The organism is Jatrophihabitans sp. (assembly GCF_036388195.1).
Classification (GTDB): Bacteria; Actinomycetota; Actinomycetes; order Mycobacteriales; family Jatrophihabitantaceae; genus Jatrophihabitans_A.
In genome coordinates this window covers 1-46492 of the sequence record NZ_DASVSG010000040.1, presented here as the reverse complement: position 1 = coordinate 46492, position 46492 = coordinate 1, and the positions used below count along the sequence as shown (strand labels likewise).

Annotated in this window: 43 protein-coding genes, 1 tRNA gene and 1 pseudogene; 23 read left to right on the top strand and 22 right to left on the bottom strand. The window is 70.5% G+C overall.

Annotated elements, in window-relative coordinates; translation table 11 throughout:
- The 6 genes from VF612_RS03570 to VF612_RS03545 all read left to right on the top strand — a co-directional run.
- On the top strand, positions 1–261 hold a 261-nt coding region (locus VF612_RS03570; RefSeq protein WP_408658471.1), incomplete at its 5' end, for an SDR family oxidoreductase.
- 6 nt (positions 262–267) lie between these two features.
- Positions 268–2316, top strand: coding sequence for an FAD-dependent oxidoreductase (locus VF612_RS03565; RefSeq protein WP_408658470.1), 2049 nt, complete (start codon positions 268–270; stop codon positions 2314–2316).
- Positions 2317–2319: 3 nt separating this feature from the next.
- Positions 2320–3597, top strand: coding sequence for a beta-ketoacyl-[acyl-carrier-protein] synthase family protein (locus VF612_RS03560; RefSeq protein ID WP_408658469.1), 1278 nt, complete (start codon positions 2320–2322; stop codon positions 3595–3597).
- A gap of 15 nt (positions 3598–3612) precedes the next feature.
- Positions 3613–4698 carry a branched-chain amino acid aminotransferase gene (locus VF612_RS03555; protein WP_408658468.1) on the top strand — a complete coding sequence of 362 codons (1086 nt, stop codon included), beginning with the start codon at positions 3613–3615 and terminating at the stop codon, positions 4696–4698.
- A 2-nt stretch (positions 4699–4700) separates the two neighbouring features.
- Positions 4701–6356: a polyketide synthase gene (locus tag VF612_RS03550; RefSeq protein ID WP_408658467.1), complete on the top strand. Its 1656-nt coding sequence runs from the start codon at positions 4701–4703 to the stop codon at positions 6354–6356.
- Positions 6353–6820 (top strand): PaaI family thioesterase, encoded by a 468-nt coding sequence (locus VF612_RS03545; protein WP_408658466.1) that lies wholly within the window; start codon positions 6353–6355, stop codon positions 6818–6820. The genes VF612_RS03550 and VF612_RS03545 overlap by 4 nt, the downstream gene beginning before the upstream one ends.
- A gap of 96 nt (positions 6821–6916) precedes the next feature.
- Here the strand turns inward: VF612_RS03545 and VF612_RS03540 are convergent, their stop codons facing one another.
- Together VF612_RS03540 and VF612_RS03535 are read right to left on the bottom strand one after the other, a co-directional pair.
- Positions 6917–8278: a condensation domain-containing protein gene (locus tag VF612_RS03540; RefSeq protein WP_408658465.1), complete on the bottom strand. Its 1362-nt coding sequence runs from the start codon at positions 8276–8278 to the stop codon at positions 6917–6919.
- Positions 8275–9513 (bottom strand): cytochrome P450, encoded by a 1239-nt coding sequence (locus VF612_RS03535; protein WP_408658464.1) that lies wholly within the window; start codon positions 9511–9513, stop codon positions 8275–8277. The genes VF612_RS03540 and VF612_RS03535 overlap by 4 nt, the downstream gene beginning before the upstream one ends.
- 75 nt (positions 9514–9588) lie before the next feature.
- Between VF612_RS03535 and VF612_RS03530 the strand changes: the two genes are divergently transcribed.
- From VF612_RS03530 to VF612_RS03485, 10 genes are all read left to right on the top strand, one after another.
- The gene (locus VF612_RS03530) at positions 9589–11427 is read left to right on the top strand and encodes an AMP-binding protein (protein ID WP_408658473.1); all 1839 of its coding nucleotides are present in this window, start codon (positions 9589–9591) and stop codon (positions 11425–11427) included.
- Between the two features lie 298 nt (positions 11428–11725).
- Complete coding sequence (locus VF612_RS03525) at positions 11726–11977, top strand: anti-sigma factor family protein (protein ID WP_408658463.1); 252 nt, start codon at positions 11726–11728, stop codon at positions 11975–11977.
- On the top strand, positions 11974–12594 hold the full coding sequence (locus tag VF612_RS03520) for an RNA polymerase sigma factor (protein WP_408658462.1): 621 nt from the start codon (positions 11974–11976) through the stop codon (positions 12592–12594). Before VF612_RS03525 ends, VF612_RS03520 begins: the two co-directional genes overlap by 4 nt.
- 136 nt (positions 12595–12730) lie before the next feature.
- A complete protein-coding gene (locus VF612_RS03515) occupies positions 12731–13981 on the top strand; it encodes a hypothetical protein (RefSeq protein ID WP_408658461.1) in 1251 nt (416 codons plus the stop codon).
- A gap of 217 nt (positions 13982–14198) precedes the next feature.
- Positions 14199–15050 (top strand): AfsR/SARP family transcriptional regulator, encoded by an 852-nt coding sequence (locus tag VF612_RS03510; protein WP_408658460.1) that lies wholly within the window; start codon positions 14199–14201, stop codon positions 15048–15050.
- 130 nt (positions 15051–15180) lie between these two features.
- Positions 15181–16737, top strand: a complete 1557-nt coding sequence (locus VF612_RS03505; RefSeq protein WP_408658459.1) for a hypothetical protein — start codon at positions 15181–15183, stop codon at positions 16735–16737.
- 18 nt (positions 16738–16755) lie between these two features.
- Positions 16756–17193, top strand: a complete 438-nt coding sequence (locus tag VF612_RS03500) for a hypothetical protein (protein WP_408658458.1) — start codon at positions 16756–16758, stop codon at positions 17191–17193.
- Between the two features lie 53 nt (positions 17194–17246).
- Positions 17247–18644 (top strand): FHA domain-containing protein, encoded by a 1398-nt coding sequence (locus tag VF612_RS03495; RefSeq protein ID WP_408658457.1) that lies wholly within the window; start codon positions 17247–17249, stop codon positions 18642–18644.
- Positions 18645–18786: 142 nt separating this feature from the next.
- On the top strand, positions 18787–20121 hold the full coding sequence (locus tag VF612_RS03490) for a cation:proton antiporter (protein ID WP_408658456.1): 1335 nt from the start codon (positions 18787–18789) through the stop codon (positions 20119–20121).
- Positions 20122–20378: 257 nt separating this feature from the next.
- Complete coding sequence (locus VF612_RS03485; protein WP_408658455.1) at positions 20379–21632, top strand: hypothetical protein; 1254 nt, start codon at positions 20379–20381, stop codon at positions 21630–21632.
- A gap of 55 nt (positions 21633–21687) precedes the next feature.
- Here VF612_RS03485 and VF612_RS03480 read toward each other — a convergent pair whose 3' ends face one another.
- The 9 genes from VF612_RS03480 to VF612_RS03440 form a co-directional block, all read right to left on the bottom strand.
- The gene (locus VF612_RS03480) at positions 21688–22110 is read right to left on the bottom strand and encodes a thioesterase family protein (RefSeq protein WP_408658454.1); all 423 of its coding nucleotides are present in this window, start codon (positions 22108–22110) and stop codon (positions 21688–21690) included.
- A complete protein-coding gene (locus VF612_RS03475) occupies positions 22094–23545 on the bottom strand; it encodes a pyridoxal phosphate-dependent decarboxylase family protein (protein WP_408658453.1) in 1452 nt (483 codons plus the stop codon). The genes VF612_RS03480 and VF612_RS03475 overlap by 17 nt, the downstream gene beginning before the upstream one ends.
- Entirely contained in the window at positions 23542–24825 is a 1284-nt protein-coding gene (locus VF612_RS03470) for a diaminobutyrate--2-oxoglutarate transaminase (RefSeq protein ID WP_408658452.1), read from the bottom strand. Before VF612_RS03470 ends, VF612_RS03475 begins: the two co-directional genes overlap by 4 nt.
- Before the next feature lie 135 nt (positions 24826–24960).
- A complete protein-coding gene (locus tag VF612_RS03465; RefSeq protein ID WP_408658451.1) occupies positions 24961–25326 on the bottom strand; it encodes a hypothetical protein in 366 nt (121 codons plus the stop codon).
- 55 nt (positions 25327–25381) lie between these two features.
- Complete coding sequence (locus VF612_RS03460; protein ID WP_408658450.1) at positions 25382–26734, bottom strand: peptide ligase PGM1-related protein; 1353 nt, start codon at positions 26732–26734, stop codon at positions 25382–25384.
- Between the two features lie 39 nt (positions 26735–26773).
- The gene (locus VF612_RS03455) at positions 26774–27991 is read right to left on the bottom strand and encodes an acyl-CoA dehydrogenase family protein (protein WP_408658449.1); all 1218 of its coding nucleotides are present in this window, start codon (positions 27989–27991) and stop codon (positions 26774–26776) included.
- Entirely contained in the window at positions 27988–29325 is a 1338-nt protein-coding gene (locus VF612_RS03450; protein ID WP_408658448.1) for an aspartate aminotransferase family protein, read from the bottom strand. Before VF612_RS03450 ends, VF612_RS03455 begins: the two co-directional genes overlap by 4 nt.
- Positions 29325–30335: a 3-oxoacyl-ACP synthase III family protein gene (locus VF612_RS03445; protein WP_408658447.1), complete on the bottom strand. Its 1011-nt coding sequence runs from the start codon at positions 30333–30335 to the stop codon at positions 29325–29327. Before VF612_RS03445 ends, VF612_RS03450 begins: the two co-directional genes overlap by 1 nt.
- Positions 30336–30370: 35 nt before the next feature.
- The gene (locus VF612_RS03440; protein ID WP_408658446.1) at positions 30371–31951 is read right to left on the bottom strand and encodes a lactonase family protein; all 1581 of its coding nucleotides are present in this window, start codon (positions 31949–31951) and stop codon (positions 30371–30373) included.
- A gap of 163 nt (positions 31952–32114) precedes the next feature.
- On the opposite strand from VF612_RS03440, the gene VF612_RS03435 reads away from it, so the two are divergent.
- On the top strand, positions 32115–32687 hold the full coding sequence (locus VF612_RS03435) for a DUF664 domain-containing protein (protein ID WP_408658445.1): 573 nt from the start codon (positions 32115–32117) through the stop codon (positions 32685–32687).
- 26 nt (positions 32688–32713) lie between these two features.
- On the opposite strand, the gene VF612_RS03430 is transcribed toward VF612_RS03435, so the two are convergent.
- From VF612_RS03430 to VF612_RS03415, 4 genes are all read right to left on the bottom strand, one after another.
- Positions 32714–32887 carry a hypothetical protein gene (locus VF612_RS03430; RefSeq protein WP_408658444.1) on the bottom strand — a complete coding sequence of 58 codons (174 nt, stop codon included), beginning with the start codon at positions 32885–32887 and terminating at the stop codon, positions 32714–32716.
- A gap of 54 nt (positions 32888–32941) precedes the next feature.
- Entirely contained in the window at positions 32942–33994 is a 1053-nt protein-coding gene (locus tag VF612_RS03425) for a winged helix DNA-binding domain-containing protein (protein ID WP_408658443.1), read from the bottom strand.
- A gap of 83 nt (positions 33995–34077) precedes the next feature.
- Positions 34078–34983 (bottom strand): S1 family peptidase, encoded by a 906-nt coding sequence (locus tag VF612_RS03420; protein ID WP_408658442.1) that lies wholly within the window; start codon positions 34981–34983, stop codon positions 34078–34080.
- 91 nt (positions 34984–35074) lie between these two features.
- Positions 35075–35147 (bottom strand) — tRNA-Thr (locus VF612_RS03415).
- A 169-nt stretch (positions 35148–35316) separates the two neighbouring features.
- On the opposite strand from VF612_RS03415, the gene VF612_RS03410 reads away from it, so the two are divergent.
- The 4 genes from VF612_RS03410 to VF612_RS03395 all read left to right on the top strand — a co-directional run bounded on the left by VF612_RS03410 (position 35317) and on the right by VF612_RS03395 (position 38461).
- The gene (locus VF612_RS03410; protein WP_408658441.1) at positions 35317–36054 is read left to right on the top strand and encodes a response regulator transcription factor; all 738 of its coding nucleotides are present in this window, start codon (positions 35317–35319) and stop codon (positions 36052–36054) included.
- A 31-nt stretch (positions 36055–36085) separates the two neighbouring features.
- A complete protein-coding gene (locus VF612_RS03405) occupies positions 36086–37582 on the top strand; it encodes a sensor histidine kinase (RefSeq protein ID WP_408658440.1) in 1497 nt (498 codons plus the stop codon).
- 205 nt (positions 37583–37787) lie between these two features.
- Complete coding sequence (locus VF612_RS03400; protein ID WP_408658439.1) at positions 37788–37970, top strand: hypothetical protein; 183 nt, start codon at positions 37788–37790, stop codon at positions 37968–37970.
- Between the two features lie 2 nt (positions 37971–37972).
- The gene (locus tag VF612_RS03395) at positions 37973–38461 is read left to right on the top strand and encodes a hypothetical protein (protein WP_408658438.1); all 489 of its coding nucleotides are present in this window, start codon (positions 37973–37975) and stop codon (positions 38459–38461) included.
- Positions 38462–38846: 385 nt separating this feature from the next.
- Here the strand turns inward: VF612_RS03395 and VF612_RS03390 are convergent.
- From VF612_RS03390 to VF612_RS03375, 4 genes and pseudogenes are all read right to left on the bottom strand, one after another.
- Positions 38847–39662 (bottom strand): annotated as a pseudogene (locus tag VF612_RS03390) (PSP1 domain-containing protein); the annotation flags it as partial.
- 116 nt (positions 39663–39778) lie between these two features.
- Positions 39779–40996: a DNA polymerase III subunit delta' gene (locus VF612_RS03385; protein ID WP_408658437.1), complete on the bottom strand. Its 1218-nt coding sequence runs from the start codon at positions 40994–40996 to the stop codon at positions 39779–39781.
- Complete coding sequence (gene tmk, locus VF612_RS03380; protein ID WP_408658436.1) at positions 40993–43089, bottom strand: dTMP kinase; 2097 nt, start codon at positions 43087–43089, stop codon at positions 40993–40995. Before tmk ends, VF612_RS03385 begins: the two co-directional genes overlap by 4 nt.
- Before the next feature lie 121 nt (positions 43090–43210).
- Entirely contained in the window at positions 43211–43702 is a 492-nt protein-coding gene (locus tag VF612_RS03375; protein WP_408658435.1) for a MarR family winged helix-turn-helix transcriptional regulator, read from the bottom strand.
- 79 nt (positions 43703–43781) lie between these two features.
- Between VF612_RS03375 and VF612_RS03370 the strand changes: the two genes are divergently transcribed.
- Positions 43782–44570 carry a trans-aconitate 2-methyltransferase gene (locus VF612_RS03370; RefSeq protein WP_408658434.1) on the top strand — a complete coding sequence of 263 codons (789 nt, stop codon included), beginning with the start codon at positions 43782–43784 and terminating at the stop codon, positions 44568–44570.
- On the top strand, positions 44567–44926 hold the full coding sequence (locus VF612_RS03365) for a VOC family protein (protein ID WP_408658433.1): 360 nt from the start codon (positions 44567–44569) through the stop codon (positions 44924–44926). Before VF612_RS03370 ends, VF612_RS03365 begins: the two co-directional genes overlap by 4 nt.
- A gap of 9 nt (positions 44927–44935) precedes the next feature.
- On the opposite strand, the gene VF612_RS03360 is transcribed toward VF612_RS03365, so the two are convergent.
- The 3 genes from VF612_RS03360 to VF612_RS03350 form a co-directional block, all read right to left on the bottom strand.
- Positions 44936–45310, bottom strand: coding sequence for a VOC family protein (locus VF612_RS03360; RefSeq protein WP_408658432.1), 375 nt, complete (start codon positions 45308–45310; stop codon positions 44936–44938).
- Positions 45307–45894, bottom strand: coding sequence for a DUF1990 family protein (locus tag VF612_RS03355; RefSeq protein WP_408658472.1), 588 nt, complete (start codon positions 45892–45894; stop codon positions 45307–45309). Before VF612_RS03355 ends, VF612_RS03360 begins: the two co-directional genes overlap by 4 nt.
- A partial coding sequence (locus tag VF612_RS03350) for a topoisomerase C-terminal repeat-containing protein (RefSeq protein WP_408658431.1) occupies positions 45848–46492 on the bottom strand: 645 nt, incomplete at its 5' end. The genes VF612_RS03350 and VF612_RS03355, both read right to left, overlap by 47 nt.

Sequence of the window (46492 nt, the reverse complement as noted above, 5' to 3'; positions counted from 1 at the left end):
GGCGTCAACGGCGGGATCATCGAGTCCGACTCCTCGGAGTACTTCTACAACGTCGAGGGCATGGCGCCGCTGTCGAGCGTGCTGCCCAAGATCCCCGCGGCCCGGATGGGCACCGTGCAGGAGGTCGCCGACTGCGTCCGGTTCCTGCTGTCGCCCGCCTCGACCTACATCACCGGCCAGACGATCGTCGTCGACGGCGGCCTCTCGGTGGTCGCGCCGCCGTTCGCCGAGGACCTTGGCCCACCACTGGCTCCGGGATAGCTGAGCATGGCTGATCTGGCAGCCGTCTTCACCGCAGGACGCCTGGGCCGGCTGACCCTGCCGCACCGCATCGTGATGGGCGCCATGCACCTCGGCCTGGAAGCCCGCGACGACGGCGGCGAGGCGCTGGCGGCCTTCTACGTCGAACGCGCCCGTGGCGGCGCGGGATTGATGGTCACCGGCGGCGCGGCGGTGAGCGTGGCAGGCGCCGGCGGCGATGCCTACGGCGTGCTGGACGACCCGAGGTTCCGCGCCCGGCTGCGGCGGGTCGCCGACGAGGTGCATGCCGCCGGCGGGCTGATCGCCCTGCAGCTGTTCCATGCCGGGCGCTACGCGCTGCCGTCGCCGGACCGGACGCCCGTCGCGCCGTCCGCGGTGTACAGCCGGTTCTCCCGGTGCGAGCCGCTGGCGATGACCGGGGCACAGGTCAGCGACACCGTGGACGAGTTCGCCCGCGGCGGGGCGCACGCCCGCGACCTGGGCTTCGATGCGGTCGAGATCATGGGCTCCGAGGGCTACCTGGTGGACCAGTTCCTGTCGCCGCTGACCAACCTGCGCGAGGACGAGTGGGGCGGCGACGCCGAGCGCCGGGGCAGGTTCGGCGTCGAGGTGACCCGGGCCGTCCGGGCCGCGTCGGGGCTGCCGGTGATCGTGCGGTTCAGCGGGCTCGACCTGGTCGCCGGCGGCACCGCCCGGGCCGACGTGCTGGCCTTCGCGCGGGCGCTGGCCGCGGCCGGCGCGGACGCCCTCAACGTCGGGGTCGGCTGGCACGAGGCGGCGGTGCCCAGCGTCCAGGCGATCGTGCCGCCCGGGGTGTGGGCGCCGGTGGCGGCCGACATCAAGGCCGAGCTGATCCGGGCCGGGTCGGCGGAGCTGCCGGTGATCGCCAGCAACCGGGTGAACCGGCTGGAGCTGGCCGCCGGCATCCTGGCCGGCACCGGGATCGACTTCGTGTCGATGGCCCGGCCGTTCCTGGCCGACCCCGACCTGATCGGGAGTACCCGCCGCGGCCGGCCGGTGAACCTGTGCATCGCCTGCAACCAGGCGTGCATCGACCGCTCGCTGGTCGAGGCCGAGGTGTCCTGCATGGTGAACCCCAGGGCCGGCCGGGAGGCGCTCACGCGTGCGGCCCGGTCCGCCTCGCCCCGCCGGATCGCGGTCGTCGGCGGTGGCCCGGCCGGGCTGCAGGCCGCTCGGCAGGCCGCCCTGGCCGGGCACCAGGTCCGGCTGTACGAGGCGTCCGACGCCCTGGGCGGGCAGTTCCGGCTGGCCTGCCGGGTGCCGGGCAAGGCCGACTATGCCGCGACCGTCGACTACTTCGCCGCCGAGCTGGCGCGGCTGGGCGTCGAGGTCCAGCTGGGCCGCCCGATCGGCTCCGGCGACCTGGAGCTGCTGCGGTCCTACGACGGCGTGATCGTCGCCAGCGGGGTGCGGCCACGCCCGCTGGAGATCCCCGGCGCCGACCTGCCACACGTGCTCAGCTACCCCGAGGCCTTCGCCGACGGCGCCCTGCGCGGCCGGGTGGTGATCATCGGCGGCGGCGGGGTGGCGGTCGACATCGCGCACCTGGCCGGCCGGGGCGAGACGCCGCTGTCCGACCAGGAGCGGTTCCTGCGCGAGCATGGCCTCGCCCCCGGTGCCGCCGGGCCCGTGCCGGTGCACGGCCGCGCCGAGGTCACCGTGCTGCACCGGGGCGCCCGGCTCGCGGCGCGGACCGGCCGCTCGACCCGCTGGGCGGTGCTCGCCGAGCTGCGCGGCCAGGGCGTCCGGACCCTGACCGGGGTGCGCTGCCACCGGATCACCGCCGATGGGGTGCACCTGACGTCCGCGGGCGGCGAGGAGATCGTCCCGGCCGATACTGTGGTGATCGCGGTGGGCCAGCTGGCCGACGGCGCCGTTCCCGCGCTGGCCCGGCAGGCCGGGGTCTGGCACCGGCTCGTCGGCGGCGCCCGGGACGCGACCGAGCTGGACGCGGTGCGTGCCTTCGCGGAGGGGTTCGCGGCTGCGGCCGAGATCGACCAGCGGGGATCGGTGCCCGTGGTGGTGGGGAGGTGAGGAATGGCTGACGCGGACTCTGACCGGCAGCGGGGACGTCCCGAGGTGGTGATCACCGGCATCGGCGCGGTCACGCCGGCTGGCATCGGCCGCGACGTGACCTGGCAGAGCCTGCTCGCCGGCCGGTCCGGTGTCGGCCCGATCACCGCCTTCGACGCCAGCGCGCTGCCGACCCGGATCGCCGCCGAGGTGAAGGGCTTCGACCCGCGGGAGTACCTGGACCACAAGCGGGTCCGGCGGTCCGCGCGGTTCTCCCAGTTCGCGGTCGCGGCGGCCCGGGAGGCGGCCACCGACGCCAAGCTCCAGATCGACGCCGACACCGCCGGCCGGATCGGCGTCGTGGTGAACGCGGCCGTCGCCGGTTTCGACACCGTGGAGACGGCGACCCGCGGCCTGCTCGCCTCCCCCGAGCCGATCGTGCCGAACAGCTACTTCGTCCCCTCGTCGCTGACGAACATGCCGGCCTGCGAGATCGCCATCGACCTGGGCCTGCACGGCCCCGTCAACGCCAGCGCGCTGGCCTGCGCCAGCGGCCTGTACGCGCTGCTGGACGCCCGCCGGCTGATCCTGGCCGGCGAGGCGGACGTGGTGCTGTGCGGCGGCACCGATGCCGCGATCACCCCGGCCATGTTCGCCGGGCTGGTCAGCATGGGCGCCATGTCCGAGCGCAACGACGATCCCGAGGGCGCCAGCAGGCCGTTCGCCGCAGACCGGGACGGGTTCGTGTTCGGCGAGGGCTCGGTGGTGCTGGTCCTGGAGTCCGCCGAGCACGCCGCCCGCCGGGGCGTCCAGCCGTACGCCACGGTCGCCGGCGGCGCGCTGACCTGCGACGCGTTCCACATCAGCGCGCCGGACCCCAACGGGGCGCACGCCACCGCCGCGATCGTCCAGGCCACCCAGCGGGCCGGCATCGCGCCCGGGGAGCTGGACTACATCTGCGCGCACGGCACCTCGACCGCGGCCAACGACCTGACCGAGACCCGGGCGATCCGGGCGGCGCTGGGGCCCGCGGCCGACCGGGTCGCGGTCAGCGCCCCCAAGTCGATGGTGGGCCACCTGATCGGCGCGGCCGGAGCGCTCGGCGCCATGGTGTGCGCGATGGCGATCCGGGACGGCATCGTGCCGCCGACCATCAACCTGCACACCCCGGACCCGGCATGCGACCTCGATTACGTGCCCCATGTCGCCCGCCGGATGCCGGTGCGGGCCGCCGCCACGAACGCGTTCGGCTTCGGCGGCCAGAATTGCGTGACGGTGTTCTGCGAACCAGAATCGAATTGATGTGAAAGAGGCCCCATGACGCATTTCCGACTCAACCGCACCAGCCATCCCGCATCCGAGCAGGAGCGGGCGGAGATGCTGGCCAACCCCGGCTTCGGCCGGTTCTTCTCCGATCACATGGCCTCGGCGACCTGGACGGCCGACGCCGGCTGGCACGACCTGCAGGTGTGCGCCGTCAAGCCGTACTCGCTGCACCCGGCCGCGTCGGTGTTCCACTACGCGCAGGAGATCTTCGAGGGCCTGAAGGCGGCCCGGCACGCCGACGGCAGCATCTGGCTGTTCCGGCCCGAGCTGAACGCGCGCCGGTTCGTGAACTCCGCGCGGCGGCTGGCGCTGCCGGTGCTCTCGGAGGAGCTGTTCCTCGACAGCCTGGTGGAGCTGGTGCGCGCCGACCAGGACTGGGTGCCGGCCCATGACGGCGAGCGCAGCCTGTACCTGCGGCCGTACATGTTCGGCTCCGAGGCCTTCCTCGGCGTCCGGCCGGCCCTGGAGGTGAGCTACGGGGTGATCGCCTCCCCCGCCGGGTCCTACTTCAGCTCCGGCGTCAGCGGCATCACGCTGTGGGTCAGCCAGAACTACGCCCGGGCCGGCAGGGGCGGCACCGGCGAGGCCAAGTGCGGCGGCAACTACGCCGCCAGCCTGGCCGCGCAGGTCGAGGCGCAGGAGAACGGCTGCGAGCAGGTGCTGTACCTCAGCGACGACGACGATCGCTACCTCGAGGAGTCCGGGACCATGAACCTGTTCCTGGTCACCGCCGACGGCGAGCTGGTCACCCCGGGGCTGGGCACCATCCTCGACGGGGTCACCCGCGACAGCCTGCTGGACCTGGCCGCCGAGCACGACCTCAAGCCGGTGGAGCGGCAGGTCGCCCTGGAGGACCTGCGGGCCGGCTGCGCGGACGGCACGATCACCGAGCTGTTCGCCAGCGGCACCGCTGCCGTCATCACCCCGATCACCGGGTTCAAGGGCGCCGGGTACGCCCACCAGGTGGGGGACGGGCAGCCGGGCCGGCTGACCCTGGCGATCCGCAAGCACCTGCTCGACATCCAGTTCGGCCGGGTTCCCGACACCCACAACTGGCTGTACCCGGTGGTGTCCTAGGCATGCCGGTCAGCTCGCCGGGACGGGTCGCCGTCGTCGGCGTGGGCGTCCGCGCGCCGGGCGGCATCACCGGCCCCGCGTCCTACTGGGCGGCGATCACGGACGCCCGGACGGTGATCGGCGAGCTGCCCGCGGACCGGCGGGCGGCCTTCGGCTCGCAGTGGGACGACCTGATCACCCGCGGCGGCTACCTGGAGGCGCCGTTCGACTTCGACGCCCGGTTCTTCGACATGTCGCCCCGGGAGGCGCGCACCGTCGACCCGCAGCACCGGTTGCTGCTGGAGGTGGTGTGGGAGGCGTTCGAGGACGCCGCGATGCCACCGGCCACCGTGGCGTCGGCGACCGGGGTGTTCGTCGGCATCACCGGCCTGGACTACCGACAGTGGCTGCCATCGCAGCCGAACTCCTACACCACGGTCGGCAACGGGCACAGCTTCTCCGCCGGCCGGGTGGCGCACGAGCTGGGCCTGCAAGGGCCGGTGTTCGCCATGGACACCGCCTGCTCGTCCTCGCTGGTCGCCGTCCACACCGCCTGCCGCGCGCTGACCGCGGGCGACTGCGATGCCGCCGTGGCAGCCGGGGTGAACCTGATCCTGTCGCCGGACACCACCCGCGCGGTCGCGCAGACCGGCGCGCTGTCCCCGGACGGCTCCTCCCGGCCGTTCGACGCGGCCGCGAACGGGTTCGTGCGCGGCGAGGCGTGCGGAGCCGTGATCCTCAAGCGGCTGGACGACGCGCTGCGCGACCGGGACCGCATCCACGCGGTGATCGACGGCAGCGCGATCAACCATGACGGCCGGTCGCCGAGCTTCACCGCGCCCAACAGCGAGTCCCAGACCCGGTTGATCTGCTCGCTGCTGGCCTCGACCGGGCTGTCCGGCGCGGACGTCGGCTACCACGAGGCCCACGGCACCGGCACCCCGCTCGGCGACCCGATCGAGATGCGCGCCGTCCTGGATGCGATGCGGCCGAGCGGCGGTGGCCCTGCCCTGCACGTCGGCTCGGTGAAGGGCAACCTCGGGCACACCGAGTCCGCGGCCGGGGTGATGGGGCTGATCAAGGCGGTGCTGTGCCTGGAGCGCGGGACCATCCCGCCGCAGGCAGGCTTCGACACCCTCAACCCGCGCATCGACCTCGCCGGCACCGGGCTCGCGATCGCCACCGGCCTCCGTCCGTGGCCGGCGGAGGCCGGGACGCGCGCGACGGTGTCCTCCTACGGGATGAGCGGCACCAATGCCTTCGCGGTGCTCTCGGCCGCCCCCGCAGCCACCGGGGACGCCGCCCCCGTGCCCGGCTTCCTGGTCTCGGCCCGCACCCCGGCCGCGCTCGCGGAGCTCGCCGTCCGGTACTCCGAGCACCTGGCGGGCCTCGACGACGCCGACTACCCGGCGTTCGCCTACACCGCGACCCACGGCCGCACCCGGCTCAGCCACGCGGCCTGGGTGGCGGCGGCGGACCGGACGGCGGCGCTGGACGCGCTGGCTGCCCTCGACGGGCGGGCCGGCATCGACAGCCACCCGGCCGTGCGGCTGCTCGACGGATCCGAGCCGCTGCCGTGGAAGCCCTCCCCCGCCGACCGCGCTGTCGCGACCCTGCCGACCTACGCGTGGCAGCACGTCACCCAGGTCGTCCCGACACCTGTCAAGGAGCAGCGATGACCGTGACCGAGCCGCGCAGCGGCGTGCCCAGCGAGGTCCTGCAGCCCAAGCTGTCGCTGGCGCAGGTGCAGGAGCTGCTGGCCGACTTCATGCCCGAGGCCGGGTTGCGGGTGGTGGAGGTCTCCCCGGAGCGGGTCGTCGTGATGGCCCTGCCGGAGTGGCTGGAATGCCGCCCCGGCGGCACCCTGTCCGGCCCGGCGATCTTCAAGGCCGTCGACCTGTCGGCCTTCCTCGCGGTGAACGCCTACGCGGGCAAGGTGCTGACCGGCGTGCTCACCCAGGGCAGCATCAACCTGCTGGAGACCGCCGAGCCCGGGCCGCTGGAGATCGTCCTGACGGTCGCCAAGCTGGGCCGGCGGATGGCCGTGGTCACCGCCCAGGTCTTCGATGCCGACGGCCTGCTGACCGCGGTCTCGACCATGCAGTTCGCGCTGCCGTCCCGTCCGACGCGCTCGGCCAGCTGACGGGAACCGCTGCGGCTGCCGGAACCGCCGGCTGACGGCGTCGCCGGGCTGACGCGCCGAACCCCTACCCCGCCCAACCCCTACCCCGCCGAGCCCCTACCCGCCCGACCGCCGGTCGCCGTCCCAGCCGTGCGCCCAGCCGGTCAGGACGCCCTGGATGGCGCTGAGCACCCGCTCGACATCCGCGTCGCCGTGCACCGCGGGGTGCGCGGTGATCCCCAGGCTGATCGAGACGCCGTCGATCAGCGGCAGCACGTCGAGGTCTGAGATCCGGTTCTTCTCCGGCGCCAGCGGCTCGGCCGGGTACAGCGGCCGGTACTCGACCTCGGCGCCGAACGGGGCCTGCGACGGCGGCGCGATCGTGAGGCAGTTGAACATCACCGAGTGCGCGTCCGGGACCTCGGCCGTCCAGAGCCGCCGGTACAGCGCGTCGGCGGCCGGAGCCTGGCCGCCCTCGTGCAACAGGGTCAGCACCCGCCTTAGGCTGTACGGGCCGGCGAGCATGCTCAGCCCTCGCAGCGAGTGCCGGTGCACCCCGGCGACGAACTCCCCGACCGCCAGGCCGTCCGGCGCCCGGACCGGCACCGGCACGCCCTTGGACAGCAGCCCCGCCCAGTCCACCTGCTCGCGGCTGCGGGCAGCGCTGACGTCGAGCACCGCGAAGGCGTCCTGACCCAGGTAGTCCTTCAGCGCCAGGAACGTCGCCGCCATCAGCAGCTTCGCCGGCGTCGTCCGCAGCCGTTGGGCCAGCCGGTACACCGCGGCTGCGTCGTCGGTCGGCAGCGGCCGCCGGACCGAGCGGTAGGCCGCCGCGGGCTCGACGGGCAGGTCCCGGCGCAGCGGCGCAGCCGGGACGCCGGCCAGCGAGGCCCGGAAGAACTCTGCCTGCCGATCGGTGAGGGCGGGCCCCAGGTCGTGCTGCTCGCGCACGTACCGGCGGTAGTACCCGGGCTCGACGTCGGGCAGCGGGTTTCCCAGGTACAGCTGGGCGATGTCGCGTGCCAGGACACCGACCGACCAGCCGTCGGCGGCCACGTGGGTCACCGCGAACAGCGCCGCGAACTCGCCGTTGCCGAGCCGGTACAGCCGGGCGACGGTGGGACCGTCGACGGCGAGCTCGGCCCGCCGGCCCAGCACCTGCTCCATCTCAGCGGCGAGCTCGGCGTCGGTGGGCGAGCCTGGCAGCGGAACCTCCTCGACCACGGGGCCGGTGTCGGCGATGAGCTGGCGCAGCTCCTCTCCCCCAGGCACCAGGCGCAGCCGCAACGCCTCATGCCGGGCGGCCACGGCCTCGAACGCGCGGATCAGCCGGTCCGGCCGCAGGCCCGCGCCGAACCGCGCGGCGATGATCGGCACATTCGTCGACCGGGCGAAACCCGGCGGCAGGTTCTCCGCCTGATGCAGCGACAGCGGCAGCGTGCCGGCGCCACGTTGATCCGGCTGGTCGGGAACGGTCACGCCCGCGGGATCAGGCGCAGCGGCAGCTGGGCGATCCCCCGGAACGTCGGGCTCTTGATCCGCGTCGGCGCATCGGTGGGCGTCATCGCCTCGGCGCGCTCGAACAGCTGCCGCAGGAAGGTCTCGGCCTCGATCCGGACCAGTGGAGCGCCGATGCAGAAGTGGATGCCGCTGCCGAAGGACAGGTGGGCGCTGTCGGACTCCCGCTCGACCCAGAACCGGTCCGGGTCGGAGTACCGGCGCGGGTCGCGGTTGGCCGCGGCGAACGACAGCTGCACCCGGGACCCCTTCGGGATGACCGTGCCACCGATCTCGACGTCGGCCGTCGCGGTGCGGAACACGCTCTGCACCGGCGGGTCGTAGCGCAGCGTCTCCTCGATCGCCGGGATCATCAGCTCCGGCCGGGCCCGGACGAGCTCGTGCTGGTCGGGATGCTCCATCAGCGCGATGCACAGGTTGCCCAGCAGGTGCGTCGTGGTCTCGTTGCCGCCCACCAGCAGCGCCAGGCACAGCCAGACCAGCTCGTTGTCGCGCAGGTGGTCCTCGTTCGCGGCGAGCAACCGAGAGATCAGGTCGGCGCCCAGCGGCTGTGAGCGTCGCTGGTCCAGCAGCGTGTGGAAGTAGACCGAGATGTTGGACACCGCCGACAGCGCCTGCTTCGCCGCCTGCTGCCGGTACTTGGCGTCCTCGGGATCGGTGGGCCCGTGACCGGCCTCCGGCCGGAGCCGGGCGTTGGCGTTGAAGCCCTCGATCACGCCCTCGGACCACTTCTTGAACTGCGCCACGTCGTCGCCGGGGATTCCGAGCAGGGCGGCTATCACCCGGACCGGCAGCGGCACCAGCACCTGCCGCACCAGGTCGACGTCGCCGCCGGTGACCGCCTCGTCGAGAAGCTCGGTGCAGATCTGCTCCACCAGCGGCCGCCACGACTCCACCGTGCGCGGCGTGAAGTCGCGGCTGATCAGCCTGCGCAACCGGGTGTGGTCGGGCGGGTCGACGCCGAACAGGATCGGCAGCCGTGAGCGGTCGTAGGCGATCCCGTCCGCCGAGGAGAACCGCTCGTGGTCCTTCACCGCCGCCCGCACGTCGTCATGCGCGGTTATCACCCACATGTCCCGTCGAGGCAGGTACGCCGGTTCGCCGGACTTGAGAAGTACGGCATACATGGGGTACGGGTCGGCCATGACTTCTGGCGCGAAGGGGTCGAGGTCGCTGACCAGCGATGCTACGGTCACTGCCCTGCCCTCCAACTGGTGAATGCCGGAGTTTACCCCGGCCGACGCAACCAAAACGGGAGTTCTTCGGTGACTATGACCGATCTTCAATCTCGGGTCACCTCCATCTGCGCAGAGGTTCTGAAGCGATCGGACCTGGGTCCGGACGACGACCTCATGCAGCTGGGGATGGATTCCCTTTCGGCGGTGGAGATCGTGACCCGGCTCGAGCTGGCCTACGGCGTGGACGTCGTCGACGTCATCTTCGAGACGCCGACGGTGCGCCAGCTCTGCGCGGTGGTGCGCAGCGCCGCCGGCGCCGGGTCCAGCGGATCGGTCGACGTGGCGGACGTCTCGAGCTCACCCGCCGAGCACGCCGGCGACCGTGGGCTGCCGTCGGTCCGCAACCTGCTCGACCTGGTGACGGGTTCGGCGGTGAAGTTCGGCGACCGGCCGTACCTGCTGCCGGTCGAGGAGGACGGCCGGGTGATCAGCTTCGCCGACGTGCTGACGTTCACCCGGGGGTGCGCGGCGCTGTTCGACGAGCGGGATGCGCCGGTCGGCGCCCGGGTCGCGGTGATCCTGCACAACTCGTCCCTGGCCGCGCTGCTGACCCTCGGTGTGATGGCCGCCCAGCGCACCCTGGTGTTCCTCAATCCCAAGGCGGGGGCGGCCGAGCTGGAGACGCAGCTCGCCGACGCCCGGCCTGCCCTGGTGATCGGGCGCGCGGCGACCGAGGTGAAGCTGTCCGGAACCTCGGCCTGGCTGTCCGCGGACGACGAGGAGGCCCTGATCGCCGACCTGCTTGCCCGTGGCTCCAGCTACCAGGGCGAGCTGTCCCCGGTCGACCGCAGCGGCGCCCAGGACGCCGAGATCGTGTACACCTCGGGCTCCACCGGAGCGGCCAAGGGCGTGGTGTTGCCGCACCAGAGCCTGCTCGCCGGATCGCTGTCGCTGTCGCTGTGGGCTGAGGCCGACGAGGACGACGTCTTTCTCAATGTCAACCCGATGTTCCATGCGGGCGGGCACACCTTCCCGACGCTGACCCCGCTGTGGAGCGGCGGCAAGACCGTGTGCGTGCGCCCGGAGGCGGCGCTGGCGCGGTTCTGGACCTACGTCGACCGGTTCGCCCCCACCTGGACGCTGTCGGTGAACGCCTATCTGGCGCACCTGTCGGAGAACCCGGAGCGGCCTGCGGTACGCAGCCTGAAGGGCTACCTGGCCGGCGGCTCGCCGCTCAGCCCCGAGCTGATCCACCGGTTCGAGTCCACCTTCGACATCCCGGTCTACCAGGTGTACGGCATGACCGAGATGGCCACCATCACCACGGTCGAGCCGCGCAGCCGCAAGCCTGGCGACCGCCGGACCGCGGGCCTGCCGCTGGACTGCAGCCGGGTCCGGGTCGTGCGGCCGGACGGCGCCGATGCCGAGGCCGGCGAGAACGGCGAGGTGCTGCTGTCGGGCGCCAACATGTTCAGCCGCTACGAGAACCAGCCGGAGCTGACCGCCGAGCGGGTGGTGGACGGCTGGATCCGGACCGGCGATCTGGGCAACCTCGACGACAACGGCGAGCTGTCGATCGTCGACCGGCTGGACAGCATGGTGATCGTCAGCGGCGAGAACATGTACCCGGCCGAGGTGGAGGGTGTGGTGCCGCGGCTGACCGGCATGGCCGACGGCGTGGTCGCGACGCTGCCGCACCCGGTGACGGGCGTGGAGCTGGTGCTGGTCTACACCCTGCTGCCCGGCGCCCGGGCCGACGAGGACGGCTGGCGGGCGACGCTGCTCAAGCACCTGTCCACCTTCAAGGTGCCGCGCCGGTTCGTGCCGCTGACCGACCTCGGCGTCGACGCGTTCCCCCGGACGGGGCTCGGCAAGATCGTGCGTCCGGACGTGCAGAAGCTGGCGCTGGAGCACCTCCGGCCCGAGGGCTGAGGCCGGCCCGCTGGGGCTCGCGATCGGAGCCGGACGGCGCGCTGCCGGTGGCGCGAGAGCACTGCTCAGCATGCTCCGTTTTCCGGTTCGCAAAAAAGAGTTTGGTTCCCGTTAGAGCTAATAATTCGATTGTCCATAAAGGTCGCCATGACTGTCTGCAGGTGTTAACGTAGCTTGCGAGAGCACCGCACTGAGCAGCTAAAACCGGCCTTCGGGCAGTTGTTTGTACCTGGGCGCCTCCAGCTCATTTTGACGCGAGTCCCGCCCGCATGGCCGTACCCATGGAAGACTCAAGCGCATGGACGATATGGCGTGTCAGGAGTTGGTCGAGTTGGTGACGGACTTTCTCGAGGGAGTCCTGGGTCCGGCTGAGACCGAGCGGGTCAACAAGCATCTCGAGGGGTGCCAAAGTTGCGATCGGTATATCGCGCAAGTACGAGCCACCATCCGCGCCACGGCGATCCTTCCTCCGGAAGCCCCGGAGGTATCGGTGGAGCAGCGGCTGGCCGACCTTCATCGGCACTGGCTGGCGGGTCGAGCTCGAAGATGACCGAAGTGGACTTGCAGGCGCTGCGGCAAGGCGATGAGACGGCCTTCCTGACAGTCGTCAAGGCATATCACGGTGTCCTGCTCAGGCTCGCTCGCATCTATTCGCCGACCCGCGAGGCGGCCGAAGAGGCGGTGCAGGAGACCTGGATCGCGGTGCTCAACGGCCTGGACGGATTCGAGGGCCGGTCCGCGCTACGCACCTGGATCTGCCAGATCGTCGTCCGGATAGCCCAGCGCCGGTCGGCCGCCGAACGCCAGACGCTGCCGTTCTCGAGCTTGTCCGAGATCGAGGAGGACGCCACTCCCGCCGTCGATGCCGACCGGTTCTACAGCTCGGGGCCCTACGCCGGGCACTGGGTCAACTCGCCGCCGGACTGGTCGACGCTGCCCGAGCACGCGCTGCTGTCGCGCGAGGTCCAGGACATCGTCAGCACCGCGATAGCCGAGCTGCCGCAGAACCAGCGCATCGTCATCACCTTGCGCGATGTCGAGGGCTGGAGCGCTGCCGAGGTCCGGGAGCTGCTCGACATCGAGGACGGCAACCAGCGGATCCTGTTGCACCGTGCCCGCTCGCGCGTCCGTTCAGCGCTTGAGGGCTATTTAGATCTGGCCTGCTGACGCGAATTTGACCTCGCCGCTTAACACGCAATTCTCAGCAGAATCTGTAACGAATCCGCCCGTTTCTCCTACTGACATTTATACGTCACGCGCACGTCGCGCTTGAGCGACGCGTGGCCGACAGGTAGGAGTCTTTATGACCACCACAGCGGACGTCGTCGAGCAGCCGCCGGTCGAGCCAGAGGGTGGCTTCCGCTCCTACCGCAAGGTGGTGCGGACTCCCGGAATGCCGGCTTGGACGACGATCGTGCTGTGCCAGCGGCTGCCGGTGGCGATGTCTCCGCTGGCACTGGTCTACCTGGGCCACCTCGCTGCCGACTCCTACGCGGTCGGCGCCGTGCTCGCGGGGGCGAACGCCTTCGCCGAGGCGTTCACAGCCAGCGTGTTGGGCCGCCGGTTCGATCGGAAATCCGCCCGCGCCGAGATCCGGCTGGTGCTGGGTCTTCAGGCGAGCATGCTGCTCGCGCTGGCCATTCCGAACCTGATCGATGCCGGCAGCCTGCCGATCTGGTCGATGGTGTTGCTGGCCGCCGGCGCGGGCGCCATCTCCTCCGGCGCTCACGGCGGGTTGCGCGCCTTGCTCGTGCGCACCGTCGATCCGTCGGTCCACCACGCCGCGCTGGGCCTGGAGTCGAGCCTGACCACGCTGGTGTGGGCGGTCGGGCCGGGTGTGGTCGGCTTGGTCGCGCTGTTCGCCGGCGAGGCCTGGCCGCTGGTGGTGTGCGCGGGGATCGCGCTGCACGGCATCCTGGTTGCCGGTGAACTGCACGAGGCCCCCCCTGCCCAGGACGCCTCCGGGGAGCGGGTCCGGATCTTCCGGCTGAGCTGGCCGGCGGCGTTCCAGGAGGGCGCGGTGCTGATGTGCGTCGGCGCGGCCTACACCGGCCTGCCGGAGCTGCTGGACTCGCTCGGCACCGATGGCGGGGTAGCCGGACCGGTGCTGGCCGTGTTCGCCGTCGGCGGCATGATCGGTGGCCTGATCTACGGCAGCCGGAAGTGGTCTGGCACCTACCGGACCCAGACCCTCGTGCTCGTGATGGCTGTGGCCGTCCTGGTGGGCCTCGCCGTGGTGATGCCGAACGCGGTCCTGGTCATCGCCCTGATGATCCTCTCCGGACTGGCCGGGACGCCGGCGCTGGTCGCCCGGGCTGCCGGCCTGCAGGAGCTGCTGCCCGAATCAGCTTGGGCGGCTGGCTTCTCCAGCCTGTACGCCGCCGGCGGAGTCGGCTTCGGCGCCGCCGGCCTGATCGTCGCCGGGTTGCTCGAGCCGGTCGGTATCCGGGCCGCGCTGATCGCCTGCGTTGCGATTGCCGCCGCTGCCGCATTGATCGGGGCGATCGGCGAGGACGTGCTGGCCGAGGCCAAAGCCCGATCCGCCCAGACCTAAGACTGATCCGCCGTACTAGAACGCTCGTACCACCCGTACGTGAACGCTCGTACCACCCGTCCGAACACTCGTACCACCCGTCCCGAAGGCTGACCCGCCGGTTCCACCGGCTGGCCGCCCGTACCAGAAGCACACCGATCGCGGTGGCACGCGGTGCCGCCGCCATCCCGCCCTGCCCCCGTCCTGCCAGGCCCGCACTCTTCCCAAGGAGACCGTGATGTCGACCTACCTCCCCACCGACCCGCACCGCACCGCTCCGCGCAATGGCGTAAGACCGAACAACCCACCCGCCCCGGCGACCCAGACCGGCCCGGCGCCACTGCGGCTGGTGCCGCCGCCCGAGGATTCCGGCATCCGGACTCCGGGCCACTGCGAGCTCGGGCTGCTCGGCGGCTTCCACCTGGTGGTCGAGGACGTCGTGGTGGACACCGGCCCCACCGTGCAGCGCTTGCTCGCGGTGCTGGTGTGCCTCAACCGCCAGGCGCCGCGCCACAAGATCGCCCGGATGCTCTGGCCGGACGCCAGCCACGACCGGGCGCACTCGAACCTGCGTACCACGCTCTACCGCCTGCAGCGGCAGGCTCCCGGCCTGGTGCTGAGCACCAAGACCGATGTCCGGCTGGCACCCGAGCTGCGGGTCGACATCGACTCCACCCGCGCGTTCGCCTCGAGCCTGCTGAGCATCCGTCCGGACGACCATGCCGAGGTGATGCCCCTGGTGCAGTGGACCGAGCTGGACCGCGACCTGCTGCCGGACTGGGACGACGGCTGGCTGATCGAGTACCAGGCCTGCTACCGGCGGCTGCGGTTGGACGCCCTGGAGCGGCTGGCGGACCTGCTCACCGTCAAGCGGCAGTACGGCGCCGCCGTGCAGGCCGCGCTCGCGGTCATCCACGCCGACACCCTGCGCGAGACCGCGCATGAGCAGCTCATCCGGGCCTACCTCGCCCAGGGCAACCGCCATGACGCGATCTCGCACTACGCCGGGTACTGCAAGACCTTGCGCGACGAGCTGGGCCTCGACCCTGCCACGACGTTGAACGAGCTGCTCTGGAGTCAGGCCAGCTGAACCTGCGGTTGTGGCGCCACGGGCCGGGGAAGGCTGTGGGTGTCACGGCCTCACCACGCAGGTGCGACGGCAGATCGACCAAGGTGGAGACAACTCCCCTATTGCGTAAAGCGACCAACACCAGGCGGTGATGAAGATGACCGAAGTGCTCGACGCACCCTCCTCCGAGGGTGAGCAGCCGGCTGTTGCCGGGTTGCCCGCGCTGCTGCGCGACACCGATCAGTGGACTGATGACATGGTGTCAGCTGCGGGAATCCCCATGTACGACATGCCGATCGTCACGGTCGGAGGCGGCATCGGCTCGTTCGTCACGGTGGATTACCTGCGAGTAGCGGGCAACCTGCCGACTTCGGACATCCAGGTGATCTCCAACCTGACCCATCCGTGGCAGACGTACGAGCATCTGGCGACCGTGTCCCAGATCAAGGGCGAGGACCGCATCCGCTCGGACTCGGCCTCCCGCCCGGACAACATCTGGGGCTTTCCGTCCTATGCGCTCAGCGAAGCCGTCCGCACCCGGAGCCTGGGCCCGTTGCTGCACGTGCTGGTCGAGCCGATGTTCGCCGACTTCTACACCCCGAAGCTGCGGGTGGTGATGGACTCGATCAGGGCGGAGGCCCAACGGATCCGCTACTGGGACATGCTGCAGCGCGGTGATGTCGAGTTCGTCCGCCGGCGGTTCGGCGGCGGGTACTTCGTGCTCTACACCGATCGGTGGGCCGAGGAGCCGGTGCAGCGCGTGGTCCGTTGCCGGGACGTCCACCTGGCCGTCGGGTACACCGGCCTGAAGTTCCTGCCCGAGCTCCAGCGGTTCAGGATGGCCATGAAGGACTACCACCGTGTCGTCAACGCCTACGAGAACCACGAGCACGTCTACCACTCGCTGGCCCGCAGGCCGGGCACGGTCGTGGTGCGCGGTGGCGGCATCGTCGCGTCCCGGGTGCTGGAGCGGCTGATCCGCGATCGGCAGCAGAACAATCTGGACACCCGGATCGTGCACGTGCTGCGCACCTATGTCGACGGGCCGGACCGCAAGTACAAGATGGCCAAGCGCCCCGGCAGCAATGGTTTTGCCTATCAGGGCTTCAACTACCCGAAGTCCGTGTGGGGTGGCCAGCTCAAGGCCGAGATGCGCCGGCTGGACCGGGACGGGCGGGGGCAGCTCTACGCCGACATCGGCGGCACCACGACCGCGTGGCGCAGGGAGTGGCAGCGCCAGCTGCGAATCGCCCGCAACGAGGGCTGGTACCGGGTGATCTGTGGCTCCGTGGCGGGCGTGGAGCCCGAGGGCGACGGGGTCGCGACCCGGCTCCAGATCTCCGACGGCGAGCTGCACGTGCACGCCGACTACATCATCGACTGCACCGGCCTGAACGCCGACGTGACCGAGCACCAGGTGCTCAACGACATCCTCGTCCATGGTGGCGCCCGGATGAACGACAGCGGCCGGATCGACGTGGACAGCTCGTTCGCCGTGAACGGCGCCGAGAGCGGCATGGGCCGGATGTACGTGACCGGCGCCGCGTCGCTCGGTGGGCCGTTCCCGGGAGTGGACACCTTCCTGGGACTGCAGATCGCCGCGCAGGAGGTGGTGGACGACATCGCCCGCCGAGGTTTCTGCCGGCGGCTCGGCCCGGCTTCGTCGTTCGCCGGTTGGTGCCGTTGGCTCCGCGGCCGGCAGATCTGATCGAGGAGGAAGTCAATCATGGTGCCGACCCTGTACGGCCGGATCCAGACGCGGGTGTTCCTGCTCGCTCTGATCGGCTCGATTGTCACCTTGGCGATCACCCCGTTCCTCCCGGTCGACGGCCCGCTCGGTGACCGGTACCAGGCGACGTTCGTCGTGCTGGCGTCGGTGGCGGTGCTCGGCATCGGCTGGGAGCTGATCTACCACCTGCTCATGCAACTGCGCTGGGAGAAGGATTGGCCGACCCTCTTCGGCCTCCTCACCCTCGTTCCCGAGGGCGTGCTGGTCGGCGCGCTTGCCGTGGCCGGCACGCTTCCGTACCTGCCGGGGTCCGTGCCGGCCTGGGCCTTCGCCCTGCATTTCACAACGGTCTGGGTGGCGGTGTGGGTGTTCGCGAACGGGCCGATGCGAGCGCCGTTCATCCGATGGCGCTTCCGTGGCGGAAGGTTGGTGTGACGATCATGCAGACAGATAGCCCGGCCCCGCGGCCGCACGTGAGCGAAGGAACCGTGACCCGGTATGGCGACGTCACGCTGCTGGTAGGGCCGGGTGACGAGCAGGTCATCACCCGCTTGCTGGCGGCTGCCCGAGCCGCCGGCGCCGAGGCCGGTGGGCACCCCGATCAGACGCTCAGCCAGACGGTGGCGCACCTGCTTGCCACCAGCGAGCACGTGCCGTCGGTGTGCGCGATCCACGAGCTGCCCGGTGGGGTGGCCGCCCTGGTGCACGGCGACGCCCGGGTGAGGATCCGCACGCAGCTCGGCACGCTGGAGCTCTCCAGCACCGGCGCGGCCACCATGGACGGTTTCGTCGGCGGGAAGTCGACCAGCGTCCGGGCGGAGCTGGGCCCGGCCGGCGAGGCCTCCAGCGCTACGACCGAGGCCTCGGCGGACGGAACCTCCATGACCGGGACTTCGGGGACCGAGGCGACCGGCCCGGTGATGGGGCCGGGCGATCCCGTGGTCGAGTCGAGCGATCCCATGGTCGAGTCGAGCGATCCCGTGGCTGAGTCGAGCGATCCCATGGTCGAGTCGAGCGATCCCATGGCTGAGTCGAGCGATCGCGTGGCCGGCACGAGCGATCCGGTCGCTGAGGCCGGCGATCCTGTGTCCGAAGCAAGCGACTCCGTCGCCGAGGCCAGCGATCCCATGACTACGGCAGCCCATTCGCCGACCTGCCCTGCCGCACACCATCACCAGCACCCGTCCACCGATCATCCGATGGCAAGCCGGCCCGAGCCGGCTGCACCCGAAGCTCCTTCGAGCGAGCCCGCCGGCCCACCGGCCGCCGGCGCCGAATCATCGCCCGAGTCGATCGTGACCTCGGTGGAGGTGGAGGTGGAGCTGTCCCCGCCGCTGCTGCGGCCCGAGTCGCCGGCGAGCGACGGGTTGACCGTGACCACCCGGACCACTACCGGGCCCGACGGTCAGCTGCGCGGCGTGACCGCCACCATCACCGGGGTGCGGTGTCGCAAGGGCCACTTCAACGATCCGGAGCTCACCTACTGCGGCGTCTGCGGCATCGGCCTCACCCAGGCCGGCCGGATCCTGGCGCTGGACGAGCGTCCCGTGCTGGGGGTCCTGCTGCTCGACGACGGGCGGTTGCTCCCCCTGGACCGCGACTACGTGCTGGGCAGCGCGCCGGATCTGGCCGAGGAGGTCGCGCGCGGCGAGGCGACCGGGGTACGGCTGGAGGACGGCATGGTGTCGGACCTGCACGCGAGGGTGAGCCTGCGCGAGTGGGAGGTCAGCGTGAGCGACATCGGCTCGACCCACGGCACGTACGTGTGCGAGCCGGGCGGTGACAGCTGGGAACCGCTGTCGGCCGGTGGGAACCGCACCCTGCGGCCGGGGGCGCTGATCGCGATCGGCACCAGGCAGCTCCGGTTCGACACCTATCGCAACTGATACCTACGCACCTGGCACGCAGGAACTGACACACACCCAGTGGGACCGGGGTCGCTGAACGGCCTCCACCAGCAAGCAACGACATCGAATGCGAGCGGCGTGCTGCCGTCTCGCACTGGAGGTACAGGACGGAGCAACCCCAATGATGCTACTTCTCGACATCGGGATCATCATCGTGGCCGCGAGGCTGGCCGGCTATCTGGCAGTGCGGATAGGGCAGCCACCGGTGGTCGGTGAGATCACCGCTGGCGTGCTGCTGGCAGGGTTGCTGCGTTACACCGAGCTGACTCCCACCATGCTCGCCTCGAATGTGCGTGGCGCGCTGGGCGGGATATCGGCCCTCGCCATCGTCCTGTTCATGTTCACCGTCGGCTACCACTGGGAGCCCAACCAGATGCGCGGGCAGGGCCGGGTCACGCTGGCCGTCGCGATCGGCTCGATGGCAACCCCGTTCGTTCTCGGGCTCGCCCTCGGCGGCTGGCTGCTCACCAGGTACCACCCGGCCAACAGCGTGCAGTTCGTGCTGTTCATCAGCACCACCATGTCGATCACCGCGCTCCCCGTGCTGGCCCGGATCCTCAGTCACCGGAAGTTGACGAACACTCCGGTCGGTGGCGTCGCGCTTGCGGCCGCAGCCGCGGTCGATGCCACCAGCTGGGGAGTCCTGGCGGTGATCGTGGCGCTGGGTGGCGGCGGCGAGGCCTGGCATCTGGTGATGGCTGCGCCGTATCTTGTCGTGCTGTTCGGTCTACGACCGGTGATAGCCCGCGCCCTGGGCCGCTGGAACGGCACGACCGTGTTCGGCGCCGTCCTGGCCGGCTTGTTCCTGTCGGCTGCCGCCACCGAATGGCTCGGATTGCATGCGGTGTTCGGCGCATTCCTGATGGGCGCGGTGCTTCCCCACCGCGACCATCCGGTGATGCGCGAGCACGTGGAGGAACTGGGCCGGATGTGCCACCTGTTCCTGCTGCCGATCTTCTTCGTGGTCGCGGCCTTGAATGTCAGCCTGGCCGGCATCGGCCTGGCCGAGCTGGGCGACATGGCCCTGATCCTGGCCGTCGCGTTCGCCGGCAAGGTCGGTGGCAGCTATCTGGGCGCCCGGATCGCCGGGATGAATGGCACCGGCGCGATGTCGGTGGCTGCGCTGATGAATGCCCGCGGTGTCACCGAGCTCGTCGTGCTACAGGTCGGCCTGCAGCTGGACGTGCTCAACACGACGCTGTACTCCCTGCTGGTGCTGATGGCGCTGCTCACCACCGCGGCCGCAGGTCCGCTGCTGACCCTGGTCGGATCCCGGGCGAAGTCCCAGGCTTCGGTCGCTGACCTGACCGAGCCGGCGACGGTGACCGAGCCGGCGACGGTCGCCGCGGACCAGCCGAAGCTGGCCGAGCCGATCCAGGGAGACCTGACCCACAACGTGGTGATCGCGCTGCCGGTCATACCTCTGGAGGTCCAAGACCGCCGCGAGGCGGCGTAGCTCCGGGCCTAGTGCTTGCTGCCGGACCACGGTGCGCGCGGCGTCCTTCGCAGCCGCAGCGCCGCGCCACACATCTAGTTGGGGTGGACCCGGCACGCGTCGTGAACCTCGAGGTCTTCGGTCGGACGAGCTGAGGGTGAGCGTAGGATCTCCCATCCTGGAAGATGTCGACGCCCACCCGCGCGACCGCCACGCAGCCTGGCTCCACCCCAACTGGTGGGAGCCACCTCCCTTGCCCACAGTTTCAGGAGACAGCGATGGACGGCGAGATCCAGCTGATCAGTGACGGCGATGGCCTGGCGGTCATCGGGGAACCTACGGCTGTCGAACGCTTCCTCGTCGCTGAGGGATTGCCGTCGAAGGACCTCGGATTGCCCCGGCTCGGAGCCGTCCTCAGTACCGGGGCCGCAGCCGCACAGGCAGGTGCCGAGATCGCTGCCAACTCAGGTCGCTGGGTGAAGCTGACCAAGGAGTCCGCGCAGCTTGTGAAGAAGCACGGGCTGAGGGAAAGCAAGACGACCGGTCTCAGCACAGGTGTGGTGAAGGGGGGCAAGGGCCAGGTCAGGACATTCGTCGAGTTCGCCAAGGGGCCCGGCTCGTTTTTGACCAACCCGGCCCTTCTGGCTAGTGCCGGGGGCATCATGGCGCAGCTCGCGATGCAACAGGCCATGGACGACATCACCGACTATCTCGCCACGATCGATCAGAAGGTCGACGATGTGCTCCGCGCCCAGAAGGACGCTGTGTTGGCGGACATGATCGGCGTGGGCCTCGTCATCGAGGAGGCCATGACCATCCGGGAGCAGGTCGGCAGGGTCTCCGAGGTCACGTGGTCGAAGGTGCAGGCCACGTCGATGACGATCGCCCGAACCCAGGCATACGCGTTGCACCAACTCGACGCACTCGCGGAGAAGTCGGAGCGCAAGACCAAGGTCGGCGATCTGGCCAAGACGGCGCAGGAAGCCGAGTCCAAGGTCCAGGAGTGGCTCGCTGTCCTGGCTCGTTGCCACCAACTGCAGGATGCGCTTGCCGTGCTCGAGCTCGATCGGGTGCTGGACGCAGCTCCGGAGGAGCTTGACCGGCATCGCCTCGGGCTTCGGGCTGCCCGGCAGAACCGGCTCGAACTCATCTCACGGAGCACCGAGCGCCTGCTGACTCGTATGGATGCGGCCGCCGGCACGGCCAATGCGAAGGTGCTGCTGCACCCGAGCACGTCCCGTGATGTGGTGCATTCGAGCAATCATGTCGCGATAGCCATCGTTGACTTCCACGGCCGGCTCGGGATCGAGGGCGGTCGACAGTCATGGGAGGCCAGACGATGGGTGGACGCGGCCGCGGAGGCGAGGGACAAGGTACTCGGGACCGGGGCAGAGGGCGTCGATACCGCCAGGCGCCTCGGTAACGAGACCCTCGGCCGGGCTAGATCGATGACGGGCAAGCTCTCCAACGGAATCGCCGAGCGAACGCTGCGCCGGCGCGGGAATGACGAGGAACGCGACGACGAAGGCTAGCTGAAGCGGTAACCCCCGTCGCAAGTCTCACGACGGGGGTTACCGGACGCGCGTTCTACGCGCTGAGCGGCCGGGATTGCTTCTCGACCTTCTCAGCCTTCTCGGCCAGCCGCGCCAGGAACTTGCTGCGGGACACCACCGCCCGGGTATGGGTGCCGCGCAGCACCTCGTCGATCCCGTCATGCCCGCTGACCTCGAACACCAGCCGGTTGCCATGCCGGTGCGCCAGCACGGCGGTCAGGAACACCTGCTCACCGACCAGGGTGGCGGCCAGATGGCTCGCGTCATGGCTCAGCCCGACCGTCATCTCGTCGTCCTCGAGGTAGTCGCCGAGGGCGTCCATCGCGGCGAGCTCGCCCAGCCACAGCAGCACGGGAGTGGCCAGCACCGGCAGGTCGTTGCGCCACCGGGTGGCGGCATCTGCCTCGGTGACCTCGTGCCGGTGGGTGCCGGTCAGGGCATCAGGTAGTTCTCGCATGCTGTAATTCCTCTCCGATCAGGGACGTCGCCTCCAGGCTGTCCACTACCGATTCGACCGCGTCCAGCAGCTGGATCAGCTGCGGCCGGGTCACTTCGGGATTGAGCAGGGTGAGCTTGAGCCACACCAGGCCGTCCTCGGCCACGGTGGCTCGGCCGAGCACCGCGGCGCCGCTGGCGAGCAGGACGCGGCGCACCTCGGTGACCAGCTCGTTGCCGGCCTCGACACGCATCCGGTCGGCCACGGTGGGACGGAACAGCACGGTGCTGATCTGCGGCCGTTCGAGCAGCCGGAAACCGGGCCGCACCTCGATCAGGTCGGCGGCATCCTGGGCCATCGAGCAGCATCGGTCGGTCAGTTCGGCAAGCCCGTTCCAGCCGAGCGCCTGGAAGGTGACCGCGATCTTGAGCACGTCCGGCCGCCGGGACGTCCGGATCGACCGGGCCAGCCAGTCGGGAAAGCCTGCCTCCTGGTCGTCTTCGGCGTTGAGGTAGTCGGCGACCAACGACAGCGGGGTCAGCAGGCCGGCCGACCGGACGGCCAGGAAGCCTGCTGGCAACGGCTGCCAACCGAACTTGTGCAGGTCCAGGGCAACCGTGTCGGCCAGCTCGATGCCGTCGATCAGCCTGCGGTGACTGCTGAACAGCAACCCACCGCCGTACGCGGCATCGACGTGCAGGTGACCGCCGTGCGCCCGGGTGAGCTCGCCGATGGCGCCGATCGGGTCGATCACGCCCCGGTCCGTCGTGCCGGCCGTCGCCACCACGAACACCGGATCGGTGATCTGCGCGAGCAGTCCGGCCAGAGCAGCGGTATCCAGCGCGCCACGGCGGGTCGGCACCGGCACCGGCGGAGGAAGGCCCAGCATCCAGGCCGCCCGTCCGACGCTGTGGTGGGCGTCGGCCGAGCAGAGCACCTGAAGTCTGCTGCCGAGCCGTTCCCGGGCCAGCAGCAACGCCACCAGGTTCGACTCGGTGGCCCCCGTCGTCACGATCGCATCCGCATCCGGGATCAGCGGATACACCAGCCCGGCGATGACCTGGCTGACCCGCGATTCCAGCTCGCCGGCCGCCGGCGCCTGGTCCCAGGAGTCCAGCGACGGGTTGAGCACGCTCGCGGCGAGATCCGCCGCGGCGGCCACCGCCAGCGACGCGGTGTGCAGGTGGGCCACGCACCGTGGATCGGCCGGATCCGCCGCGCCCTCGGCGACCATCCCGACCACCCGGCGAAGCGCCTCGTCGGCACCCACCCCGTCCTGCGGCAAGGCTATCGGCAGGCGCTCACGGACCATATCCGCCACCGACTCGGGACCGCCGCGGGCGATCGGCCCGCAACGGCGGGACCGGCCCTCGCGCAGGGCGTCCAGGGTGATCGCGGTCAGCCGGGCCACCGCATCGAGGCCGGCCGGGGTCGCTGCCAGAGGATGAGTACTCACGCCGGCACTCTAAGGTCCAGGTAGTCACCCGGCTGTGAGCGCCGGGTGGTGTCCAGCACCACCTCGCTGAGCCGGCCCACCACCGCAGACCACTCGGCCCGGGTGATCGTGAGCGGCGGCATCAGCTTCAGCACGTGGCCGCCGCCGCAGGTCTCGGCGATGATCCGGGCTCCGAACAGCTCTGCCCGGATCTCCGACGCCAACTCCGCGTCGGCGAAGCGCAGGCCGCTCCACGATCCCCGGCCGACCGGCACGGCCGTCCCGACCGGAAGCTGGCGGGCCAGCTCGGCGATGTCTGACTCGATCTTCGTGGCCAGCTCGGTCACGTGCCTGACGAAGGACGCATCGGCCCAGTAGTCCAGCGCGGCGCTGCCGGCGACGAAGGCCAGGTTGTGGCCGCGGAAGGTGCCGTTGTGCTCGCCCGGCGCCCACACATCGCGATCGCGGCGGATGAGCAGGGCGGCCATCGGCAGCCCCATGCCGCTGAGCGACTTGGACAGGCACACCATGTCCGGTTGGAAGTCGGGGACGTGCTCGAAGCTCAGGAAGGTGCCGGTCCGGCCGCACCCGGCCTGGATGTCGTCCACGATCACCAGCGCCCCGATCCGGTCGGCGATCCGCCGCACCTCGGCCAGCCAGGTCGGGGACGCGACGGACAGGCCGCCCTCGCCCTGAACCGTCTCCAGCAGGATCGCCGCCGGCGGTGGCACGTGGCCGGTGGCCCGCAGCTCGCGCTTGAGCGCGTCCACCATGCCGGGCACCCCGGTGCTGCCGTACGGCAGGATCGTCACGCCGCTCAGGGGAATCCCGGCCGCTCCGCGCAGCACCGGTGAGGTGGTCGCTGCCAACGAGCCGAGCGACGCGCCGTGGAAACCACCGCGGAAGGCGATCACGTTGGTCCGTCCGGTGACCTTGCGGGCCAGCTTCATCGCGGCCTCCACGGCCAGCGTGCCCGCCGGGCCGGGGAACTGCACGACGAAGTCGCCGAGCCCGCGAGGCGCCAGGATCTCGGAGGAGAACCGGCTGAGGAACTCCGCCTTCGCCGAGGTGTAGAGGTCCAGTGACTGGATCGGGCCGCCGTCGGCCAGGTAGTTGGTGACCGCCTGGACGATGGGTCGCGGGTTGTGGCCGTAGTTCAGCGCTCCGGCGCCGCAGAGCAGGTCGACGTAGCGGTGCCCGTCGGTGTCCCAGAGGTAGGTGCCGCCGGCCCGTTCGAAGATGGCTGGAAAGCTACGGCAGTAGCTTCGGACCTGCGACTCGTGGTGTTCGAAGATTTCCATGGACTGCGCGTGCGGCATCGTGTCACTTCCCATCCGGCTCGTTCGATCACTTCGGCCACCTGATGGCGACCTCCTCCGCACCCGCGCCGGCGATGTCCGCCCCGCATCGGCGATTGCTGCTTACCCCACGGCTGCTTACCCCACGGCTGCTTGCGGTTCGACCTCGTGCGCCTCAGCCGCTTGGACCGGGCCGACCGGCGGCTGTACCAGGTGCAGGCCGGCCCGAGCCGTCGCCGCGGCATCCACCGCCGCCGAGGCCGCCGCATACTCCACGTTCGCCGCGTGCAGGTGGGCGTAGGCGGCGACCACCCACTGGTCGCACTGGCCCGCCTCCTCGCCGGCCGTGGCGCCACGAGCCGCCTGATACGCGTAATGCAGCGCGCACTCGGCGTCATAGACGTGGTGGGCCGCAAGCCGGCGCGCGGCCAGCAGCGCGGCGAGATGCGGAACAGCGATGGCCGCCGAGGCGGTCGGGGTGGGATCTGGACCGATGGTTGCCATCACTGCACCTCTTCTGTACGTGCTTGGGAAAACCTGTTGGGATTCCCGGTAGGACTCAGGCGACCCCGAAGGCGACCAGGGCGCGCTTCTCCAGCTCGCGGGCGTGCGCGACGTCGTAGCCGACCACCATGTAGTCGATGGCTCCGCAGCGGGCGACGTCCTCGACGGCGATGACCACCCCGGTCTTGGTCTCGGGATCGAAGGCGACGCCGGCGGTCTCCAGGGCCTGAACCGCCACCGCGAAGTCCTTGACGTCGATCCAGTTGTAGGTGAGCACGACCCGCTGCCGGGTGTAGTCCTCCCCGATCAGGACCCTGGCCAGGTAGTCGATGTTGGTGCAGCACCCCATCCGGCCGTTGACCTCGTTGAAGAACAGCGTTCCGTCCATGGTGGTGATCGAATCGATGTTCAGGTAGCCGACGAAACCGCGCCGGCCGGCTTCGGCGGCCAGGTTCATGCTGTGCGCGGACATGTCCGCCAGGTCGGCCGGCAGCATCTGCTGTCCGGGGATCTCGAAGCCGATGAACGTCGGCTCCATCCGCATCTCGCCGAAGTTCAGCATCCGGGGCGAGCCGAGCGGGCCGGGCACCCACAGTTCGCTGTAGTAGACGTGGGCAGCCTTGTGATATGCCTCGATGACCACCCGGGTGTTGCGCTGCAGCGCCACCAGCGGCCACAGCTGCGCGGCGACCGCGGCCAGGTCGGCGCCCTCCTCGGGCACCTGGACGACCCGGGACGCTCCGGTCAGCGTGGTCTCGTCGAAGATGGTCACCACCGTGTTGCCGGCGCTGCCGGAGTTCAACTCCTGCTTGATGATCACCCGGCCGGTGTCGGGGAGCAACGTGCGCAGCGCGACGCCGAGCTCCTGCTCGGTGCTGGCCACCCGGCCCGAGGGCACCGGCGCGTGGACGGTTCCGGCCAGCTGGCGGAAGAGCACCTTGCTGTTGAAGGTCTCCGCGCCGCCGCAGCGCAGGAAGTCCCGGCAGGCCTCGTCGGTTCCCTCGTCGAGGCCGGCCAGCGGGATGCCGAGCGAGTCGGCCAGCGCCATCACCGGGCGGTCCAGGAAGTAGCCCTCCATCCGCCAGCCGGTCAGGTCGCCACCGGCCCGCCTGCGGATCTCGTCGGCGACATGGCCGCTGTTGAGGGAGGCATCGTTGAGGATCAGCTGCCGGACGTCACCGTCCGGTGGCACCACCACATTGCGCTCGGTGAGCTCGCGGCCGAGCAGGGCGGACAGGTAGCTGAGGAACGCCGGCGACACCGAGTGCGGCAGGATCACCAGATCCTCGGCCTCGGCCATGACCAGCAATCGATCACAGCACATCGAGCTCAGCGCGTGGATCTCCGGCGACATGTCGTTGCCACACATCGAATCGCTGTCGACATTGGCCACTATGACTTTGGGCATCTTGTTTTCCTTCCAGAGCGGGACGGCAGGCGGTGGTGGTCAGGCCGCACGGCGGACGGCGGTGAGAACGGTCGGCAGCGTGGTCGGCACTGTGGTCGGCGCGCTTTCGGCCTGGTGGAGCTTCACCATCTGGGTGAAGATGTTCTTGCGCTGGATGTCGGACGTTCCGCCGGCGATCAGGGTGCCGAGGGTGTCCTGGACGTTGCGGGAATGCCGGCTGACCTCGTACCCGGCGTGACCGAAGATCTGCATGACGTCCAGGGCCGCGGCGGCCAGGCTCTCCGAGCCGACCAGCTTCGAGGTCGAGGACATCAGGCCCGCTTCGGGCTGGTCCTCCAGCAGGGCTCCGAGCGCTGCGTAGGACACCCAGCGGGTGGTCTCGATCGCCAGCTTGATGTTGGTGATCCGCCGTTGCACGTACTGGTAATCAGCGATCGGCTGACCGAACGCCGTGCGGTGGTGGATGAAGTCCATCGCATCGGCGAGCAGGCTCTCCAGGTACGCCGCCCCGACCACACCGTAGAGCAGCCGGTCCAAGGCGATGGTGGCGTACGTCAGCCGCAGGCCGTCGCCGGGAGTCCCGAGCACCTGGTCGGCGCCCATGGGCAGGCCGGAGAAGCAGATCGGGCCGGTCGGGCTGGTGCGGTTTCCGAACATGTGCTCGGTCTGGCCGGTCTGCATGCCCTGATCGGCGCGCGGCACGACGAACACCGAGATGTCCCGCTTGACCGGCAGCTTGTCGATCCGGCCGAGCACCCAGAACATGTCGGCGACCGGGGCGTTGGTGATGTGCACCTTGGTGCCGATCAACTTGTACCCGGTGGCGGTCGGATGCGCGGTGGTGGCCGCCTTGGCCACGTCCGAGCCGCCGCTGATCTCGGTCAGCGCGGTGGATCCGATGGAGCCGCTCATCATCCGCGGCAACGCCACCTGATGGTGGTATTCGCCGCCGAAGTTCACCAGCGAGCGGACGAAGCCGGCGTGCGCGATCAGGGAGAGGCAGAACCCGAGGTCCTTGCCGCCACGGGTGATTCCCTCCAGCGCGGCGCAGAAGTCCCACCAGGTCAGGCCGTCGCCACCGAGGCTCTTGGGCACCGGGATCCGCCACAGGCCGTCGTCGGCGAGCGCCCGCCAGGCCGTGACGTCGAGCTGCTCGCGGCTGTAGTGCCACTCCGAGCGGGGCTCGATGTGCTTGCGGGCCAGTTGTTCGTAGTGGTCGGCGAGTGCTCGCTGGGACAGTGTCCATCCGAGTTTCATCGGACGGCTCCTTCCTTGGGACGGGCGGTCTGACCGGCACGGTCGGCCACCGAATCGAGGGTGTTCGCGAACAAGGTGAGCAGGTGCTCCAGTTCGGCGGCCGTGACCGTCAGTGGCGGAGCCACGACGACGACCTGCGGTACGTCGGTGACGCCCGCGGGGTAGAGCATCAGACCCGTTTCCAGCGCTGCGGCCACGACCGCCTTGGCGGTGTAGCCCGAGAGGTGGCCGGGCCGGGAGAAGTCGACCGCCAGCAGCAGGCCGCGGCCCCGGACGTCCGCCACGATCCCGCGGCTGTCCAGCACCTCGCGCAGGCCCTGGGCCAGCACCGGCCCCAGGGTGCGCGCCCGCTCGGGCAGGTTGTTCTCCCGCACGTAGCGCAGCACAGCCAGCCCGGTCGCGGCCGACAGCGGGTTGGCCGCATAGGTATGGCCGAGGCTGAACTGCCCGCTGCCATTGCGGATCGCCGCATGCAGCCGGCTGGTCAGCAGCACCGCGCCGAGCGGGGCGTACCCGCCGCTGACTCCCTTGCCCAGCACCAGCAGGTCCGGCTCGATGCCTTCCTCGTCGCAGCCGAACCAGTGTCCGGTACGGCCGAGGCCGGTGATCACCTCGTCGGCGATCAGCAGCACGTTGTACTTGCGGCAGATCCGCTGCACCTCGGCCAGATAGCCGGCCGGGGACGGCACCGCGCCCCCGGACGCGCCGACCACCGGCTCGATGACCACCGCGGCGACCCGGTCGGGCCCGGCCTGCAGGATGGTCTCCTCGATGGAGCTCGCACAGTCCAGCGCGCAGCCGGATCGGGTCTTGCCGAACGGGCAGGCGTAGCAGTTGGCCGCGCTGGCCTGTGGCCAGTCCGGCAACAGCGCCTGCACCGGCCGGCGCCGGGCCGGATGCCCGGACAGGCCGATGGCGGCCAGTGTCGCTCCGTGGTAGCTGCCGTTGCGCGATACCAGAACCGTCCGTTGCGGCTGCCCGACCTCCTGCCAGTACTGCACTGCCAGCCGGACCGCTGCTTCGATCGCCTCGGAACCGCTGTTGGTGAAGAAGGCATGGTCCAGCTCACCCGGCGCCAGCGCCACCAGCTCGGTGGCCAGCTGCTCGGCCCACGGGTTGGTGAACTGGAGCCTGGTCACATAGGTGATGTTGTCCAGCTGGGCGCGGATGGCCGCAGTGATCTCCGGAACGCCGTGACCGACGTTCATCACGATCGCGCCGGAGCAACCGTCCAGGTAGGACTTTCCGGTGCTGTCCCAGAGATAGCTGCCCTGGGCCCGGACCGCGACCGGGTAGTCGTGCTCGACGAGTGGATACAGCAGGTTGCTGGTCATCACGCCGCTGCCAATCCGGCCGAGGTTCCGACCCAGCGGTGCAGGGATGCGCCGGCGCTCATACCGCCGCCGATCCCGAGCAGCATCACCAGCGAGCCCCGGTCGATGCCCTGCCCGCGCACCACGCTGTCCAGGGTGATCGGGATGGAGGCCGCAGCCGTGTTGCCGTAGTGGCCACAGCTCAGATGCAGCTTCTCCAACGGCAACCCGGCCCGGGCGAAGGTGTTGCGCAACAGGATGGCATTGGCCTGGTGCGGCACCACCATGTCGATGTCGTCCAAGGTGAGGTCGGACTCCTTGAGCAGGCCCTCGAGCAGGTCAGGGACCGTGGTCTCGACGTACTCGCGCACCGCGCGTCCCTGCATCGTGAAGTAACCGGCTCCGGTCATCAGCGAGGACGGCGTGTGCGGGTTACGGCTGCCCCCGCCGGCCACCTTGACCAGATCCTGCAGCCTGCCGTCGGACACCAGCCGCGAGGCGAGCATGCCGTGCTCGCCGTCGACCGGGCCCAGCACCACGGCGCCGGCGCCGTCCCCGAACAGCACCGCCGACCGGTGGTCACCGAAATCGAGCTGACGCGAGTAGATATCGGCCCCGATGACCAGCGCGTAGCGCGCCTTCTCATCGGCTGCGAGCAGGCCACGGGCGACGTCCAGGGCGTACACGAAGCTGCTGCACACCGAGTTGACGTCGAACGCCGCCGCGTGGTCCGCTCCGATTGCGGCCTGGACGATCACGGCTGTCGCCGGTTGCGGGAAGTCCGGGGTGGACGTTCCCAGGATCACGAAGTCGAGCAGCTCGGCCGGCAGCTCTGCTGCCGCGAGGGCCTGCTGGGCTGCCAGCCCGGCCAGGTCGCTGGTGGCCTGGTCCGGCTGGGCGAATCGCCGCTGGTGGATCCCGGTCCGCTCGGCGATCCAGCTTGCCTTGATGCCGGTGCGTTCGGCGATGGCTTCGTTACTGACGACGGTGGATGGAAGGTACGAGCCCGTCCCCACAATTCCGTATCGCATGATTCCTCGCTTCAGTCGGGGGTTGTGGAGCCGGGTCAGTACACGGCCAGCCCGAACGGCGCTGCCTCGCCACCGGCGCCGAAGGGCTCGAGGGCGAAGACCTGGTGCCGCTCGACGAAGGTGAGCAGACCGTTCGGCTGGGCCTTGAAGACGACCAGCACGCCCTCGAAGGAGTTGAGCTGGTAGAGGAAGTGGTCGTCGCTGCTCAGGGCCAGGTCGGTCGCGCCGGTGGCGATGTTGTCCTTCAGGGCGTCCTTGCCGTCGGCGGCGCTGGCTACCTCGTGCTGCAGGGTCAGCGAGCCGGTCGGGGACACCGTGTAGGAGGAGATCCGGCCGTCAGACCACGGGCTGGACACGTACGCGATGTTCTTGCTGTGGGACAGCGCGATCCAGCAGGTGTCGGTCTGGCGGTTGGGCACCGCCTTGCTGATCGCCTTGATGGTTCCGTCGGTGTTGATCGTGTAGGTCGAGGCAAGGCCACCGCCCGGGTTGCCCAAGGCACCGTTCTGCTCGGTGGTGACGAGCTTGCCGTCCTTGGTGAAGGTGAAGCCGAACGGGCCCTTGCCGGCGGGGTAGTTGATCTGGCGGTTGCCGAGGGTGCCGTCGTACTGCACGTCGAAGATGTCGATCGCGCCCTGCTCCGTTGTGGGGTCACCGGCTCGTCCCGAGAGCCGCTCGGTGACGACGAGGTGCCGTCCGTCCGGCGTGAAGGAGAGCTGGGCACAGCCGGAACGCTGCACTCCGCTCAGCAGCCGGGTCGAGCCCGGGATGGCCTGCAGGGTGCCGTCCGGAGTGACCCGGAAGCCGGTGATCGAGGGCAGGTTGTCGTGGGTGCAGTTGTCCAGGGCGGTGGTCGGACCGAGGATCAGCCGGCGATCGACCTCACCGCTGTTCAGCACGTAGAGCAGGCCGTTGTTGACCGTCAGGCTGACCGGCCGGTTGCCGCCACTGGGCGTCTCGCCGATCCGCTCCAGGCCTTCGGGCTGCACTCCGAAGACCGTGATGGTGCCGCTGCCGGCATTGGTGACGAACAGCAGGTTGTTGTCGTTGATGTTGTGGTTCGGTGATGACTCACCCTCTGCGCTGCCCAGGACGATGCCGTTGGAGCTGTCCTCGAAGCTGCCGGTGCCCTTGCCGCCGGTCCGGTACCGGCCGACCTCGACCAGCTTGCCGTTGGCATTGCGGGCGAAGGCGACCACCGAGTTGACGGTCTGGTCGTTGGACTGCAGGAAGACCGCGCCCTTGCGCAGGTTGCCCGCGCCGGGGCTGGCGACGAGCCCGGCGGAGTCGGCGCCGCCTGCGGCGGCTCCGGCGACCACGCTCGCTGCTCCGGCGCCACTGTCAGCGGCGCCCGCGACGCTGCCGACCGTGCGGGCGGTGGTCGAGTCCCCATCGTCGTCGGTGAGCTGGACGGTGATGAACACCGCAGCCGCGATGAGCTCGGCCACCACGACCGTGGCGATGCCGATCCGCCACCCCCGCCGCATGGACGGCCGATTCACGGCGGCAGCGGCCCACGAGGGCATCTGCATCCGGGGCATCGGCGGCATCGGCATCTGCGAGCCCGCCGCCTGGTAGGGCGGCGGGGGTGCGAAGCCCTGTGGCATCGGCGGCATCGGTGCACCGGCGACATGGCAACTGCACCCGTTCTCGTGATTGCACTGCTCGGGCATGACAACCTCCTAGGCATACGTCATCGACGTCATCGAGACTGGTCCGTCTGCCGTGGCTCACCCGTCGCGCAACCGTCACACCCCCCGCTGGGGATACGGTGGGGACATGACTGACGACGACTGTCCCTGGGAGCCACCGCTGGCCGGCACCGAGGCCGAGCACCTGGCCGGGGCCCTGGATCGCTTGCGCACGACCTTCCGCTGGAAGGCCGACGACCTCGACCCGGCAGGGCTGCAGACCCGGCTCGGCGCGTCCCCGCTGACCCTCGGTGGCCTGCTCAAGCACCTGGCGCGGGTCGAGGAGCAGTGCTTCGGCGCCAAGCTCAGCGGCGCGCCGCTAGGACCGCCCTGGAACAGCGCGGACTGGGACGCCGACCCGGACTGGGATTTCAACTCCGCCGCGGAGGACACCCCCGAGCAGCTCTACGCGCTCTGGGACGGTGCCGTCGCACGGTCCCGGGCGAAGCTCGACGCGGCGCTGGCCGACGGCGGGTTGGACCAGCCGGCCCACCTGGCCTGGCCCGATGGCCGCCACGCCAGCCTGCGGCGCATCGTGTTCGACCTGGTCGAGGAGTACGGCCGGCACACCGGCCAGGCGGACCTGCTGCGCGAGGCCGTGGACGGGCTCGTCGGCGAGGACCCGCCGGCCGGCTGGCGTCCGCGCGCGATGTCGAGCTAGCGTTCTCAGCTCGTCAGGAGGAACAGCTAGTCGCGGTCGCGGCCAATCAGGATGTTCAGGAACTTAGAGCCGTACCCGGGACCCTGCGCGTTCTCGTAGAGGTAGGCGGAGTCGGCCTCGACGTCATCGACCCGCTTGGCCACCCGGTGCATCAGGTAGATCCCCACGCCCACAGCGAGCGAGCCTGCCAAGAAGAACATCGCGGACCTCCACCTCTACTGCTTCCAGTATGCGCGCCGCCGGGTCGCTTGGTGTCAGCCGTCGACGGTGAGGCCGACTGGACGGCCGAAGAACCTTTCCAGATCGGCGCGTTCCCGCTCGAGCTCATCGAGATGGCGGCGGGTAAACCGCTCGAACGGCGCAACCCGGACGGTCACCGACCGGCCGGACCGCTGCAGCCGCCAGATGCCGAGCACCCGGCCGTCACAGAGCACGGTGGCCTTGACGACTCCTCCGACATAGATCCGGCCGTGTACGGCGGGGTCGAGCATCCCGGTGCGGTCGCGGTAGCCGATCAGGTAGTTGTCGAACATCGGCAGCAGGCGCACGCCCGGCGCCGGTTCCACCGTCCCGAGCGTCCAGCCCCGGCGGCCGTGGAGCCCGACCTCGGTCAGCTCGTCCCGGATGGCGCTGATCGCCGCGCCGGACGGCAAGCCGGACCAGGCGGTGAAGTCCGCGGCGGTGGCCGGCCCGAACGCGCGGAAGTACCGCCGCGCGAGCTCGGCCATCGGATCGGCGGGCGCCGGGCCGCTCGGCACCCACTCGTCGAGGAGGGCGAACGTCGAATCGCGACCCTGATCGCCTGCGCGGCAGGTCACGCCCCGGCAGCTCAAGGCCATCAGCAGGTGGGTCGGCGCAGAGGGGTCCTCGGCCAGCCGGATGCCGCGATCGGCAAGCTCGGCGGCGAACTCCCGGCGGGTCAGCTGACGACCGGTTAGCACCTCGTGGGCAAGCGGGGTGGCGGCCTCGATGACCCCTTCGTCGATTCCCAGCTCCCGCCACCGGACGTTGGCGAAACGACGTTCGATCATCGGCCCGAACAGGGCGGCCATCCACCGGAGGTCCTCGGCTGCCACCAGGTGGACGGTGGCCCGCATCAGCCAGGTCCGCACCACGCTGCGCTGGACCTCGCACGCCTGGACGACGCCCGCCTCGTCCACCCCGCTGGACCGGGCGCGGACGCCGAGGCGGGCCGCGGCGGCATCCTGCGCCTGCAGCCCGAACGCCGACGCCGCCACCTCAGCTGGCTGCCCCGTGCCCTGCCGGGCGAGGCCCTGGCGGGTCATCCGCTCGAGGAGGAAGTCCACGGCAGCCAGTATCGAGCACCCGCGCTGCCGACATGAGAACGGCGGGCTCCGGCGATCATCGAGGAGCCCGCCGTTCTAGGTATCTACTTGGTGAGCAGGCAGCCGGTCTTGTTCAGGTCGATCGCGTTGGTCGAGGTCAGGCAGGTGGTGAACCAGTACGTCTCCTGGCCGTAGTTCTGCCCCTTGGTGTAGGTGACGCTGCCGTCGGCGTTGACCTCGCACGGGTTGTCCAGGGTGCAGGCTTGGCCCTGCTCGTTCAGGGTGTTGTTCACGCCGACGATCTGCAGGCTGGCGTTGTCGATGATCGGCGAGCCGGACGTGCCGCCGATCGTCTGGCAACCGGAGTCCGGGTACCGGTAGCGGATCGAGTCGCGCCAGGTCCAGTCGCCCTCGCGCAGCGTGCTGACGAAACCGTTGATGGCGCAGGAGTAGGTCCGCTTCCAGTAGCTGGACGGGATCGAGATCGCGTGCCCGTCCACCGGGTGGGTCGAGGAGATGGTCAGAGCGTTCAGGCCGGTGGTGCTCCTGATCTGGGCGAAGGTACGGGTCAGCCGGTACAGCGCGACGTCGGTGCCGGTCATGGTGGCGTAGAGCAGCTGGTCGGCCTTCACCGTGGCCACGGCCGTGCCGCTGCCGTTGAGCAGCTTGCCGGTGCGGGAGCTGGTCCGGTTGACCAGCACCTGGCCCGCCGCGAGGAAGCCGCCCTCGTAGCAGTGTCCGTTGGTCAGCAGCATCGCCCGGTCGGTGTCCAGGGACGACGGGTAGCGGACCAGGCTGCCCGAGCAGTTGCTCAGCGCGATCGTCGACGCGAGGCCGACCGCCTGCAACTGCGGAACGACCCGGCTGGAGCTGGTGGTGGCAGCCGGCGCCCCGGCGGGAGCGGGCGCCGCCGCAGCGGCCGAGACGGTGAAAAGGGTGGCCGCGATCGCGCTGGCGGCAGCAACCAGCAGCCGGAACGGACGCCGGCTGCTGGGAGTGGAAAAGGTCATGGGAGCTCCGAAAGGTGAGCTGGGTGGGATACAGCTAGCTAACCAGGGCATAACACTGCCGGTCAAGGGAGTGTCGGGTCCGCGAATGGGGAGCCGCCTTAGGGAATCGAACCCTAGACCTTCTCATTACGAGTGAGACGCTCTGCCGACTGAGCTAAGGCGGCGCACGGCGAACCGCGACGGGAGAAGTCTAACGGGTCCGGGCAGCGCGGCTCGACTCAGGCACTGTGCGGAGCCACTCGGCACGACCACGGCCGACCACGCCGGATGACCCTCAGGATGCCCACAGACTTCGCACAGCCGGCGGCTAGCCCACGGCCGCATGCTCCTCAGGTGACTGCTACCAGCGCCTCCCGCCCATCCTCCCTGCTGCGCACCGACGGCACCCCGGTCCGGGTGCTGGTGGTCGACGACGAGCCGAACCTGGCCGACCTGCTCACCATGGCGCTGCGCTACGAGGGCTGGGAGATCCGCGCCGCCCACGACGGCCTGGCCGCGATCCGGGCCGCGCGGGAGTTCAAGCCGGACGCGGTGGTGCTCGACGTCATGCTGCCGGACCTCAACGGCTTGGAGGTGCTGCGCCGGCTGCGCGACGATTCCCCCCACCTGCCGGTGCTGTTCCTGACCGCCAAGGACGCCGTGGAGGACCGGATCGCGGGCCTCACCGCCGGCGGCGACGACTACGTCACCAAGCCGTTCAGCCTGGAGGAGGTGGTCGCCCGGGTGCGTGGCCTGATGCGGCGCACCTCGGTCGCGACGGCGCACGGTGGCTCGGTGCTGACCGTCGGCGACCTCAGCCTGGACGAGGAGAGCCACGAGGTCAGCCGGGCCGGCGAGGAGATCGCGCTGACCGCCACCGAGTTCGAGTTGCTGCGGTACCTGATGCGCAATCCGCGCCGGGTGCTGTCCAAGGCGCAAATCCTGGACCGGGTGTGGAACTACGACTTCGGCGGCCAGGCCAACGTGGTGGAGATCTACATCTCCTACCTACGCAAGAAGATCGACGCCGGCCGGGAGCCGATGATCCACACCCTGCGCGGCGTCGGCTACGTGCTGCGCGCCGCGGGCTGAGGTGGCCGCGAGCAGGTGTGGCGGGTGGCCGGTGCCGCCGCTGCGGAACTGGACGCTGCGGACCCGGCTGATCGCCAGCTTCCTCGGGCTGCTGATCCTGCTGTGCGCCGGCATCGGGTTCTTCACCGAGGTGGCGCTGAGCCGGTCGCTGACCTCCCAACTCGACAAACAGCTGGCGGCCTCCGGCGGCAGGTCGATGAGCGATGCCGGCCATCAGCGCTTCGATCCGGACTCGTCACAAGGCGGCCCGGGCCGCTTCCGGCTGCCACCGGGCGATCCGATCGGCAGCATCGGCGCGGAGATCGACGATGGCGCGGTGATCAACTCGGCGCTGCAGGACGGCAGCACCGCCCAGCCGCCGGTGAGCGTGGCCGTGCAGCAGCGGCTGCTGACGTTGCCGGCCGACGGGCGGCCGCGCTCGGTGGAGCTTCCCGGCCTCGGCGAGTACCGGATCATCGCCCGGACCATGTCTGACGGCGACGTGCTGGTGTCCGGCTTCTCCCTCAAGGACGTGTCGAGCACCCTGGCCAACCTGACCATGGCCATTACCGCGCTGGCGGTGCTCGGCCTGGTGATCGCCGGCATCGCGGGCGCGGTGATCCTCCGGCTGGCGCTGCGACCGCTGCAGCGGGTCACCGCAACCGCCAGCCGGGTCGCCGAGCTGCCGCTGGACGAGGGTGAGGTCGCGCTGGCCGAGCGGGTCCCGAACCCGAATCCGCACACCGAGGTGGGCCAGGTCGGCGTCGCCCTGAACCGGATGCTGGAGAACATCAGCGAGGCGCTGACCGCCAGGCACCGCAGCGAGACCCGGGTACGGCAGTTCGTCGCCGACGCCAGCCACGAGCTGCGTACCCCGCTGGCCTCGATCCGGGGGTACGCCGAGCTGACCCGGCGCAGCCGGGAGGTCGCGCCGCCTGACATCGCGCACGCCATGAGCCGGGTGGAGTCCGAAGCCAGCCGGATGACCGCGCTGGTCGAAGACCTGCTGCTGCTGGCCCGCTTGGATGCGGGCCGGCCGCTGGAATCGGCCGAGGTCGACCTGACCCGGCTGGCGGTGGATGCGACGAGTGACGCCCACGCCGCCGGGCCGGGGCACCGCTGGCAGCTCGACGTCCCCGACGAGCCGGTGGTCGTCATGGGTGACGCCCCTCGGCTGCACCAGGTTTTCATCAACCTGCTGGCCAATGCCCGTACCCATACCCCGCCAGGCACCACCGTCCGGATATCCCTGCGGCGCCAGGCACATTGCGCGGTGCTCACCGTCTGCGACGACGGGCCCGGGATCTCCGCCGAGCTGATGCCCGACGTCTTCGAGCGATTCTCCCGCGGCGAGCAGTCGCGCTCGCGAACCGCCGGCAGCACCGGGCTCGGGCTGGCCATCGTGGCGGCAGTGGTGGCCGCCCACCACGGCCGGATCATGGTGGAGAGCCGTCCCGGGAACACTGTGTTCACTGTGGAGCTGCCGATCCACGGAAATCGTCAAGGAGCCTCACAGACTCCAGCAAGCTTTGCTGGCAACGCTGTGTGACTTGATCGCACATACCCTTACCGCGCCAGGCCAAACGCCCTACGAGCACCGTGGGGGCGCCCGGGTGTGGGCCGGTCTCCGGGGCCGGCTGGCTTCCCGCGGTCACCGTCGAGGGAACCACGTCCAACCAGGCCGGGACGGTGCGGCGACCTTGCCTGCCGCTGGCCGCAGGTGCACTATGTGCCGCAACGCATATGGGAGAGAGATGACTGAAGCGGCAGATGAAGTGACTCGGTCGAACACGGCCCCGGAAGCCCCGGCCGCCGACGACGACTGGTTCACGCAGATCCCGTTCAATCCGAGGAAGGGCCTCAACAGCGTGCTCCCGCTGGACGTGCCTCAGCGGCCGGACACTGAACCCGCTGATCCCGACGGCGAGAACCGCTGACCATGGCCGACACCGCCCCGGACGTCTACACCGAATTCGTCAAGCTGCTGCTCGAGGCGGAAGCCACCAGGCGTACCGCGCTGGAGGACAAGGGCGGCGCCGTCATCAGCACATCCGGCACGCTGGTCACCCTGCTGTTCGGCCTTGTCGCGGTGGTCACCGGCGCCGATACCTTCACCCTGCCGGGCGCCTCGCATGGATGGTTGATCGCCGCGATCGTCCTCTTCGCCGTCGCCTCGCTGATCGCGATCCTGATCAGCGTCCCGCTGCCCTACGGGCAGACCGACATCACCGCTGCGATGCTGGCCAGCTGGTGGAGCCAACCGCCGGCGCAGGCGCAGGCAGCCGTTTCCGGAGTCCGCCTGCAGGCACTGGCCGCCGCCCGCCGGATGAACGCGATCAAAGCACGAATCCTGATCGCCGCGACCTTGTTCGAGCTGGTGGCAGTGGCGATGCTGGGTGTCGCGGTTGTCTTCATCCTTGACCGGTGAGGGCCGGGCGCCGGTAAACCCTCAGCAGCGCCGAGCCGTTCCAAGCAATGCCACAGCAGCGCCACAAGCGTCGGCCGGCATCAGGCGCAAGGCGGGGGGTCTTCGGACTAGGCCTGGCGTTGACCAGCGGGGCGCTCGGACTGCTGCACGCGGTCACTCCATCAGCAAGTCCGACGATGTTTCGCTTCGCTTGCTAGGGAGCTGGGTGCTCGGTGGAGATGCCAGGCAGCGAACCACCGGGGAATGGGCTGCTGCTCGAGAGCGGGCTGCCGGAGAGCGGACTGCTGCCCAGGGGGCTGGCGCCCAGCGGGCTGCCGGAAAGCGGGTCGCCCGGTGCAATGCTGCCCGAGGGGTCGGCCTGCGCCGACCCGACCGTGCCGTCGCCGTAGAACTGGTCGTGGGCCTTGCGCGAGGAGCACACCGAGGCCATCGCGCAGGTGGTCCGGCGGCCGTCGGCGTTCATCCGCAGCACCACCGACTCGGTCGGCACCGAATGGCCGACCACGGTCGCCTCGCCGTCCGGGGTGGAGACGCACGAGCCGATCGCCGGCGCCTGGTCGGCGAAGTCCTGGTACAGCGGGTGCTCGAACTTCAGGCAGCACATCAACCGCCCGCACGCACCGGAGATCCGCAGGGGGTTCAGCGGCAGGTCCTGGTCCTTGGCCATCCGGACCGACACCGGCTCGAAGTCGACCAGGAACGTCGAGCAGCACAGATCCCGCCCGCACCCGCCGATGCCGCCGATCACCCGGGCCTCGTCGCGCGAGGAGAGCTGACGCAACTCGACCCGGCCCTTCAAGGTGGCGCCGAGGTCACGCACCAGCGACCGGAAATCGACGCGGTGCGGGGCGGAGAAGTAGATCACCGTGCGGTTGTCGGCCAGCATGTGATCGATTCCGACGATCTTCATCGGCAGGCCGTGTTCGCGGATCAGCCGCTTGGCCGCGACCCGCGCCTCGGCCCGCTTCTTGCGCCCGGACGCCAGCGCGGTGATGTGCTCGGGGCCGGCCAGGCCCTCCAGCCGCGGCAGGCCGGCGATGTCCTGCGGGCTCCACTGTGGCGCCCACATCACCTGCGCGACCTCGGGGCCCTCGGTGGTCGGGTACAGCACGTAGTCCCCGACCGCCGGTTTCAGCTCGCCTGGATCGGCGTAATACAGCCGTCCGCGATCGGTGAAAGTCACCGCACAGATCAGCCCCATGCCGCAAAGCGTAATCCCTGCATACAAATATCGGTTGTGTCAGACGAATGCCGCCCGCAATGACCCGGATGTCCAAGGCCATCGGGCCAGCCGCCCTACGGATCAGGACGCCTGGGTCAGGGCAGTCGAAGCGCCGCCGTCAGCGCCTCGACGGCGATCTTGGGCTTGACGTTCAGCTCGATCGCCTCCCGGCAGGCCAGCACGTGTTCCAGCCGGACCAGCGCTCCGGCCTGGTCCAGCGACCGGGCGACCAGTGACACGTCGGAGGCGACCTCCGGGTGCGCTGCCAGCACCGGCGAGCCGGCTTGGGCCAGCAGCACGTCCCGGTAGAAGCTGGCAAGGTCCACCAGCGCACGATCCAGCGCGTCCCGCTGCAACCGGGTTGCCCGTGACTTCTGCCTTTTCTCCAGGTCCTTCAACGCCCCGGCGCTGCCGCGCACGGCTGCCGCCGCGCCCTTGCCGGTGCCACCGGCGCCCAGCGCGAGCCTGAGCTCGTCGGTCTCGGACACGTCGAGGTCGAGCGTCAGCGCCCGGGCCTCCGCCTCGGCTGCCTGCACCAGGTGATCGGCAGCCTCGAAGCAGGCGTTCAGCGACGTCAGCTGGGCCGGGATCGCGAGCACCTCCGCGCGCCGCTTCCGCGCGTCGCCGTCGCGGGCGAGCCGGCGAGCCCGGCCGACATGGCCCTGCGACGCCTGGGCTGCCCAGCCGGCGGTGACCGCATCGATCCCGTCGGCTATCAGCACCTCGGCGATCGCGTCGGCCGGCGGGATCCGCAGACCCACCACCCGGCACCTGGACCGGATCGTGACGATCACGTCGTCGGGGTGGGTCGAGGGCGCGCAGAGCAGGAAGATGGTGCGCTCGGGCGGCTCCTCGATCGCCTTCAGCAGCGCATTCGCGGCACCCTCGGTGAGCCGGTCGGCGTCTTCGATGATCACCAGCTGCCAGCGGCCCATCGACGGCCGGCGGGCCGACATCGCGACCACCGCGCGCATCTCGCCGACGCCGATCGAGAGGCCCTCCGGCACCACCGAGCGGACGTCGGGATGCGCGCCGGCCTTGACCGAATGGCAGGCCGGGCAGTCGCCGCAGCCGGGCGCCGCACTCGGCCCGGTGGCCATCAACTGCTCGGCACGGTCGCATTGCAACGCGGCGGCCAGCGCCCGGGCGGCCACCGAGCGTCCGGAGCCGGCCGGTCCGGTGAACAGCCACGCGTGGGTGACCGCACCTGCCTGCACCGGACGGCCGGCGACCACGTCGGCAGCGGCCCGAGCTGCCCGGGTCAGCTCCGTCACCGCGCTGACCTGGCCGATCAGCGCCTCGAACACGGTCACTTCGGAGCCTCCGACACATCATGGGACCCGCGCTGTCGTAGCGCCGGCCCGCCGTCCTCGGCCGCATCCCCGGCGTGCCGGCCAGCATCCTCCGCAGCGCCGCCGGACAGCATCGCCAGCACCCGGGCGCTGATCACGGCCGCCAGGTCCTGCATCGGGCGGCTGGCATCGAGCACCAGGTAGCGGTTCGGGTCCGATTCTGCCAAGGACCGGAAGCCGGCCCGCACCCGGTCGTGGAAGTCCACCGCCTCCCGCTCCAGCCGGTCCCACCCGGCGGCCTGCCGCTGGACCCTGGCCAGCCCGATCTCGGCCGGGACGTCGAGCAGCACCGTCAGGTCGGCGACCAGCTCCTCGGTGGCCCATCGCGACAGCCGCTTGACCTCCTCCATGGCCAGCCGCCGGCCGGCGCCCTGGTAGGCCAGCGAGGAATCGACGAAACGGTCGGTGATCACCACCTCGCCGCGGTCCAGCGCGGGCCGGATCACCGCCGCGACGTGCTGGGCGCGGTCGGCGGCGAACAGCAGCGCCTCGGCGCGTGGCGCGATCGACTCGGCGGAGTCCAGCAGCAACCGGCGGACCTGCTGGCCCAAGGAGGTGGCGCCAGGTTCGTGGGTCAGCACCACGGTCCGCCCGGTCGTCCGGATCGCCTCGGCCAGCAGCGCGGCCTGGCTGGACTTGCCCGCTCCCTCACCGCCCTCGAAGGCGATCAGCACCCCGCCGGACTGCAGCCGCCGCCGGCCCGAGGAGTCCCGGCGCAGCGCCGTGACCAGATCGGCGAGCACCGGCACGCCGTTGCGCTCGTCCATCATCCGGTAGGCCAGCACCCCGGCGGCCACGGCCAGCAGGCCGGCTCCGAGCAGCACGATCCGGGTGCCGTCGACGGTCTCCACCGTTCCGGGCAGCCGCCGCTGGCCGATGGTGCCGACCAGCACCGGCACCGCCGCGAGGGCCAGGATCATCACCACCCGCACCATGGACTGGATGAAGGCGAAGATCCGCCCCCGCATCTCGTCCTCGATCTCCGAGCCCAGCAGCGTGATGCCGGCCAGGTAGCCGACACCGGCGCCGAACCCGACGCCGAGGACGGTGATCATCGCCGGCACGACATGGGGCATCACGGCCATCAGCGCCAGGCAGCTGCCGGCCAGCACGATGGCCAGCCCGAACAGCCTGCGCCGGGACACCTCCCGGGCCACCCGCGGGCCGAGCGCCATGCCCAGGCCCAGCCCCACGAAGACCGTCCCGAACAGCACCCCGTAGGCCGCGTCGCCGCCACCGAGGCTGCGGACGTAGGTCTTGCCGGCGCCCACCACCGCCCCGCCGGCCGCGAAGGCACCGAGGATGCCCAGGATCAGCCCGCGCAGCAAGCCGGTGGTCCGGACGAACTGGGCGCCCTCGGCGAGCATCGCCCACAGGCTGGGCTGGCTCTCGCGCCGGCCCGCGCCCCGGAACCCGGAGATCTCCTTGAGGAACAGCACCGTCAACGCGCCGACCGCGAAGGTGGCGGCGTTGAAGTACAGCGCGAGGTCCACCTGGTGGGTGCCGAAGAAGCTGAACCGGCCGGCGAACGCCGTGGAGATCAGCGCCAGCATGCTGAACAAACCTGCCGCCAGCACCGGGGTGAGCCCGTAGGTGGTGATCAGGCTGAGCTGGTTGGCGGCCTCCAGCTGGTCACGGCGAACCAGGTTGGGCACCGAGGCGTCCTTGGCCGGGTTCCAGAACAGCCCGATGCACTCGATCAGGAAGGTCGCGACGAAGAGCACCGGAAGGGTGGAGAAGATCGGGATCGCCAGGAACAGCAGGAACCGCAGCAGATCGGTCACCACCATCGTGTGACGGCGGTCGAACCGGTCGGCGAAGGCGCCGGCCAGCGGCCCCAGGATGACCGAGGGCAGCAGCCGCACGACCAGCACGCCGCCGAGGGCGTAGTTCTGCGCCTGGTAGCCGGTGGCCAGCTGGGTGGCCAGCGCCGTAGTGGCCAGCAGGCCCAGCCAGTCGCCGAGGCTGGAGAGCCCGGTGCAGTACCAGAGCCGGCGAAAGGCGGTGTTCCTCAGCACCCCGCGGATCGCGCCCGCGTCCGAGCCCGGCACCATCGCGCTGGCGTCGGCGTTCCCCGCAGCAGCTGGTTCGGCTGAGATGGCTCACTCCTGATCGTCACTCGTGCTTGGCCGAACTCAGCCTAACGGCCCCGGGCAGGGTGCTCGGCTGGTGCGCTCAGCGATCGGCCAGCGTGTGCAGCAGCCGGCGCAGGCCACCAGCCAGCGATCTGCGTTGTGTCGGGGACAGCCCGCCGAGCAAGGCCTGTTCGGAGGCCAGCAGCTCCTCCATGGCCGCGTCCACTCGGCGCTTGCCGAGCGCGGTCAGCCGGATCAGCAGCTGCCGGCCGTCCTCGGGATGTGCCTTCCGGATGATCAGCCTGCGCTCGGCAAGCCGGTCCAGCCGGTTCGTCATGGTTCCCGACGTGACGTGGGTGGCCTCGATCAGCTGGCCGGGGGTGCGCTCGTAGGGACGGCCGGACCGGCGGAGCGCGGCCAGCACGTCGAACTCGTGGCTGGCCAGGCCGTGTTCGGCGAAGGCCTGGGCGCGCCGCTCGTCCAGCAGCTGTGCCAGCCGGCCGATCCGGCTCAGGATGTGCAGCGGCTCCACATCCAGGTCCGGACGCTCGGCGAGCCAGGCGGCGGCGATCGCGTCCACTTCATCGGGCATGTCCTGAGTCTAATCGCGGTCTCTTGACATCAAGCGATATTCTCTTGATGTCGAGTTAATTATTTCGAGGAGGCGGACGTTGTTGCGATGGGATCCGGCGCAGTATGCGAGGTTCAGCGACGAGCGCAGCCGGCCGTTCTTCGACCTGACCGGCCAGATCGGGGCGTCGGAGCCCGGCGTGGTGGTGGATCTGGGCTGTGGCTCCGGTGAGCTCACCGCGACCCTGGCCTCGCGCTGGCCGGCCGCCACGGTGCGGGGGCTGGACGCCTCGGCCGAGATGATCGAGCGCGCCACCGGCGGTGACCGACTGAGCTTCGCGCTGGCCGATGCCGCGGACTTCGATGCCACCGGGGCGGACGTGCTGATCAGCAACGCCCTGCTGCAGTGGGTGCCCGGGCACCAGGAGTTGCTGGTTCGGTGGGCCGGTCAGCTGGCAGCCGGGGGCTGGCTGGCCTTCCAGGTGCCGGCCAACTTCGGCTCGCCGTCGCACCGGCTGATGCGCGAGCTGGCAGAGTCGGCGCGCTGGCGGGGCCGGTTGGCCGGCGTGCTTCGGCACTCCGACGCGGTGGCCGAACCGGCCGAGTACCTCCCGCTGCTGGTCGAGGCGGGTTTGCGGGTCAATGCCTGGCAGACGTCGTACCTGCACGTGCTCTCCGGTCCCGACCCGGTGCTGGAGTGGGTCCGGGGCACCGGGCTGCGGCCGGTGCTGCAGGCGCTGGCCGCCGACGAGGCTTCCTCGTTCGTGGACGAATACGCCGCGCTGCTGCGCCAGGCCTACCCGGAACAGCCGTTCGGCACGGTGTTTCCGTTCCTGCGGACGTTCGTGGTCGCGCACAAGCCGGCTGTATCCGATTTGGAGGCGACGTGATCCTGGCACTGGACCACGTGCAGGTGGCCATCCCGGCTGGCGGCGAGAACGCAGCCAGGGAGTTCTACGGGTCGCTGCTGGGCATGGCCGAAGTCGTCAAGCCGGCAGCGCTGGCCGTGCGCGGCGGGTGCTGGTTCAGCTCCGGTTCAGCCGTGCTGCACCTGGGCGTCGAGGAGCCGTTCGCGCCGGCCCGCAAGGCTCACCCGGCGTTCCTGGTGGCCGAGCTGGACGCCCTGGCCGACTCGCTGGCAAGCGCGGGATACGACTGCGTGCGCGCGGACGGCGAGATTCCGGGAGTGCGGCGGTTCCACACCTTCGACCCGTTCGGCAACCGGATCGAGTTCCAGCAGGCCTGAGCGCCCCGGTCAGCCGCCTGGTCGTAGGCGGCCGTTCGTCAGGTCCACCAGGGTGAGCCGGTTGCCGAACGGGTCGGTCACCACGGCGACCTTGCCGACCGCGATGTCGTCCGGGCCGGCGACCAGGGTTCCGCCGGCCTGGGTGATCCGCGCGACCGCGTCCTCGACGGAGTCCACCAGCAGATCGGTCTCGGGGCCGGTGTCGAGCGCCAGCACCAGCTCGGTCTCCGAATCCCCGAACCCCAGGGCCACCATCGTCTCGGTGCGCCAGAGCAGCTCGTGCCCCAGCGCGTCGTGGTAGAAGGCCAGCCCGTCCTCGAGCGAGGGCACCCGCACGACCACGGCATCCACGGCCCGCAACAGCGGCTCCGGTTGGGACGTCATGCCGATTCCGCCTGGCCGGTGGGTCGCAACCCGCCGGTTTCACTCGCCACGATCTTGCGGACGGCCCACAGGTAGCGCCGGTTGACCAGCGCCGCGCCGAGTCGCCCGACCGGACCTGCCAGCCGCATGATCAGCATGTTGGGCCGGGCCCGCGACTCGATCGTCACCACCACGTCATCATCGGCTGCCCAGTCCACCACGAAGCTCTCCTCGCCGTCCTCGGGATGATCGGGCCTGGTCCGGTACCGGAAGCCCCGCCGGCGCGGCTCGTCCACCACCCAGACCACGTCGCAGGAGCCGTGCAGCGCCACCGGCCCGACACCGAACGCGATCCGGACCACGTCACCGACACCGACCGTGTCGTTCGGCATGGTCATCCGCACGCCGGCCTTGCGGTGCATCCGCAGGCTCAGCACTGCCGCCGACGCCGAGTCGAACGCGGCTTGGCCGCGCCCGACCGTGCCGGAGAACGTCATCTCGTGATATCGGGAGGAGGCCACGGCTTCAGTGTGCCCGACGGCTCGGCCGCCGACCCGGCTAGGCCTTCTTCGCGGCGACCTTCTTGGCCGGCGCCTTCTTGGCAGCGACCTTCTTCGCAGCCGCCTTCTTGGCCGGCGCCTTCTTCGCCGCCCGCTTGGCGACCTTCTTCGCCGGCCCACGGGCCCGCCGGTCGGCCAGCAGCTCCGAGGCCCGCTCGTCGGTCAGCGCCTCCACCGAGTCGTCCCGCCGCAGCGAGGCGTTGGTCTCGCCGTCGGTGACGTACGGGCCGAACCGGCCGTCCTTGACCACCATCGGCTTCTGCGAGACCGGGTCGACGCCGAGCTCCTTCAGCGGCGGCGCGGCAGCGGCCTGCCGGCCCCGGAGCTTCGGCTGGGCGAAGATCGCCAACGCCTCGTCCAGGGTGACGGTGAACAGCTGCTCCTCCGAGTCCAGCGACCGGGAGTCGGAGCCGCGCTTGATGTAGGGCCCGTACCGGCCGTTCTGGGCGGTGATCTCGGCGGCCTTGGGATCCTCAGCCGTGGGATCGATCCCGACCACCCGGGGCAGGGTCAGCAGCCGGACGGCATCCTCCAGGCTCAGGGTGTCCAGCGACATCGTCTTGAACAGCGACGCCGTCCGCTCGCCGTCGGTCACGTACGGGCCGAACCGGCCGTTCTTGCCGGTGATCTCCCGGCCGGTCTC

Bases quoted from the DNA above. Each gene is read 5' to 3' on its own strand.
- VF612_RS03565 (WP_408658470.1), top strand. From the start codon at position 268: ATGGCTGATCTGGCAGCCGTCTTCACCGCAGGACGCCTGGGCCGGCTG.
- VF612_RS03560 (WP_408658469.1), top strand. From the start codon at position 2,320: ATGGCTGACGCGGACTCTGACCGGCAGCGGGGACGTCCCGAGGTGGTG.
- VF612_RS03555 (WP_408658468.1), top strand. From the start codon at position 3,613: ATGACGCATTTCCGACTCAACCGCACCAGCCATCCCGCATCCGAGCAG.
- VF612_RS03550 (WP_408658467.1), top strand. From the start codon at position 4,701: ATGCCGGTCAGCTCGCCGGGACGGGTCGCCGTCGTCGGCGTGGGCGTC.
- VF612_RS03545 (WP_408658466.1), top strand. From the start codon at position 6,353: ATGACCGTGACCGAGCCGCGCAGCGGCGTGCCCAGCGAGGTCCTGCAG.
- VF612_RS03530 (WP_408658473.1), top strand. From the start codon at position 9,589: ATGACCGATCTTCAATCTCGGGTCACCTCCATCTGCGCAGAGGTTCTG.
- VF612_RS03525 (WP_408658463.1), top strand. From the start codon at position 11,726: ATGGACGATATGGCGTGTCAGGAGTTGGTCGAGTTGGTGACGGACTTT.
- VF612_RS03520 (WP_408658462.1), top strand. From the start codon at position 11,974: ATGACCGAAGTGGACTTGCAGGCGCTGCGGCAAGGCGATGAGACGGCC.
- VF612_RS03515 (WP_408658461.1), top strand. From the start codon at position 12,731: ATGACCACCACAGCGGACGTCGTCGAGCAGCCGCCGGTCGAGCCAGAG.
- VF612_RS03510 (WP_408658460.1), top strand. From the start codon at position 14,199: ATGTCGACCTACCTCCCCACCGACCCGCACCGCACCGCTCCGCGCAAT.
- VF612_RS03505 (WP_408658459.1), top strand. From the start codon at position 15,181: ATGAAGATGACCGAAGTGCTCGACGCACCCTCCTCCGAGGGTGAGCAG.
- VF612_RS03500 (WP_408658458.1), top strand. From the start codon at position 16,756: ATGGTGCCGACCCTGTACGGCCGGATCCAGACGCGGGTGTTCCTGCTC.
- VF612_RS03490 (WP_408658456.1), top strand. From the start codon at position 18,787: ATGATGCTACTTCTCGACATCGGGATCATCATCGTGGCCGCGAGGCTG.
- VF612_RS03485 (WP_408658455.1), top strand. From the start codon at position 20,379: ATGGACGGCGAGATCCAGCTGATCAGTGACGGCGATGGCCTGGCGGTC.
- VF612_RS03480 (WP_408658454.1), bottom strand. From the start codon at position 22,110: ATGCGAGAACTACCTGATGCCCTGACCGGCACCCACCGGCACGAGGTC.
- VF612_RS03470 (WP_408658452.1), bottom strand. From the start codon at position 24,825: ATGGAAATCTTCGAACACCACGAGTCGCAGGTCCGAAGCTACTGCCGT.
- VF612_RS03465 (WP_408658451.1), bottom strand. From the start codon at position 25,326: ATGGCAACCATCGGTCCAGATCCCACCCCGACCGCCTCGGCGGCCATC.
- VF612_RS03460 (WP_408658450.1), bottom strand. From the start codon at position 26,734: ATGCCCAAAGTCATAGTGGCCAATGTCGACAGCGATTCGATGTGTGGC.
- VF612_RS03455 (WP_408658449.1), bottom strand. From the start codon at position 27,991: ATGAAACTCGGATGGACACTGTCCCAGCGAGCACTCGCCGACCACTAC.
- VF612_RS03450 (WP_408658448.1), bottom strand. From the start codon at position 29,325: ATGACCAGCAACCTGCTGTATCCACTCGTCGAGCACGACTACCCGGTC.
- VF612_RS03445 (WP_408658447.1), bottom strand. From the start codon at position 30,335: ATGCGATACGGAATTGTGGGGACGGGCTCGTACCTTCCATCCACCGTC.
- VF612_RS03440 (WP_408658446.1), bottom strand. From the start codon at position 31,951: ATGCCGCCGATGCCACAGGGCTTCGCACCCCCGCCGCCCTACCAGGCG.
- VF612_RS03435 (WP_408658445.1), top strand. From the start codon at position 32,115: ATGACTGACGACGACTGTCCCTGGGAGCCACCGCTGGCCGGCACCGAG.
- VF612_RS03430 (WP_408658444.1), bottom strand. From the start codon at position 32,887: ATGTTCTTCTTGGCAGGCTCGCTCGCTGTGGGCGTGGGGATCTACCTG.
- VF612_RS03420 (WP_408658442.1), bottom strand. From the start codon at position 34,983: ATGACCTTTTCCACTCCCAGCAGCCGGCGTCCGTTCCGGCTGCTGGTT.
- VF612_RS03400 (WP_408658439.1), top strand. From the start codon at position 37,788: ATGACTGAAGCGGCAGATGAAGTGACTCGGTCGAACACGGCCCCGGAA.
- VF612_RS03395 (WP_408658438.1), top strand. From the start codon at position 37,973: ATGGCCGACACCGCCCCGGACGTCTACACCGAATTCGTCAAGCTGCTG.
- tmk (WP_408658436.1), bottom strand. From the start codon at position 43,089: ATGGTGCCGGGCTCGGACGCGGGCGCGATCCGCGGGGTGCTGAGGAAC.
- VF612_RS03375 (WP_408658435.1), bottom strand. From the start codon at position 43,702: ATGCCCGATGAAGTGGACGCGATCGCCGCCGCCTGGCTCGCCGAGCGT.
- VF612_RS03360 (WP_408658432.1), bottom strand. From the start codon at position 45,310: ATGACGTCCCAACCGGAGCCGCTGTTGCGGGCCGTGGATGCCGTGGTC.